At 57.9% G+C, this 57228-nt stretch carries 56 protein-coding genes and 1 pseudogene (2 of these 57 running past the window's edge); 20 read left to right on the top strand and 37 right to left on the bottom strand.

The window, feature by feature from the left end; genetic code table 11:
• From KI811_RS08085 to trmB, 5 genes are all read right to left on the bottom strand, one after another.
• A protein-coding gene (locus KI811_RS08085) for a putative nucleotidyltransferase substrate binding domain-containing protein (protein WP_214185953.1) crosses the window boundary here: on the bottom strand, positions 1 to 1189 show its 5' portion. It extends 8 nt beyond the left edge of the window; the window shows 1189 of its 1197 coding nt (coding positions 1-1189); it begins with the start codon at positions 1187 to 1189; its stop codon lies beyond the left edge, outside the window.
• 24 nt (positions 1190 to 1213) lie between these two features.
• On the bottom strand, positions 1214 to 2743 hold the full coding sequence (locus tag KI811_RS08080; RefSeq protein WP_214185952.1) for a VC_2705 family sodium/solute symporter: 1530 nt from the start codon (positions 2741 to 2743) through the stop codon (positions 1214 to 1216).
• A complete protein-coding gene (locus tag KI811_RS08075) occupies positions 2736 to 3062 on the bottom strand; it encodes a DUF4212 domain-containing protein (protein WP_004514346.1) in 327 nt (108 codons plus the stop codon). Before KI811_RS08075 ends, KI811_RS08080 begins: the two co-directional genes overlap by 8 nt.
• Positions 3063 to 3163: 101 nt before the next feature.
• Positions 3164 to 4369: a tRNA pseudouridine(13) synthase TruD gene (truD, locus tag KI811_RS08070; protein ID WP_214185951.1), complete on the bottom strand. Its 1206-nt coding sequence runs from the start codon at positions 4367 to 4369 to the stop codon at positions 3164 to 3166.
• Positions 4366 to 5001, bottom strand: a complete 636-nt coding sequence (gene trmB / locus KI811_RS08065) for a tRNA (guanosine(46)-N7)-methyltransferase TrmB (RefSeq protein ID WP_214186000.1) — start codon at positions 4999 to 5001, stop codon at positions 4366 to 4368. Before trmB ends, truD begins: the two co-directional genes overlap by 4 nt.
• Positions 5002 to 5136: 135 nt before the next feature.
• Here trmB and KI811_RS08060 point away from each other — a divergent pair, with 135 nt between their 5' ends.
• Positions 5137 to 6450: a DEAD/DEAH box helicase gene (locus KI811_RS08060; protein WP_214185950.1), complete on the top strand. Its 1314-nt coding sequence runs from the start codon at positions 5137 to 5139 to the stop codon at positions 6448 to 6450.
• Positions 6451 to 6549: 99 nt separating this feature from the next.
• Here KI811_RS08060 and KI811_RS08055 read toward each other — a convergent pair whose 3' ends face one another.
• The 5 genes from KI811_RS08055 to KI811_RS08035 form a co-directional block, all read right to left on the bottom strand.
• The gene (locus KI811_RS08055; RefSeq protein ID WP_214185949.1) at positions 6550 to 7779 is read right to left on the bottom strand and encodes an ABC transporter permease; all 1230 of its coding nucleotides are present in this window, start codon (positions 7777 to 7779) and stop codon (positions 6550 to 6552) included.
• Positions 7776 to 8498 carry an ABC transporter ATP-binding protein gene (locus KI811_RS08050; protein WP_214185948.1) on the bottom strand — a complete coding sequence of 241 codons (723 nt, stop codon included), beginning with the start codon at positions 8496 to 8498 and terminating at the stop codon, positions 7776 to 7778. Before KI811_RS08050 ends, KI811_RS08055 begins: the two co-directional genes overlap by 4 nt.
• Positions 8499 to 9710 carry an efflux RND transporter periplasmic adaptor subunit gene (locus KI811_RS08045; protein WP_214185947.1) on the bottom strand — a complete coding sequence of 404 codons (1212 nt, stop codon included), beginning with the start codon at positions 9708 to 9710 and terminating at the stop codon, positions 8499 to 8501.
• A 314-nt stretch (positions 9711 to 10024) separates the two neighbouring features.
• Positions 10025 to 11155, bottom strand: a complete 1131-nt coding sequence (locus KI811_RS08040; RefSeq protein ID WP_214185946.1) for a DUF362 domain-containing protein — start codon at positions 11153 to 11155, stop codon at positions 10025 to 10027.
• Positions 11152 to 12393, bottom strand: a complete 1242-nt coding sequence (locus tag KI811_RS08035) for an NAD(P)/FAD-dependent oxidoreductase (RefSeq protein WP_214185945.1) — start codon at positions 12391 to 12393, stop codon at positions 11152 to 11154. Before KI811_RS08035 ends, KI811_RS08040 begins: the two co-directional genes overlap by 4 nt.
• 181 nt (positions 12394 to 12574) lie before the next feature.
• Here KI811_RS08035 and xerC point away from each other — a divergent pair, with 181 nt between their 5' ends.
• Together xerC and KI811_RS08025 are read left to right on the top strand one after the other, a co-directional pair.
• Entirely contained in the window at positions 12575 to 13459 is an 885-nt protein-coding gene (gene xerC, locus KI811_RS08030; RefSeq protein ID WP_214185944.1) for a tyrosine recombinase XerC, read from the top strand.
• Positions 13460 to 13839: 380 nt separating this feature from the next.
• Positions 13840 to 15192, top strand: a complete 1353-nt coding sequence (locus KI811_RS08025; protein ID WP_214185943.1) for a DEAD/DEAH box helicase — start codon at positions 13840 to 13842, stop codon at positions 15190 to 15192.
• 165 nt (positions 15193 to 15357) lie between these two features.
• On the opposite strand, the gene scpC (KI811_RS08020) is transcribed toward KI811_RS08025, so the two are convergent.
• The gene (scpC, locus tag KI811_RS08020; RefSeq protein WP_214185942.1) at positions 15358 to 16953 is read right to left on the bottom strand and encodes a succinyl-CoA:acetate CoA-transferase ScpC; all 1596 of its coding nucleotides are present in this window, start codon (positions 16951 to 16953) and stop codon (positions 15358 to 15360) included.
• 259 nt (positions 16954 to 17212) lie between these two features.
• Positions 17213 to 17935: pseudogene (locus KI811_RS18890) on the bottom strand (YifB family Mg chelatase-like AAA ATPase); the annotation flags it as partial.
• Between the two features lie 150 nt (positions 17936 to 18085).
• Between KI811_RS18890 and KI811_RS08010 the strand changes: the two are divergent.
• The 6 genes from KI811_RS08010 (at position 18086) to KI811_RS07985 (ending at position 25208) form a co-directional block, all read left to right on the top strand.
• Entirely contained in the window at positions 18086 to 18745 is a 660-nt protein-coding gene (locus KI811_RS08010; protein ID WP_214185941.1) for a TnsA endonuclease N-terminal domain-containing protein, read from the top strand.
• The gene (locus KI811_RS08005; RefSeq protein WP_214185940.1) at positions 18723 to 20633 is read left to right on the top strand and encodes a Mu transposase C-terminal domain-containing protein; all 1911 of its coding nucleotides are present in this window, start codon (positions 18723 to 18725) and stop codon (positions 20631 to 20633) included. Before KI811_RS08010 ends, KI811_RS08005 begins: the two co-directional genes overlap by 23 nt.
• A 1-nt stretch (position 20634) precedes the next feature.
• Positions 20635 to 21546: a TniB family NTP-binding protein gene (locus tag KI811_RS08000; RefSeq protein WP_214185939.1), complete on the top strand. Its 912-nt coding sequence runs from the start codon at positions 20635 to 20637 to the stop codon at positions 21544 to 21546.
• Positions 21543 to 22727 (top strand): TniQ family protein, encoded by a 1185-nt coding sequence (locus KI811_RS07995; RefSeq protein ID WP_214185938.1) that lies wholly within the window; start codon positions 21543 to 21545, stop codon positions 22725 to 22727. Before KI811_RS08000 ends, KI811_RS07995 begins: the two co-directional genes overlap by 4 nt.
• Before the next feature lie 297 nt (positions 22728 to 23024).
• A complete protein-coding gene (locus KI811_RS07990) occupies positions 23025 to 23189 on the top strand; it encodes a hypothetical protein (protein WP_214185937.1) in 165 nt (54 codons plus the stop codon).
• Positions 23190 to 25208 carry a hypothetical protein gene (locus KI811_RS07985; RefSeq protein WP_214185936.1) on the top strand — a complete coding sequence of 673 codons (2019 nt, stop codon included), beginning with the start codon at positions 23190 to 23192 and terminating at the stop codon, positions 25206 to 25208.
• A gap of 172 nt (positions 25209 to 25380) precedes the next feature.
• On the opposite strand, the gene KI811_RS07980 is transcribed toward KI811_RS07985, so the two are convergent.
• Genes KI811_RS07980 through KI811_RS07970 form a run of 3 tightly spaced genes read right to left on the bottom strand, consistent with a single transcriptional unit; the run spans position 25381 to position 29503 of the window.
• Positions 25381 to 26073: a hypothetical protein gene (locus KI811_RS07980; RefSeq protein WP_214185935.1), complete on the bottom strand. Its 693-nt coding sequence runs from the start codon at positions 26071 to 26073 to the stop codon at positions 25381 to 25383.
• Positions 26070 to 29051 (bottom strand): N-6 DNA methylase, encoded by a 2982-nt coding sequence (locus KI811_RS07975; protein ID WP_214185934.1) that lies wholly within the window; start codon positions 29049 to 29051, stop codon positions 26070 to 26072. The genes KI811_RS07980 and KI811_RS07975 overlap by 4 nt, the downstream gene beginning before the upstream one ends.
• The gene (locus KI811_RS07970; protein ID WP_214185933.1) at positions 29048 to 29503 is read right to left on the bottom strand and encodes a MerR family transcriptional regulator; all 456 of its coding nucleotides are present in this window, start codon (positions 29501 to 29503) and stop codon (positions 29048 to 29050) included. The genes KI811_RS07975 and KI811_RS07970 overlap by 4 nt, the downstream gene beginning before the upstream one ends.
• Before the next feature lie 416 nt (positions 29504 to 29919).
• Between KI811_RS07970 and KI811_RS07965 the strand changes: the two genes are divergently transcribed.
• Genes KI811_RS07965 through KI811_RS07960 form a run of 3 tightly spaced genes read left to right on the top strand, consistent with a single transcriptional unit; the run spans position 29920 to position 30721 of the window.
• On the top strand, positions 29920 to 30228 hold the full coding sequence (locus tag KI811_RS07965) for a recombinase family protein (RefSeq protein ID WP_214185932.1): 309 nt from the start codon (positions 29920 to 29922) through the stop codon (positions 30226 to 30228).
• Positions 30206 to 30481: a helix-turn-helix domain-containing protein gene (locus tag KI811_RS18885; protein WP_343213595.1), complete on the top strand. Its 276-nt coding sequence runs from the start codon at positions 30206 to 30208 to the stop codon at positions 30479 to 30481. The genes KI811_RS07965 and KI811_RS18885 overlap by 23 nt, the downstream gene beginning before the upstream one ends.
• Before the next feature lie 39 nt (positions 30482 to 30520).
• A complete protein-coding gene (locus tag KI811_RS07960) occupies positions 30521 to 30721 on the top strand; it encodes a hypothetical protein (RefSeq protein WP_214185931.1) in 201 nt (66 codons plus the stop codon).
• Positions 30722 to 30750: 29 nt separating this feature from the next.
• Here the strand turns inward: KI811_RS07960 and KI811_RS07955 are convergent, their stop codons facing one another.
• The 6 genes from KI811_RS07955 to KI811_RS18975 all read right to left on the bottom strand — a co-directional run bounded on the left by KI811_RS07955 (position 30751) and on the right by KI811_RS18975 (position 33407).
• Positions 30751 to 31164: an antitoxin Xre/MbcA/ParS toxin-binding domain-containing protein gene (locus KI811_RS07955; protein ID WP_214185930.1), complete on the bottom strand. Its 414-nt coding sequence runs from the start codon at positions 31162 to 31164 to the stop codon at positions 30751 to 30753.
• A gap of 14 nt (positions 31165 to 31178) precedes the next feature.
• Positions 31179 to 31718, bottom strand: a complete 540-nt coding sequence (locus KI811_RS07950) for a thermonuclease family protein (RefSeq protein WP_214185929.1) — start codon at positions 31716 to 31718, stop codon at positions 31179 to 31181.
• Positions 31719 to 31734: 16 nt separating this feature from the next.
• A complete protein-coding gene (locus KI811_RS07945; protein WP_214185928.1) occupies positions 31735 to 32169 on the bottom strand; it encodes a hypothetical protein in 435 nt (144 codons plus the stop codon).
• Positions 32170 to 32221: 52 nt separating this feature from the next.
• Entirely contained in the window at positions 32222 to 32842 is a 621-nt protein-coding gene (locus KI811_RS07940; protein ID WP_214185927.1) for a 3'-5' exonuclease, read from the bottom strand.
• Positions 32842 to 33123, bottom strand: coding sequence for an integration host factor subunit alpha (locus KI811_RS07935; RefSeq protein ID WP_214185926.1), 282 nt, complete (start codon positions 33121 to 33123; stop codon positions 32842 to 32844). Before KI811_RS07935 ends, KI811_RS07940 begins: the two co-directional genes overlap by 1 nt.
• Before the next feature lie 149 nt (positions 33124 to 33272).
• On the bottom strand, positions 33273 to 33407 hold the full coding sequence (locus tag KI811_RS18975; RefSeq protein WP_373878770.1) for a DUF2442 domain-containing protein: 135 nt from the start codon (positions 33405 to 33407) through the stop codon (positions 33273 to 33275).
• A gap of 620 nt (positions 33408 to 34027) precedes the next feature.
• On the opposite strand from KI811_RS18975, the gene KI811_RS07925 reads away from it, so the two are divergent.
• The 6 genes from KI811_RS07925 to KI811_RS07900 all read left to right on the top strand — a co-directional run bounded on the left by KI811_RS07925 (position 34028) and on the right by KI811_RS07900 (position 41720).
• Positions 34028 to 34711, top strand: a complete 684-nt coding sequence (locus KI811_RS07925) for a GntR family transcriptional regulator (RefSeq protein WP_281874787.1) — start codon at positions 34028 to 34030, stop codon at positions 34709 to 34711.
• A gap of 5 nt (positions 34712 to 34716) precedes the next feature.
• On the top strand, positions 34717 to 35613 hold the full coding sequence (prpB, locus tag KI811_RS07920) for a methylisocitrate lyase (protein WP_214185923.1): 897 nt from the start codon (positions 34717 to 34719) through the stop codon (positions 35611 to 35613).
• Complete coding sequence (locus KI811_RS07915; protein WP_214185922.1) at positions 35600 to 37063, top strand: bifunctional 2-methylcitrate dehydratase/aconitate hydratase; 1464 nt, start codon at positions 35600 to 35602, stop codon at positions 37061 to 37063. Before prpB ends, KI811_RS07915 begins: the two co-directional genes overlap by 14 nt.
• Before the next feature lie 35 nt (positions 37064 to 37098).
• On the top strand, positions 37099 to 38418 hold the full coding sequence (locus KI811_RS07910) for a citrate (Si)-synthase (protein WP_214185921.1): 1320 nt from the start codon (positions 37099 to 37101) through the stop codon (positions 38416 to 38418).
• Positions 38419 to 38469: 51 nt separating this feature from the next.
• A complete protein-coding gene (gene scpC, locus KI811_RS07905; RefSeq protein ID WP_214185920.1) occupies positions 38470 to 40065 on the top strand; it encodes a succinyl-CoA:acetate CoA-transferase ScpC in 1596 nt (531 codons plus the stop codon).
• A gap of 101 nt (positions 40066 to 40166) precedes the next feature.
• Complete coding sequence (locus tag KI811_RS07900) at positions 40167 to 41720, top strand: 2-isopropylmalate synthase (protein ID WP_214185919.1); 1554 nt, start codon at positions 40167 to 40169, stop codon at positions 41718 to 41720.
• A 201-nt stretch (positions 41721 to 41921) separates the two neighbouring features.
• Here the strand turns inward: KI811_RS07900 and KI811_RS07895 are convergent, their stop codons facing one another.
• The 9 genes from KI811_RS07895 to trxB all read right to left on the bottom strand — a co-directional run bounded on the left by KI811_RS07895 (position 41922) and on the right by trxB (position 50351).
• The gene (locus KI811_RS07895) at positions 41922 to 42101 is read right to left on the bottom strand and encodes a hypothetical protein (RefSeq protein ID WP_214185918.1); all 180 of its coding nucleotides are present in this window, start codon (positions 42099 to 42101) and stop codon (positions 41922 to 41924) included.
• Positions 42102 to 42567: 466 nt separating this feature from the next.
• Positions 42568 to 42789, bottom strand: a complete 222-nt coding sequence (locus KI811_RS07890; RefSeq protein ID WP_214185917.1) for a hypothetical protein — start codon at positions 42787 to 42789, stop codon at positions 42568 to 42570.
• Between the two features lie 71 nt (positions 42790 to 42860).
• Positions 42861 to 43997, bottom strand: a complete 1137-nt coding sequence (hxsC, locus tag KI811_RS07885) for a His-Xaa-Ser system radical SAM maturase HxsC (protein ID WP_214185916.1) — start codon at positions 43995 to 43997, stop codon at positions 42861 to 42863.
• Entirely contained in the window at positions 43984 to 45453 is a 1470-nt protein-coding gene (gene hxsB, locus KI811_RS07880; RefSeq protein WP_214185915.1) for a His-Xaa-Ser system radical SAM maturase HxsB, read from the bottom strand. The genes hxsC and hxsB overlap by 14 nt, the downstream gene beginning before the upstream one ends.
• The gene (gene hxsD / locus KI811_RS18970) at positions 45450 to 45710 is read right to left on the bottom strand and encodes a His-Xaa-Ser system protein HxsD (RefSeq protein WP_425513820.1); all 261 of its coding nucleotides are present in this window, start codon (positions 45708 to 45710) and stop codon (positions 45450 to 45452) included. The genes hxsB and hxsD overlap by 4 nt, the downstream gene beginning before the upstream one ends.
• A 137-nt stretch (positions 45711 to 45847) precedes the next feature.
• Positions 45848 to 46477 carry a hypothetical protein gene (locus KI811_RS07870; RefSeq protein ID WP_214185913.1) on the bottom strand — a complete coding sequence of 210 codons (630 nt, stop codon included), beginning with the start codon at positions 46475 to 46477 and terminating at the stop codon, positions 45848 to 45850.
• A 240-nt stretch (positions 46478 to 46717) separates the two neighbouring features.
• On the bottom strand, positions 46718 to 48418 hold the full coding sequence (locus KI811_RS07865) for a hypothetical protein (RefSeq protein WP_281874794.1): 1701 nt from the start codon (positions 48416 to 48418) through the stop codon (positions 46718 to 46720).
• Positions 48419 to 48421: 3 nt separating this feature from the next.
• Positions 48422 to 49348, bottom strand: a complete 927-nt coding sequence (locus KI811_RS07860) for a YifB family Mg chelatase-like AAA ATPase (protein ID WP_214185912.1) — start codon at positions 49346 to 49348, stop codon at positions 48422 to 48424.
• Positions 49349 to 49400: 52 nt separating this feature from the next.
• A complete protein-coding gene (gene trxB, locus KI811_RS07855; RefSeq protein ID WP_214185911.1) occupies positions 49401 to 50351 on the bottom strand; it encodes a thioredoxin-disulfide reductase in 951 nt (316 codons plus the stop codon).
• Between the two features lie 141 nt (positions 50352 to 50492).
• Here trxB and KI811_RS07850 point away from each other — a divergent pair, with 141 nt between their 5' ends.
• Together KI811_RS07850 and ilvA are read left to right on the top strand one after the other, a co-directional pair.
• Positions 50493 to 51497, top strand: a complete 1005-nt coding sequence (locus KI811_RS07850) for a cation diffusion facilitator family transporter (RefSeq protein ID WP_214185910.1) — start codon at positions 50493 to 50495, stop codon at positions 51495 to 51497.
• An 18-nt stretch (positions 51498 to 51515) separates the two neighbouring features.
• Entirely contained in the window at positions 51516 to 52724 is a 1209-nt protein-coding gene (gene ilvA / locus KI811_RS07845) for a threonine ammonia-lyase (protein ID WP_214185909.1), read from the top strand.
• Here ilvA and KI811_RS07840 read toward each other — a convergent pair.
• The 7 genes from KI811_RS07840 to KI811_RS07810 form a co-directional block, all read right to left on the bottom strand.
• The gene (locus tag KI811_RS07840) at positions 52675 to 53361 is read right to left on the bottom strand and encodes a TIGR04282 family arsenosugar biosynthesis glycosyltransferase (protein WP_214185908.1); all 687 of its coding nucleotides are present in this window, start codon (positions 53359 to 53361) and stop codon (positions 52675 to 52677) included. The genes ilvA and KI811_RS07840 overlap by 50 nt on opposite strands.
• A gap of 153 nt (positions 53362 to 53514) precedes the next feature.
• Complete coding sequence (gene folE2, locus KI811_RS07835) at positions 53515 to 54303, bottom strand: GTP cyclohydrolase FolE2 (RefSeq protein ID WP_214185907.1); 789 nt, start codon at positions 54301 to 54303, stop codon at positions 53515 to 53517.
• A gap of 45 nt (positions 54304 to 54348) precedes the next feature.
• The gene (queC, locus tag KI811_RS07830; protein WP_214185906.1) at positions 54349 to 55062 is read right to left on the bottom strand and encodes a 7-cyano-7-deazaguanine synthase QueC; all 714 of its coding nucleotides are present in this window, start codon (positions 55060 to 55062) and stop codon (positions 54349 to 54351) included.
• Between the two features lie 77 nt (positions 55063 to 55139).
• On the bottom strand, positions 55140 to 56330 hold the full coding sequence (locus KI811_RS07825) for a phospholipase D-like domain-containing protein (RefSeq protein ID WP_214185905.1): 1191 nt from the start codon (positions 56328 to 56330) through the stop codon (positions 55140 to 55142).
• A 125-nt stretch (positions 56331 to 56455) separates the two neighbouring features.
• Complete coding sequence (locus tag KI811_RS07820) at positions 56456 to 56656, bottom strand: hypothetical protein (RefSeq protein ID WP_214185904.1); 201 nt, start codon at positions 56654 to 56656, stop codon at positions 56456 to 56458.
• A 52-nt stretch (positions 56657 to 56708) separates the two neighbouring features.
• Entirely contained in the window at positions 56709 to 56933 is a 225-nt protein-coding gene (locus KI811_RS07815) for a NifU family protein (protein ID WP_214185903.1), read from the bottom strand.
• 32 nt (positions 56934 to 56965) lie between these two features.
• Positions 56966 to 57228, bottom strand: the end of a protein-coding gene (locus tag KI811_RS07810; protein WP_214185902.1) for an aspartate ammonia-lyase. The gene runs 1147 nt beyond the window's last position; the window shows 263 of its 1410 coding nt (coding positions 1148-1410); its start codon lies beyond the right edge, outside the window; the stop codon is at positions 56966 to 56968.

The following is a 57228-nucleotide window of genomic DNA, read 5'->3' as shown; positions in this document are numbered from 1 at the left end:
GTCCGCTGATGCTGCTGTAGACGATCTTCTGGAGGCTTCCCACCGCTTCGAGACTCGCGTGGAGTTCGTGCTCCGCATCCTCCCCAAATTCTTCGACATCAACGAGAATGCCGTTTTCGCCGGCAATCTCCCGCTGGATGGCATGGCGACAGAAGCAGTGCCAGGCCCGCAGGAGCCGCTCCGCCAGTTCCACGTCGATCCGCCCCCCGTAGAGGAGTCCCCGGATCCGCTCCGTCGTCGCCGTTTCCTGGATATCGAAGCGCACCGTCATGATCCGCACATTGGCCACAATGGGGCCGATACCGTAGAGGGACAGATTGAACATCCCCCGCTCCACCCGGAGTCTGCCAAAGAAGTCAAAGCCCGACTGCATCATCGCCGTCCGCCGGGCGATCTCCCGCAGGGGATCGATCTGGGCCGTGAGTGCGGATCGGACCACGTTGACCATTTCGGCGGCAAGGGAGGGGTCCCCGGCCACAAGACGCAGATCGGCCAGGCGAATGAGCCAATCCAGGTCCCCTCCCCCCTCAAGCGCCCTGACTGCAATCCGTTGGCGCCATTCCGCGAGACTGCCACGCCACGAGGAAGAAGCGGGCGTAATGCCAGCGCGGCTGCGGATGCCCAACCGCTCCAACAGGCCAGCGCCCCTGCCGCTGAACCCCACGAAGGACGAACCAGCCTCGTTTCCCTCGTGGACCAGCAGGAAGTCGCAGGCATCAAACCGACCCACCTCGCCCCGTCCCGCGGAACCAAGAGCCATCCAGCACCAGCGCCCGGCCGGCAGCCCAACACCTCCCACAGCCATTTGGCTGACGGTTATCCTCAGGGCAGCCCCTGTGATCCGGTCCAGGGCCACCGTGCGCATGAGGTGAAACGCCGTCACCGACCCACGGCGGCGGAAGTGATCGACTGCCATGGCACGCAGACGGTCCTGGACCAGAATGAGCTCCTGGACATCCTCGGCCTGGTCCGTCTCGTCCAGGGCGCGGGAAAAATCCTCCCGGCACCGCTGTTCAGCCGCCAGTTCCTCTTCGAGGGTACTCCTCACCCCCAGAAGCAGCAACTCCTCATCTCCGGCCGACAAGTGCGCCATGCGGGCATAGAGCCCCTGCCGCACCTGCTCGACAAACTCGGCCGTGCCGCGCCGGGTCAGGAGATCCTCACCTTTCGCTCCAAGTAACAACGCCATGTTGCTGCTCCTTTACCGTCGTCGTCAGTCCATGTGGCCGTGAACCTGCTCGGCCAGGAACCGCCGCACCTCGTCGGGAGGCGGCGGCGTCAGGAGCGACACCCCGACCATTATGGCAATAACAGTGGGTGCACCGAAAAAGGCCGACGAGGTGAGGGGAAAGATGTCGGCCACCAGCGGCAGAAAGCCGCCAAAGAGGGGCGCCGAGAAGGTGATGACAACGCCTGTCAGCATCCCGGCGATGACTCCGTGGCGGTTGGCCCTCCCCCACCAGATACCCAGAAGGAAGGCGGGGAAAATGGTGTTGCCGGCCAGGGCAAAGGCAACGGCCGTAATCTCGGCGATGAGCCCGGGCGGGTCGAGGGCCACCACCAGCACCACGCCGGCCAGGGCCACCACCGCCGCCTTGGAAAGGGCCATCTTGGTGGTCTCCGACGCCCGGGGATTGATGAAACGGTAGTAAATGTCGTGGGAGAAGGAGGAGGCACCGGTGATGAGGAGCCCTGCCACGGTGAAGAAAGCTGCGCTCACGGCCCCGGCGGCAAGGATGCCGATCATCCACGGAGGGAGCCCCCCCATGACCGCCGTCTTAATGACGACAAGGTCGGCCATTCTCTCAGCCGCTGCAGGGGAAAGGGAGACGCCGGAGCGGGCCTCCAGAAGCCGGGCAAAGACGGCGTAGGCCGGAGCCGACCAGTAGATGAGGGCGATGAAGAAGAGCCCCCACACGAGGCTCCACCGGGCGTCCCGGATATTGGGGACCACGTAGAAGCGCGAGAGCACATGGGGGAGCCCGGCGGTCCCCACCATGAGGGTAAAGCAGAGGGATATCCACTGGAAGAGGGAACCCGAGGCAAAGGGGGCGGCGAAGTTAATGCCGAACTCCCGCTTCAGGTCCTGGATGGCCACCCCGTAGCCGAACTGGGGGAGAACCCAGAAGTAGCCGAGCTTGTACGCCAGCACCATGAGGGGAAGGATGAAGGAAACAATGAGGAGCGTATACTGGAGCTGCTGGTTGCGGGCCACACCCAGCACTCCCGAGATGATCACGTATCCCACCACCACGACGGCCCCAAGGATCACGCCGTTGCGGTAGTCGGTGCCGAAGAGCCAGGCGAAGAGCATCCCGATCCCCTTGAACTGGGCCGTGCAGTAGATGATCGAGATGGTGATGGAGATGCCGGCTGAAATGAGCCCTGCCATGGGCGACGCGTAGCGGTCCCCCACGAAGTCCGGCGCCGTGTACTTGCCGAAACGCCGGATCTGTCCCGCCATGAGGACCAGAAGGAGAACGTACCCGCCGGTCCAGCCAATCACGTAGGCCAGGGCGTAGTACCCGTGGAGGTAGAGGAGTCCCCCCATGCCGAGGAGGCTCGCGGCGCTCATCCAGTTGCTGGCAATGGCGGCCCCGCCGCCGATCCGGCCGATGTAGCGGCCACCGATGCCGTAATCGCTGGCGCTCCGGGCCCGGGCGCGGAGCCCCGCCACGATGAAGGAGGCAAGGGCAAGGGTGACAATGATGAGGGGTATGAGGTTAGGCCCCGCGTCAGTCATGGCTTCGATCCTTCCTTCTGCTGTGCTGCTCCGTGTGCCGGTCGATGTAGATGTTGAAGAGGATGCAGAGAATGATGAACCAGAGGGGGAGAAACTGGGCAGTGAACCAGAAATGCCAGGGGAACGAGAGGAAGGTGAGGCGGGTCAGGATACCCTCTCCCTGGGGAGTTTCGGAGAGAAGCCAGAGGATGGCCTGAACGCCGAAGTTGGCCACTGCCCAGCCAAGGAGGACGAAAAGGATGATCACCACCTCGCCGGTCATGTACCCCTTCCGGGGACGAAAGATGTTGACGTCGTACCACTCGCGATCATGCTCCATTAGAGCACCTCCCCATGGGGATTCGGCTGTATTGCGGCTGTTTTACATTGTATCGGCTTTTACCGCGATTTCTCCAGGCCCCGGCCGTAATTCAATCCGGCCTACCCGCCCTTCACGACCTCCCGCAGGACTGCCGTGGCGTAGCTCCCCTTGGGAAGCGAGAACTCCAGCACCAGCCCGTCAGCGTCCGCGGAAGCCCGGGGATCGCCCAGGGGAACCCGCAGGGGCCGCCGCTCCCCCTCCATCCGGAGTCCGCCGGGGAGGTCGAAGCTGGCCGGCTCCACCCCTTCGGCCGCCAGGAGCGACCGTTCCAGCGCCCCCTCTTCACCCTCGGGCATCATCATCCGACAGCCGAAGAGGGGGCCGGTGGGGGAGATCTCGAAGTGCTCCGCCCGTGGCGCTTCGGCCGCGGGGTCCGTTACGAGGAAACAGGCGCCGTTTGCGTGCTTCCAGGCCAGGTCCCCCTCCTGGACGGTGTCGAGGGAGTCGAGCCGTGCCTCCACCACGTGGTCGAAAAGAGCCGACTGGCAGGCGGAGAGGTAGAGCTTCCTGAGCCGGGGATTGACCGCGCGAAAGGCCCCCTCAAAGTCGTCAGGGCGCTTCACGAGGCGCTGGATGACGTCCCGCTCGGTGCGGCAGTGACCCGGGAAGAGGCGCAGGCTCTCCTCCAGTTCCCCTCGTTGGTACGCCTCAATAGCGCTCCGCCACGCCTCCCCCGTAACCTTTGACGGATCGCCCACGAGAAGATCCACCGCAGCGCGCCAGTCGCCGGCCAGCATGGCCCGGCCGATGAGATGGCTGTTCCCCTGGGCGCCGTAGCGCTGTTCCCCGAAGCGGTTGGGGACGCCGCGCCGTTCCAGCACCGCTAAAATCGCCTCGACCCGGGCCACGGCGTCGGGCACCACCCCCCTGACCCGGATCCGGAACCGGTTTCCCGCCAGGTGCCCCAGCTTCAGCTTGTTCCGGTGCCGTTCCGCGGAGAGAACACTGATGCCGGGAAGCTCCAGAGCGAGCACCTCCTCGGGTTTCACCCGGGGAAGCGACACGGTCTGGCGGGTTACTCCCCGGGCATCCTTCATGCCCGCATACCCCACGTCCCGCTCGGACAGCTTCAGCACCCTGGCCAAGCGGCGAATGGCATCTAGGGTCGTCACCCCCCGTTTCTCGATGAGGGCATAGACGTGCTCACCCTCGCCGCAGGGAAGGTAGAGGGGAATCTCCTCCACCACGAAATCGTCGGCGGTCTCCTTGATGGTTCCGCCGGTGCCAGGGAGGCCGGCGGTCAGGTAGCGCTCCCCGCCGCTCACAGTGCTCCCTCCGCCGATTTCCGGTAGTGGACAAAGTATATCCGCTTCCCCTCGGCCATGAATTTCATCATGTACTTGGAGAGGTGGTACCCCTCCAGTTCGTGGCGGTAGCGGTCCGGGGCAAGCATGTTCACATACCCCTCCACTCCCGGCATAAACTCCGCCACATCGATGCCGTAGTCGTCGAAGTCGGTGGCAAAGAAGAAATCGCCCCCCGGCGCCAGGTAATCACGGATGAAGGAGGCAAACTCCCGGTTCACGAGGCGGCGCTTGCGGTGGCGCTTCTTGGGCCAGGGATCGGGACAGTTGATGTGGACCGCACAAAGGGACTCCCTAGGGATGCGATCGACGACGAACTTGCGGGCCTCGTCCCGCACGACCCGGACGTTGGGAATAGCCAGCCGTTCGAGGCGGCGGCAGGTTTTGTCGCACCCCTTGTTGTAGAAGTCGATGGCAATATAGTTGATGCCGGGGTTGTCGTTGGCGGTCTTGGCGATGAAGTCGCCTATGCCGCAACCGATCTCCAGGGCCAGGGGATTGGCGTTTCCGAAAACGGTGGCCCAGTCGGCGGGCGTTGACAGTTCATCAGGGTTCAGGAAAAATGGTGAAGAGATTTCGATCATGCGCTGCATTCTTGTCGGTTCCTCGGGGTTGAAGTGGGCGTACCATACCACAAAAGCCCGGAAGCCCGGAAGCGCTTTTCTTGCCATTCCCGACCTCCTGTGCTATAGCTATCTGGTTGAAATAACGAAAAAAAGGAACACCAGATGAAATTCACCGACTTAAACCTCCCCGAACAGGTGCAACGGGGTATCGCCGACACCGGCTTCACCGACTGCACCCCGATCCAGGAAAAGACCCTCCCCCTGGCCCTTTCAGGCAAGGATGTGGCCGGCCAGGCCCAGACCGGCACCGGCAAGACCGCAGCCTTCCTCATCAGCCTCTTCACCCGGCTCCTGAAGAACCCCACGGGGGGAGAAACCCGCAATCCGCGCGCCCTGATCTTGGCCCCCACCCGGGAGCTCGTCGTCCAGATCGAGAAGGACGCCCAGGCCCTCGGGGCCCACTGCGGCTTCGTCATCCAGGCCATCTACGGCGGCGTCGACTACATGAAGCAGCGGAGCGCCCTGAAGGAGGGGGCCGACGTGGTGGTCGGGACGCCGGGGCGGCTCATCGACTACCTGAAGCAGAAGGTTTACTCCCTCAAGGAGATCGAGGTCCTTGTCATCGACGAGGCGGACCGGATGTTCGACATGGGGTTCATCGCCGACCTCCGCTTCATCCTCCGGCGGCTCCCCCCCTTTGACAAGCGGCAGAATCTCATGTTCTCCGCCACCCTGAACCAGCGGGTCATGGAGCTGGCCTACGAGTTCATGAACGTCCCCGAGAAGGTGGCGGTCACCCCCGAGCAGATGACCGCCGAGCGGGTGGAGCAGGTTCTCTACCACGTGGGGCGGAAGGAGAAGTTCCCGCTCTTACTAGGCCTCTTGCGCAAGGAGGGGATGGAGCGGACCATGATCTTCGTCAACACCAAGCGGGAGGCGGAGTTCCTGGACGAGCGGCTCAATGCCAACGACTCCCCCTGCCGGGTCATCTCCGGGGACGTGGAGCAGCGCAAGCGCCTCAGGATTCTGGAGGACTTCAAGAACGGCAAACTCCCGATCCTCATCGCCACCGACGTGGCCTCACGGGGGCTCCACATCGACGGGGTCTCCCACGTCATCAACTACGATCTCCCCCAGGACGCCGAGGACTACGTCCACCGCATCGGCCGCACCGCCCGGGCCGGCGCCGAGGGAAAGGCCATCTCCATGGCCGACGAGGACGGCGCCTTCCACCTGGAGGCGATCCACGAGTACATCAAGGACAAGATCCCGGTGGAATGGGCCGAGGACGACCTCTTCGTCCACGACTTCAAGCGGGTGAAGCCAAAGCCCAAGGGGCAGGAGAGCCGGGCAAAGGGGCCTACCCACCACGGCAGGAAGCATCCGGAGGGGGAGAAGAAAGCAGGGGAAGGCGAGGCGAAGAAGCGACGCCGGCCCCGGAAGAAGCCGGCGGGGGAGAAGCCGAAGCCGGAATAGGAGTATTTGAGATAGGCGCAGTAAACCGTGAGGATAACGAAAAAGGGGAAAGGCCGACTAGCCTTTCCCCTTTTTCGTTCGTTGTTTTCCCGATCAGAATCACTCGTACCGCAGGGCCTCGATGGGGTTCAGATTGGCCGCCTTGCGGGCCGGGTAGAAACCGAAGAACACCCCGACGCCGGCGGAGAAAAGAAAGGCGATAACGATCGCCTCGGTCGAGATGAGGGTCGGCCACTGCATGATCTTCGAGACCGCCATGGCCCCCACCACCCCGAGCCCCATGCCGATGATCCCCCCCACCGTAGTGAGGAGCACCGCTTCGGTCAGAAACTGAAGGAGGATATCCCGCTGTTTGGCGCCGATGGCCATCCGGATGCCGATCTCCCTGGTCCGCTCCGTGACCGAGACGAGCATGATGTTCATGATGCCGATGCCGCCGACAACGAGGGAGATGGAGGCCACAGCCCCCAGGAGGATCGACATGACCTTGGAGGACTGCTCCGAAACCGCGAGGATCTCCGACAGGTTTCGCACCGTGAAATCCCGCTCCCGGCTCGGGCCGATCCGGTGGCGCTGGTCCAGGAGCGCGGCCACCTCTTCCTCGGCCTTTTTGAGGACATCGGCACTTTTCGCCTGGATCATCATGGCGCCCACCGTGTTGGGGAACTGGCTGCCGAAGAGCTTGCGCTGGGCAGTGCGCAGGGGCACGAAGATCACGTCGTCCTGGTCGGTCCCCTGGGGAGATTGCCCCTTGTGGTCCAAAAGCCCTATGACGGTGAACGGAATCTTCTTGATCCGGATGATCTTGCCGATGGGGTCGGCATCGCCGAAGAGGTTCTCGGCCACGGTCTGGCCGATGATACAGTTTTTGGTGGCGCCGTCCACATCGGACTGGGAGATGTTTCTCCCCGTTGTCAGGGGCCAGTCCCGAACGACAAGCATTTCAGGGGTGCACCCCATGACGATGGTGGACCAGTTCTGGTTTCCATAGACGATCTGGGCCGATCCCCGGACCGTGGGGGCCACATTCTCCACCGACGGGCATTCCGTCTGGATGGCCCGGGCATCATCGTAGGTGAGGGTCGGGGTGCCGCCGGCCCCGGTCCGAAGCCCCCCGCTGGTGGTGGAGCCGGGAAGGACCAGGAGGAGGTTGCTCCCTATGCTGGAGATCTGGTCGGAGATCATCTTGCTCGCCCCGGCGCCGATGGCCACCATGGCGATGACGGCGGCGATGCCGATGATGATGCCGAGCATGGTCAGGAGTGCCCGCATCTTGTTGACCCGCAGCGCCCGGAGGGCGATAAGGAGACTTTGCCAGAGGGTGGTCACGGGGCCTCCTCGTGGGTCACCGCCACGGCGGGCGATGGGTTCGGCGTATCGGCGATGATGGTTCCGTCCCGAAAGACGAGGTGCCGGCCGGTGAATGCGGCCACATCGGGCTCGTGGGTGACCATGAGGATGGTGATCCCGTGGCGGTTCAGCTCCTGGAAGATGGCCATAATCTCCACCGTGGTCCGGGAGTCGAGGTTGCCGGTCGGCTCGTCGGCCATGATAATGGCCGGCTCGTTCACTAGTGCCCGGGCGATGGCCACCCGCTGCTGTTGGCCGCCGGAGAGTTGGTTCGAGTAGTGGTCGGCCCGGCCGGCGAGCCCCACCCGCTCCAGGGCCGCCAGAGCCCGCTCCCGGCGGGCCGCCGCCGGCATCCGGGCGTAGACCAGCGGCAGCTCCACGTTCTCTCGGGCCGTGGTCCGGGGGAGGAGATTGAACCCCTGAAATACGAACCCTATCTTGTTGTTTCTTATCTCAGCCAACTCATTGCGGGAGAGCCCCCCCACATTGACACCCTCCAGGAGATACTCGCCGCTGGTCGGGACATCGAGACAGCCGAGCATGTTCATGCAGGTGGACTTGCCGCTCCCCGAGGCGCCCATGATGGCGACGAACTCCCCCTGCCGGACGGTGAAGGAGACCCCCCGGAGGGCTTCTACACGCTGATCCCCCATGGTATAGACCTTGGTGACGTCGGTAATTTTGACCACCTCGCCCATCTAGAACCTCGGCCCCATGGGTCCGCCCATGCCGCCCGATTTTTTCTGCTGCGGAGTGACCTGCTCAATAATCACCTGGTCGTTTTCCTTGAGGTTCCCGGAAACCAGTTCCACCTGCCCGTCATTGCCGATGCCGGTCTTGACCGGCACCTGGACCGGCTTGTTCTCCGGCCCCAGAATATAGACCTGCTGTCCCCCTTCCCTCTTCTTCCGCCGTTGTTCCGGACCGGCCTGCTGCCCCTTAGCCTCCTTCTCATCGGTCCCCTTTTTGGGCTTATACCGGAGAGCGGCGGAGGGAAGCTTCAGGACATTCTCCTTGCGGGCGATCTCGATGCTGACGTTGGCGGTCATCCCCGGCTTGAGCTTCATATCCTTGTTGTCGACGTCGATCACCACCACGTAGGTGACGACGTTCTGGGTGACGACCGGAGCGTTGCGCACCTGCCGGACGGTGCCGGTGAAGCGGTTCTCGGGATAGGAATCCACGGTGAAGCTGACCGGCTGTCCCACCTGCACCCGGCTGATGTCGGCCTCGTCCACGCTGGTGTCGATCTCCATGCGGGTCAGATCCTGGGCGATGGTGAAGAGGGTCGGGGTCTGGAACGACGCGGCCACGGTCTGCCCCACGTCCACGTTGCGGGAAACGACGATGCCGTCCACCGGCGAACGGATGGTGGCATAGCGGAGGTTGGTCTCCGACTGGCTGAAGGCGCCGCGGGTCTGGGCCACGCTCCCCTCGGTCGCCTTCACGGTGGCCTTGGCCATCTGGTACCGGTTGTCGGCAGTATCGAAATCGCTCTGGGAAACGACGCCGTCCTTGAGGAGCTGGCGGTTCCGCTCCAGGTTTTTCCGGGCATCCTCGAGGTCGGCCTTGACCCTCAGGAGGCTGGCCTGGGCGTTCAGGTAGTTCCCCCGTGTCTGCTCCAACTGAGCCGAAAACAGCGAGGGGTCGATCTGGGCGATGATCTGCCCCTTTTTCACCGGCGAGTTGTAGTCCACAAAAAGCTTCTGTATGGTGCCGGAAACCTGGGTACCCACCTGCACCGTCACCACGGCGGCGAGATTGCCGGTGGCGGAGACTGTGGAGACGATGTCGCCCCGTTCGACCTTGGCGGTCTTAAATACCGTTTCCGGCTTTTTGTTGAGGGTGAAGTACGCGGCAACGCCAGCCACCACGAGAACGGCAGCGGCGGGGATGAGGAATTTCTTCATGCGGAACCTCGGCGAGGATAGATATCACTATCGCATTTCTGCTTTGTGTATAGATGAAAACGAGGCAAACCTCAACCGGTTGACACGAAAAAGCCCCCTGCCATGGGGCAGGGGGCTGGTGGTTAAGCCCGCCGCACTACGCGACGGGCATGCGTCGGCAACCCTCCTTGCAACGGGTTACCGGGCGAAGCATATAGATCGTGGTCCACATGGCCGAGGTCTCCTTTCGCAATGATGTTCCCGCGTTTTGCGGGCCTGATTCAATAGTAATCACCCCCCCGGAGGATGTCAACGGAGGGGGTGATTAAATATCTTTATACACATTTCTTAATCATTTTCAGGAGCGCCCCTTCCCGCACGTCGAGGGCACCCTCGGGACAGAGCTCCCGGCAACAGAAGCAGCGGATGCAGGCGTGGTAGTCAAAAGCCAGCTTTCCGTCCCTGATGGTGATGGCCCCCGGGGGGCAGACATCGCGGCAGATGCCGCAGAGGGTACACGCCTCGGGATTGCTGCAGGGGCGCGAGGTGAGGTAGTGGCGGAGCCGGTTCTTGAGAAAGCGGGGAAGGCCGAACTGGACATCGGAAATGTGGGGGAGGCGGAAGGGGGGAACCCGGGCGTCGTCAACCGTCACGCCGCAGGTTTCGATGGTTGAACGGTCCCAGCCGTCGATGCCAAGGGACTCGGCGGCCCGCTCCACCCAGAGGAGCTTCTTCGGGATGCCGGCCAGTTCGGCGGCGATGACATCCACCGCCACCGGATTCGTCCCGGCGAGAAGGAGCCCGCAGTGGCGCGGGTCGCCGCTTCCCGGCCCATCCCCCTCCATGGCGAGAATGCCGTCGACGATGGTCAGGTCGGGCCTGCGCAAAAGATAGATTTCCAGGAGCATCCGGGCGAAGAGCTCCCGGTCGGCCCCGGCCTTCAGGTGCCACCCCGCCTTGGCGGCCCCCACCACCGCGCCGAAGAGGTTCTTCACGGCGCAGGTCATAGTCATCATCTCGTGGGTCTTGAGCTTGGGGAGGTTGATGAGGCGGTCCGCCTCCAGGTAGGGGCGGGCGATCTGGAACTCCCGGAAGAGCCCCTGGCCCCGCACCGTCACCGTCTCGTCAAAGGGGACGAACTCGGCCCCGGTCTCCTCCACCACGGCCAGGATGCCGCTTCGCTCCGCCACGCGCCGGATGCCGCCGACGCCGGGGGAGTCACCCACGAGCGGAATCCCCCCCGCTTCCCTGACGAGGCCGATCACCTGCCGGAGCAGTTCAGGGTGAGTCGTGACCGCCCGCTCCGGCTCCTTCGCAGCAAGCATGTTCGGCTTGAGGAGGACCCGTTCCCCCGGCTTGACGAAGGAGGCCATGCCCCCCAAGGGCGCCAGGAGCCGGGCAAGGGCGGGCTGAACGACGTCGGACTGGTAATCCCCGGCCCGCTCGATGGCGACGGCGTGCCTCACTCCTCCACCCGCTCGGTGATGAGCCGCACCTGGCGCTCATGGAACCAGTAGTACCAGATCCAGTTGAGCATGACGACGATCCGGTTTCGGAAGCCGATGAGGTAGTAGAGGTGGAGCAGGAGCCAGACGAGCCACGCCGCATACCCCCGGAACTTCATGCCGAAGGCGCAGGCCACGGCCGCGCTCCGGCCGATGGTGGCCATGCTCCCCCGGTCACGGTAGCGGAACGGTTTGGGTGTTTCACCCTTCTCCCGGGCCACGATGGCCTCGCCGGCATAGGTCCCCATCTGCATCGCCACCGGCGCCACCATGGGGAGGGCCGCTCCGTCCTGCTCAAGCCAAGCCATGTCGCCGATGACATAGACTTCGGGATGATCGGCAAGGGTCAGGTCGGGCTCCACGGGAATCCGCCCCCCCGGCTTGGGGTCAACGTCGAGGGTGGCGGCCAGGGGTGCCGCCTTGACCCCCGCCGACCAGAAGAGGGTATGGGCCGGAATGATGGCGCCGTCGTGGAGGGTAACCCGCTCGGGCCCCGCATCCACCACCCGGGCGTTGAAAAGGACCTCCACCCCCATGGTCCGGAGCTTCTCCAGGGTGTACACCTGCAACTCCTGCGGCATGGCGGCAAGGAGCCGGTCGAATGCCTCCACCAGCACGACCCGGGCCGCCTGGACGCTCAACTCCGGGTAATCCTTGGCCAGGACGTAGCGGACAAGCTCCATGAGTGCCCCGGCAAATTCCACCCCGGTGGGCCCGCCACCCACGATGACGAAGGTCATGAGGGCCCGCCGCTTCGCCGGGTCGGGCTCCACCACGGCCCGCTCGAAGGCGGTGAGGATATGGTTGCGGAGCCGCTCCCCGTCCACCAGTTCCTTCAGGTCGAAGGCGTGGCGCTCCACCGATTCGAGGCCGAAGTAGTTGGTGACGCTCCCGGCGCCTATAATCAGATAATCGTAAGGGATGCGGCCGTTGCCGGTCACCACCTCCCGGGCCGGGAAATCGACCCCAGTCACCTCCGCCAGGTGAAAGCGGGTGCCGCTCCATTCCCGGGCCATGGCCCGCACCGGGTAGGCGATGGATTCCTGCTCGAGGCCCGCCGTCCCCACCTGGTAGAGGAGGGGCTGAAAGAGGTGGTAGTTGTTCCGGTCCACCAGCACCACGTCGAGCCCCTTTCCCGCCAGAACGCGGGCCGCCCTGATGCCGCCGAACCCCATGCCGATGATGACCACCCGTTTCACGATATCCTGTACCTCCCCGGTTATTGATAATTAACAAATCGTACTTCTCGTGTCCCCTCCCCGCCTTGACCCTGGTCAAAACAGGGAAACTTCAGAAGAATACCCTGTTTCCCCCCCGGAAACAACCAGAGTTCGGTTTACACGAAAATCTGCTATGATGGCCTCACCGAAAGGAGTTCCCATGGAACAGGAGATAGCCGCCTTCATTCGCCACCTGGAAACGGAGCGTAACGCCTCACCCCACACCCTGGCCGCCTACCGTTCCGACCTGGCCCAGTTCCGGGAGTTCGTCCAGGGCGAGCTGGTTCCGTCAACGGGGCCGGAGGGGGTGTCGCACCTCCTGATCCGACGCTGGCTCGCGCTTCTTCACCGGGACCACACCAAGAGTTCCGTGGGCCGAAAGCTGGCGGCGGTGCGGGCCTTCTTCAAGCACCTGGTCCGGACCGGGCGCCTCGTGAAAAACCCCGCGGAGCTGGTCTCCACCCCTAAGAAGGAGAAGAAAGTCCCCTACCACCTCTCCATCGACGAGGTCACCGCTCTGGTGGAAACCCCAAAGGAACCTGACATCCTGAGCCTGCGGGACCGGGCCATCCTTGAAGCCCTCTACTCCTGCGGCGTCCGGGTGTCGGAATTGACCGGCCTGAACGTCGGTGGGGTCGATCTGGAGGACGGCACCGCGAGGGTTCTCGGCAAAGGGGGGAAGGAGCGGATCGTGCCGGTGGGAAACATCGCCCGCGCCGCCATCTCCCGCTACCTCGACGCCCGGAACCATCCCCCCCTCGACGCCCCCCTCTTCACCAATGCCCGGGGGGGCCGCCTCACCTCCCGCAGCGTCCGGCGCGTGGTGGACAAGCACATCCTCCGGATCGCCGCCATGCGGAAGATTTCCCCCCACACCCTCCGCCACACCTTCGCCACCCACCTGCTGGAAGGGGGAGCCGACCTGCGGGCCATCCAGGAGCTCCTGGGGCACGCCTCCCTCTCCACGACCCAGAAGTACACCCACGTCGGCATCGACCGCCTCATGGAGGTCTACGACAAGGCCCACCCCAAGGCCCGGAAATAAATCCTTGTCATTTCATTAATTATCCCGTAGAGTGCCCATTGACTGATCAACGCTCAGGCGGAACCTGCCTTCAGGCACACCCACGAAGTACCCCCGCCATTTGCTTCATCGCTCACTAACCCCCTCTGCTTACGGCAACGCCCTACGGCGCAGCAGCACACACGGTTGGCGACGATGTATCATGCCAGTCATCCTGTGTTGCTGCCGTCCCCTATCAGGGCATCAGGTTGCCCTGCGGCTCACACGCGTACTCATTTCTGTCTTTTTCCGGTAACGATCACGGCGCCCTTCGCGACGCGCGTGGCATGGTGCGTTGCATGCCCGCAATTCGTCCGGCTGTGCCCGTTGGCGTTCGGAAACGACCCTAAAGGAACCGATTCATGACGTTTGCTGAACTGAACCTCCTCCCCCCCATCCTCAAGGCGGTCGCCGCCTGCGGCTACACCGACCCGACCCCGATCCAGGCCCAGGCGATTCCCAGGGCACTGGAGGGCCGCGACCTTCTCGCCACGGCCCAGACCGGCACCGGCAAGACCGCAGCCTTTGTCCTTCCAGCCCTCCAGCGTTTGGCCCGCCCGGCCCAAAAGCCCGGCCGCGGACCCCGCGTCCTGGTCCTCACCCCCACCCGGGAACTGGCCCAACAGGTGACCGACGCGGTCCGCTCCTACGGCAAGCTCCTGCGGATACGCAGCGGTGCCATCCTTGGCGGCATGCCCTACCGGGAGCAGCTTCGGCTCCTCTCGGCGCCGGTGGACCTGATCGTGGCCACACCGGGACGCCTCGTGGACCTGCTGGACCGGAGAAGCCTCGACCTCTCCCGCCTGGAGTTGCTGATTCTCGACGAGGCAGACCGGATGCTCGACATGGGTTTCAGCGATGACGTGGACCGGGTCGCCGCAGCTTCTCCCTCCGACCGCCAGACCCTCCTCTTCACCGCCACCATGGACGCCACCATGGCGCGCCTGGCGGGGCGGCTCCTGAACGAACCAGAGCGCATCGAAATCGCGGGCACAAAGACAACCCATGAGCATATCGAACAGCGCCTCCACGTGGCCGACGACCTCTCCCACAAAAACAGGCTGCTCCAGCATCTGATCACCGATGGCGACGTCCAGAAGGCGATCATCTTCTCCGCCACCAAGCGCGATGCCGAAAACATGGCTATCGAACTCCGGAGCCAGGGGCACTCCGCCGCGGCACTCCACGGCGACATGCCCCAGAATGCACGCAACCGGACCATCGCCGCCATGAAGCAGGGGAGAATCCGGCTCCTGGTGGCCACCGACGTTGCGGCCCGCGGCCTGGACGTCACCGGAATAAGCCATGTCATCAACTTCGACCTGCCGAAATTCGCCGAGGACTATGTCCATCGCATCGGCCGCACGGGCAGGGCAGGTGCATCGGGGATCGCCATCTCCTTTGCCTCCCTCAATGAGGTCAGCTACCTGGCCCGGATCGAGCGCTACATCGGCCAGTCCCTCCCCGAGCACCGGATACCGGGGCTTGAACCGCGCCGGCCGCTGTCCCGCGTCTCGGCAGGGAAAGGGAGCAGACCGGGAGGCTCCACCGGTGGTGCACGGAAAAGCTACGGGCCTCGCGATAACGCCAAGACGGGCGGCAGCAGGTCAGGCAGCGCCAAACGCTCCCCCTGGGGCGATCGCTCGTCATCCCATGGGCCGATCGTCGAATACCGCAACTCCAAGAGCAGCGGGCAGCCCCGCAGGCAGTCCTGACCCCAGGGCTACCGGACCGGCGGGGACATGAGTCGCCGAGTCACGCCATTGCCGGCCGCGCATTGACAAGGAAACTCCCCTTTCTCTGCTCATCAGAATGCCACGAAAAAAGCCCCACCGGTTTCCCGGCGGGGCTTTTTTCGTGGCTGGCACTGGCTGTCGATCTTACTCGCAGAGGTCGATCTTCACATCCCAGTTCTTGATCTTCATGGTGCCGTTGCGCTCCAGGTTGAGGTGCATCTTGAAGGCGCGGTCCCACAGCTGCGGCTCGTGGCCGACCTTGCGGGCAAGGCAGTCCTTGGAAGCGATTTCCAGGTACTCGCTAAGGATCGGCTTGTAGTCCGGGTGGGCGCACTTCTCGATGATCCGCTTTGCACGGTCCTTCGGAGCCATGCCGCGAAGGTCGGCCAGACCCTGCTCGGTAACGACGCAGTCCAGGTCGTGCTCGGTGTGGTCGATGTGGGAGCAGTGCGGCACCACGCAGGAGATACCGGTCGGGTCGGTCTTGGAGGGCCGGCTCGACGGGGTGTGCATGATCTTGAGGAAGCCGTTGCGGAGGAAGTCGCCGGAACCGCCGAGGCCGTTGATCATCCGAGTACCGCCAACCAGCGTGGAGTTGGCGTGGGCATAGATGTCGATCTCGACCGGGGTGTTCATGGCGATACACCCGAGGCGGCGGATCGGCTCAGGGGCGTTGGAGATGGAGAGGGGACGCAGGGTGCACTTGCCGAAGTACTTGTCCCAGTTCTCGAAGAAGCGCGGGAAGCCCGGGCTCTCGGAGAGGGAGAGGGAGCAGGCGGAAGCTGCATCGCACTTGCCGGAATCAAAGAGATCCAGAATAGTATCTTGGAGAACCTCGGTGAAGACGGTCAGATTGGTGAAGGGCCCCTTGGCCAGACCGCCGATGACGGCGTTGGCGATGGAACCGACGCCCGACTGGATCGGGAGGAGGTTCTTGGGAAGACGGCCGGCCTTCACTTCGTGGGAGAAGAAGTCGATGAGGTGGTTGGCGATGGCCTCGGAGGTGTCGTCCTGCTCGGCAAAGGCGCGCCCCTTGTCACGGAGCTTGGACTCGACCACGGCAATGATCTTGCTCGGGTCGCACGGCACGTAGGAGGTGCCGACGCGCTCGCCGGCGCTGGTGATCGGGATCACCTGGCGGTTCGGCGGGGTCTGGCAGACGATGATGTCGTGAATCCCTTCGAAGGAGGGCTGGCCGGTGTTCACCTCGACGATGATCCGGTCGCACTGCATGAGGATCTCGGGGATGACGCCGCAGGAGGTGGTGGGAACCAGGCCGCCGTCCTCGGTGATAGCGGAGACTTCGATGATGGCGAGGTCAAGCCGGCCGGTCTCGCTGTCCTTGGTGTAAAAGCCGTAGCCCAGGTCCTGGGCGAAGAGGGAAAGGTGCTTGTCGCCCATCCGGATCCGGCCTTCGTTGATGCCAGCGGCGATGTTCTTGCCGGTCTGGTACGGCCAGCGGCGGTCGATCATGTCGAGGGTTGCCCAGCGGTCTTCGGTTTCGGCACCGACGGAGGCGCCGATAAAGAGGTTGAATTTCCACTTGCCCTGGAGGTTGTTCTTCTCAACGTGGTCGGCCAACGCGATGGGAACCACCTTGGGATAGCCTGCCGGCGTGAAGCCGGACCAGCCGAGGTTCATGCCCGGCTTGAAGAACTGGACAGTTTGCTCGGGGGTCATGACCTTGTTGAGCAGTGACTTGCAACGTACGCGGTCTTGCAGTGTGCCGTACTCTGACATCTCTTACCTCCGTTTTGTGATGGTGATTACAAGCAAAGCCTGTAAACGCTGGTACAAAAGTTGACACTACTCAACATCTGAAACGAAAAATCAGTCAAATCTGCGATAGTGTCTACCTAAAATTAGAACCGGATTTTACTTGCGCACCATTCTTTAGTCAAGCTAAAAAATTATTAACTATTCATGGAGTAGCACCGGGGATGCGGCATACTGCATACATTTGCAGACACCTTGCACAATGGAGGAGGAAAGAGTGGCGTCACGACGACACCTTGCGGTCCAGGCTGCGGTATTGGATCGCCTCGGAGACGTGCTGCTCCCTGACCGCATCGCTCCCATCCAGGTCGGCGATAGTGCGGGCCACCTTGAGAATGCGGCTGTAGGATCGGGCAGAGAGTCCGAGCCGATCGGTAACCAGTTCCAGCATCCTGCTTCCGGCCGCGTCCGGCTCACAGAACTTCTTTATGAAACGGGGTGTCATCTGGGCGTTGCTGTGAACTTTGGAGCCCCGGAAACGATCCCGCTGGACCTCCCGGGCGCGCTCCACGCGGCTGCCGATGTCCCGGGAGCTTTCCCCCTCGCTGCGGTCGGCCAGATCACGGTACTTGACGGCGGGAACCTCAATGTGAATATCGATTCGATCAAGAAGCGGCCCGGAGATGCGGGAACGGTAGCGCTGAACCATGACCGGCGTGCAGGAGCAGGGATGGAGGGGATCTCCCAGATAGCCGCAGGGGCAGGGGTTCATGGCTGCCACGAGCATGAAGCGCGACGGATAGGTAAGGGACATGAGGGAGCGGGAGATGGAGACGCGCCCGTCCTCCAGGGGCTGGCGGAGGACCTCCAGGACATGCTTCTTGAACTCCGGCAACTCATCGAGGAAAAGAACGCCATGGTTCGCCATGGAGACCTCGCCGGGGCGGGGCGTGTTCCTGTCATTTTTAATAGTTCGTGCTACCAATTCCCACCTGCCGACGAAGTCATTTTTCCGCGTCGAATATAGCCATTTATGCTAAATTGTCAATATAGATTAATTGTTTCAAATTTTAAAAGTTAATGCTACTCTTTGCATAGTTAGTGCTACAAAATCGCAATTTTCACTAGATAGCGCTACAAAATTGCAGAGGGGCGCATGCCAGTCCGCAAGATCCCCAAAACATACCGCTCCATCTCCGGCAGGTTTCCGAGCGCCATCAACGGACGCTGCATTGGTTACGAATCCAAACTTGAGAGGGACTACTATCTCCGCCTTGAGTTCGATCGAACCATCGCAAGCTACGAGGAGCAGCCCATCAGGCTTTCCGGCTCGGTTGATGGCAAAGAGGTGTCCTATACGCCAGACTGTCTGGTCATATTCCTCGACGGCAAACCGCCACGAATCGTTGAAGTCAAATCCCAGGAAGAATTAGATAAGAAAGCCGAAGACCTCGAGCGAAGGTTCTCCCTTGCGAGAAACCACGTCGAGGTACAAGGTGGCGAATTTGTCATCATAAAAGAAAAGGATATCTATGATGACGCTCTTGCCAACTATCGCCTCATCTACCGCTTCGTCAAGCCTCCCCATAATATCGAAACGAAACGCAAACTAATCATTGGAATACTAGAGCACGCCGGGCCCTTGCCTCTCAGAGATCTTCTGAAATCCCTTGGAGAGGACCGCATAGCCCAGGCCCATTTCACCCGTGCCATCTGGCACATGTTGTACACACGTGAAATAGAGGCCGATCTGAGCAAGCCAATAAGTCACAGCACCATATTGAGGATCTCAAATGGCACAGAGAATCTCTCTTAAGGCCGGAAGTATCGTCTTCTGCGGAAACGTGGAATACGAGGTTATTGGACCCGTAGACTTCAGCTCCGTCAAGGTGCGTAATGTCATCGACGGAGCAATTCGAGTCCTGACATTGGGAGAGCTATCGGCACGAAGTGCTGATGAGGAGAAGGTCCCTGCAGCGCCACTCAACTGCCTTTCCGAAAAAGATCAGAAGATCTCCTTGCAGCGGTTCGAGATCATCAAGCCCGCTGTGAGGAATAAGCTCTCGCGAAAGAAAATCGAAGAGCTTGCCGCGCAGAATGGAGTCCACTTCACGACTATCTACCGGATGCTTCGGGAATACAGAAAATCGGCCACACCCTCTTCCCTGATGCCGAAAACGCATTGCCGTGGCGGCAAAGGGCAACATCGAATAGCACAGGCTGTGGAGGATATCATACGGCAGCATTTCAAAGCTGTAGTGGAGGCCAAATTGGTCGACATCACCAAGGTTTCCATACAGTCTCTCCAAACAGACATAAAAAACAAATGTAAGATTGCGGGATTGAAGGTGCCAACGTGGGTCACCGTAGCCGATCGGCTGGAGACATACCTTAAGGAGCAGAATATCCCAAGGCAGAAGGGCCGCAGGAAGAGACGCCAACGCCCGACTGCTGGGGGCACATTCCCAGATGCGAAATGGCCACTCGACGTGGTGCAGATAGACCATACGCCGCTCGACCTAATATTGGTTGACGATAAGGACCGCGAGCCCATTGGCAAGCCATATCTTTCTCTAGCCATTGACGTTTTTAGCCGAATGGTATTGGGCTTCAGCCTGTCATTCGACGCGCCAAGCATCTTTTCGGTCGGCCAACTGATCGCCCACTGTATCCTTCCTAAAGACCATTTTCTCGAGAGCGTGGGTGTCAATGCAAAGTGGGAGACATTCGGCATCATGCGGACCTTGCTCCTTGATAATGCCGGGGAATTTCGCAGCGAAGACTTCGTTCCGTTTGAGGAAGAATACTGGGTGGAGATCAGTTGGCGCCCTGTTGCCACTCCCGAATACGGGGGGCACATTGAGCGGTATGCCAAGACCCTTAACAACAAGATCCATAATGAACCTGGCAGCACGTTTTCGAACATCAACGATCGCGGTGACTACCCTTCCGAAGAAAAAGCCGTCTACACCATTGATGAAATAGAGAAGTGGCTCACCATACTCATCGCAAAGGAGTACAACGAGGAAGAGCATTCAGAGTTGGGCATGTCACCACGCAAAAAATACGAGCTCGGCATTTTCGGCGACGACAAGACCGTAGGAATCGGACTCCCAGACATAGTCGAAGATCAGGAACGGCTCAAAATTTTTCTTCTTCCGACGTTCTGGCGCACAATCCAGCGCGAGGGGATAAAACTCGACAAAATAAAATACTTCCACGATATTTTGAGACACTGGGTCGGCAAAACGGACGGGAACGGCAACGCTCGTAAGTTCCTGTTCAAGCGCGATCCGAGGAAGATAAGTCCTCTCTATTTTTATGACCCTGACCGAAAGGAATTTTTCAAACTTCCATACAAAGACCTCACTCGGCCCCCAATGACCATTTGGGAGCTTCAGGGTTCCAAAAAGCGCTGCAAGGAAAAAGGGATCGACGATCCAGACGAACAGCAGATATTCGAGGCCTATGCTGAGCGGATGAAGATCAGGGACGAGGCGGTCGCGAAGACCAAGCAGGCCAGGCGGGAGCGAGAGGTCGAGAGGCGGCGGGTCAAGAGCAAACCCATTGACCAGACAGACCGTGGCAACGCCTTCGCAAAAACCGAGGAACAGTCCGCTCCCCTGGATGACATCGCGAGCATTTATGATGACGCATCACTGCTGGATGGCGTGATCGTGAAGAAAACTACGGGGGAAGAGTAACGTGACGATAGACGACAAGCATGTCGCCAGACTGCTCCCCGACGCCAAGGAAATGATTGGCAGGAGCCTCGAAGAAAGGATCCATTACATACATCAGGATCGGTGGCTTCCATATACCCAGGCGGACCGTCTCCTTTCGAAATTCGAGATGCTGTTGAAGATGCCGCGAAAGATCAGGCCACCGAGCCTTCTCATCGTCGGCGATTCCCATTGCGGCAAAAGCACCCTGGTGCGCCGATTCAAGGACATGCACCCACCCACCGACGGGGTTTACGAATCGGCCTGCCCTGTCTTTTACCTCGAATCCTGCCCCCCGGAGACAGATGAAGGCAGGCTCTATGATGAGATCCTCACGACTCTCATGGTGCCGTTCCGCTACAACGACAGGCCGGACAAGAAGTTGCACGAGGTGATCTACCAGTTCGAGCAGATTCAGGTCCAGATGATTATCCTGGACGAAATCGGCCATGCACTGAGTGGGGCAGTTCTCAAGCAGCGTGTCCTTCTGAATGCGCTTAAGGCGCTCCATAACAAGATGCACGTCCCCATCATCTTGGTCGGCACGATGGAGGCCCTGTACGCGACGAGCAGCGACGAGCAGTTCGCCAGCAGGTTCAAGGCGGAACACCTGCCGCGGTGGGAATACGGCAACGAGTTCCAGAGGTTCCTTGCACGGCTCGAGCTGACCCTTCCTTTGAGCATGGCGTCTCTGCTTGCAGATCCCGATCTGTCGAAACTTATTTTCGAGCGGGCAGAAAGCGGCTGCATAGGCGATTTCGTAGACTTGGTCAACGAGGCAGCCATTATGGCGATCAATAGCGGGAAGGAGCAGATAACGGCAGAAGAGATCAAAGGCTGCGACTTCACCCCGTCGTCAAAGAGGCAACCGCCGGCGGAACGGGGCCTCAAGTGACCAAGCTGGTGTTCAAGGTGCGCAGGAGGGGGCCATACGCCCACTACAAGTTCCCCCTCAAGCTGCGGCCCCATGAGGATGAACTCCTGAGTTCCTGGCTTATCCGTCTGGCCCTGCGGCACCGCACCATGCCGATGACGTTCACCAACCTGTATATGCCGGAAACAAGGAACAAGTTATGGTCTGCCGACATGGATCTGCAGTCAGACCAGGATCTCTTGTCGGCATTGGCGATGAAAAGTGGTGCGCCGTTGGAAGCACTGCAGGCAATGACGCTTGGGGCCTACGAAGGGTACCTGTTCGAAAAGGCCTTTACGAAGACCGGAGGGACGCAGTTTGTCATGCCGCTCCGGATGCGCGGGAGGCAAAGCACTTCATACGGTCTCCGCTACTGTCCGAAATGCTTACGGGAAGACGAGCAGCCATACTTCAGGCGGAAGTGGCGGTTGTCGTTCTCAACCGCATGTTTGCGGCATAAATGTTTTCTATTGGACAGGTGCCCGGCCTGTCAGGCTCCGCTCACCATTTACCGCAAGCCTTCGGTGTCGGACTTCCCGAACTGCGACAAATGCGGCTTCCGGCTCAAGGATGCCGAAGTCGAATCGATCGCCAGGGACTCGTACGGACTGAAGGCGATTAAACGCATGTACGCGATTCTAGGCTGCGGGTTTGTCATGCTAGGGGAAGTGCCCGTCTACTCATTCCTCTTCTTTATCATCATCCACCAACTATGGAAGGCCGCCCATTTCTGGGATAAGACCGGCGGCTTCTTGCGCCATGAAGTAATGAGGGATAGTGTTGACGACCTGACCTGGGAACTTAAACCGACTGTTTTGGAACAGATTCGACTGAAGGAGCATTATCTGTTTTTTTCCGGGCTGATGCACCTGTTTGAGGATTACCCGGACAGACTGGTGGATTACTGCCATCGGAACCGACTTGGCAAGACGGAACTTACGAGGGATTTACGCATCGTTCCTTACTGGTACTCCAAGATCGTCGACCTTTTCGATCAAACGTTCTGGCCTTTAAGCAGTGAAGAAGTTTCAAGTGCCTTGCAATACATGATGAATCAGGGGATGAGTGCAGGGCGGGCACAGGTGACGGAGTTGATAGGTAGAGGCATCGACTGCCAAAAGCGTAAAGATATCGCCAAAGTATTCAAACAGTGCCAAAAGTGACGGACTATCCTTGGCTCGTGTGAACGAAGAAAAAACCGTACCAACTTACAGATGCGACTGCCATCAAGTACCTGAATCTGAACCGGGATAGCGATTGACGTGGATGCCCGCTACCGGAAGCACGGTGCCGGCAAAGGGCCATTTATACGAGGCTCACCCCCCAGGTTGGAAAATTTGTGGGACGTGTTACACTTAAGGTGCACTCTTCGGTGGTGCATCGAACAAATTGCTTGACAACCGTGAAGGTTTCCCGATAATAGTCAGTCCGTGACATGCTGGAAAGGATGGTGATTCCTAATGACCGTCGAAAGCTTATTGAAAGCGGCTATGGAAACAGTTGTTGACGACGAGAAGAAAAGGGCCTTGGCTGCCCGGCTTAAAGCAGCAGAAGAACGATTTGAAAAATGCTCCCGTGAGAAAATGGTCACAGAGGAGTTCCTATCCCGCGCCTACAGCATGTAGATGATTCCCTATCTAGTCTGCCAATTCAGCAAACCGGCCCTCAGTAATTTGGTGAAGGAATGTTTTGGTTCTGACTTTCCTGACGTCTTCAACAAGCCGCAAGTAAACTTCCTCTTCCATTACCTCACAGACCTCAAGGCTAAATCCATACTCCTTGAACGGGAATATCAGGATAAGGATTACCTAGAGGACTTTTCACGCTATTACGTCAAATGTTTCCAAAATGGCGGCCATAAATGCGCACGCCTTCACTTCTTCCAAGACGAACTCAATCATACCAAGCTTGACCGTGTCCTAATGGAGGGCAAAAGGTCTGCCGATTACGGTACCTTCCAGGCATCTTACCTTGGCTTTATCGTAATCAAGCCATTGCCGATGACCTTCATTGGAAAAACCTGCCTTAGACTCTATCCGGGACTCGCATCAAACACCCCCCCTGTCAGCAAACTGTTATGCAGGAGATATCACATCAGTCTATTCGGGATCGACTTGCATGTTGACTCGATCGCATTCCAAGAACAGGATAAAGTGGTGTCAGCTTGTGCAACTACTGCCATCTGGAGTGCTTTGCATGGTTGCGCTTGGAAAGATGACCGGCTGATTCCTGCGTGTAGTGAAATCACGACTAATGCCATCAATCATATTGACGGGTCGAACAATAGTTTTCCCAACAAGGGACTATCTCACAAACAGATACTTAGAGCTTTGGATTTTGAGGACCTGAAACATCACATGGAACTGGTACCTCACGCCTCGAAATGGGAAATCTTCGACATTGTACGCTGTCACATAGATAGTAACGTTCCATTGATTCTTGGTGCCGACATTTACAACAAAAAGGGCACGTTCATGGGGGGACACGCTGTCACCATCCTTGGCTACCAAAAAGAAGGAGAGAAGCTTTCCCTCTACGTACATGATGACCGGTTTGGCCCATTCGCGAAGGCAAGAGTAATCGAAAATGGTGGTAAGTCTTTACCGAAGTCGCTGCGCAAACAAAGCGACATCAAGTGTCTACTCACCCTGCAGCATAAAGACAGCAAGGGCAACTGGAAACCGCCTCACGAATATCTGAATTTGTCGTGTTTAATAATCCCCACCCAGAAGAAGGTTCGGATTTCTTACAATTATCCATTGCGAACATGCCAGTTAATCGTCGATGAGTTTGAAAACTGGCTTACAGAGCTGGGTGAAGAGGCTCATACTACATTTGCAGACACTCTCACCTTCTCGACGCGACTGTATGAAGTGTCTGAGATAAAAAGAGAAATTCTTGGGTTACCTCTTCCGCGAGGAAAGGACTGTGATCGTTTTAAACATGATCGAGCCAGCCTCCTTACGCAGAGTTGTGCTCGATTTCAGTGGGTGGGAGTGTTCTCATTTTATGGGGAGAGGGCCTTCAGTATCCTGTTTGACGCAACTGATATTCCGCAGGGTAACGCCATTACAAACATATTTATCGAAAACCAAAAATACTCAGCATTGGTGCTAAAGCTTCTTAAGGGGTATACTGTCGAAGAACACTGTGGCAGCTTTATACACTTGGTTTACAAATACCTTAATAAGGATCCTCAACACGATTACAACCACCATCTAGACCAGACCTATGGGCATCTGCGCGCCCCGCAATATTTGAAACCAAAAGAAATTAGCAATGGCGACATCAAACACAATCCGTACTTGCAAGTCTATTATGAAAGGTGTGAGAAGAGCCTCGATGAGATCTACGGAGTCGTGCCCAAAAAACAAGGGCTGATATGGGCGATTGCTGCTGACGGAGGGCTGCTGATTGGTGTAGACAAAGGACATCCGACCCTAACCGGATTCAAACCGGCTCGCATATCTGGAGAGCTGAAAAGAACTCCGCCTTTGTGGAAAATCAACGTAAAGTCTGGCCGGTACAGCAGGGATTACCCCGACGCTACCAGGTTACTTGAAAACGCACTGTACAAGTTCAAGAGCATATTCCCCAAATCAAGCGATGCATTGCATATCGAAGAACCTCAGCCTTCGACGTAGTGGCAAATAGAGATGCCGGAAGTCCTCACTTTTAGCTGGACCAGTTTCCGGGAGGAGGTCAATAGCCTCATCCAGGCAGCCAAGGCTAGGGCTGGGGGCTATCGTAATCCCCGAAACCTGATCACCGTGGCCTACATCATCGCCGGCAAGCTCAACTTCAAGTCGCTAATCCTCAACCCACTTGAAACGTCGAAGAGCCCTCGTTTTTCGTTGTGCCCTTAACCTTTAGGAATGAGTGAAAGAGAAAAATAGTATCATTTTCTTCCCGCAGGTGCTTGCTTTTCCACACATCTGGTTGACTTTGATGCATTGCCAACTCTTCGGCTACGGATTTGTGCTTTGCTATGAATTTATTTACTGCTGCCACAGCTACACTCTTAGTAGTCCCCGCCAGAAGATAACCAACCATAAATCCGTAGCGATGGTTAGAAGAGTATTGGCCAGAGCAAAAGCGATTAATCCCAGAAACCACATATTCTCGCACTAAGTCGCTGTCATTTCCATCGAGTCTCTTGCACTCGATGATAGCGTGCGGATCATGCTCTTCCATTTCGATAAACACATCCGTTACAAAAATAGGGATATCTGTTCTCCCGTCAGGTATCCGGAGCGATGGTTTAGACCTTGACTCAGTTCCAGGAAGCACAACAATGTTTTTCAACCCTCTGCTCTTCAGAGCTGCACGCATTCCATCACGCAGACATTCCGTAAATGGAACCTCTAAGGCTGAGGGATCGAACTTGGAGTCCTGGCGAGCCATCTCCCACCCTTCATGGGTTGTAGCAAGCAAAACAGCTACTATATCTTCGACCAGACAAATAAATGGGCGGCCAACGGCGAGAGATTGGCCAAATGGTATACTCACTGAGGGATCCCGTGAAAGCTTTCTTTGATAAGATCGTCTACGTCTCTAAGAGCGATACTCTTCATCCAAAAACGCCTTGCAGCAGGTTTAATCATGATGACTTCGTTATTCCCATTTGCGCGAACTTCTCTTTCTCCAAGGATGGACGACGAAATAGGTAGTTTTATCTGACGTCCAATATCATCTAGAACGACCTGAAGGTCGTGCGACGGGGTAATTATTTGAACAGAAGGGGTGGAAGGACGCTCGTTCAGGGCAAATCGTACAATTCGTATAGGAGCGTTTCGTGGCAGATCGTAAATCTCAGCCGCTAGGCTGCGTACATTCCGAACCTGCAACCACTTACTTATTTCTTTTACAAAGGTCTCTGAATAAGTTTTGAGATCATCATTTGTGTTGGCTGGTTGAGCGTAAAAATTTCTTCCCTTTTCCCATTGCCATCCAGCTCTGACATAAGCATCTCTGACAAGAATTCTATCTTCTTCATCTAGTCCGTATAGGTCAAATACAGCTTCATCAAGATCAACAAATACTGATGAGTCTGAAGTGTTATGAAGCGATGTCATGAGGGCAAATAAGCGTTTCGCAGTGTTAGAATTCAACGCAACTTCCATGTCGGGAAGGGGCAGTTTTTCAACTTCTTTTTTTAGTAAACGGCGCTTCCAAATCCCAAATTCACTAGAGGCCATCAAGAAGAACCATGTAGCTAATGAAGAATTCAAAATGGCTGCTAGTAGATTCGCAAGCTCTGGATTCAGCTTGTGAAATGAAGCACCAAAAAAAGCATCTGTAAAAACAACATCATTTTTTGCGACAGCGGCAATCGGTCTTGGTGATCCTCTAAAGAACTCCTTGATTAAAACAATTGGGCTTCTATAAATGTCTCTGTTCCGCGGCCATTCAGCTTTTTCATAGGGGAAAGCATCAAGTCCATCACTTATGTTGAAATGTGACATATCACTGGACTCAACCACATCAAGGCCGATCAAGTCTTTTGATTCTCGTGTCCTGTTAGATGGTGCGCCTAGGATCAGCCCATCTCTTAACTCAGTTCCGATGTCTGACAACCAGATCCCAAGTGATTTCATTTGGTTTTGGAGCCGGCTAAGTAATTTCAAATCTCGGTCATGACCATAAATCTTTGCTTTCAATATTTCTGGCCTATCAATCCAGTCATCAATTCTGAAATCTACAATATCGCTTGGTGCTATTGTGAAGGTTTTTGATTTCTCCCCTGATGCTGACCACCGAACGTTCACCAGCGTGACAATCCCATCCTTTGTGTCTGGTCTCCTGCAACGCCCTAACACAGCAACGGCAGGCTTAGTGGCAGTGGGGAAAAGCCATGGAAGCGCCGAAAGATTAACAATGGTCGCAGGAGAGAGCATTTCAATTGTGCGCTGGGAAGCATTACACCCACTATCGCTAGATGCAAAAAAAGGAGTGGCATCGAGGATAATGCCGAAACGTGTATTCCCATGCGCAAAATCCAATGCCCTGTGAACAAAATCTTGGCTTTCACTGCGTGGCAATATAGGGGTGTTATTATCCTTCCTTCTCCGCCCCCGGCGTGCAGCAGTCCCTGTCTTTCCTTTGAATGTCCAAGGTGGGTTTCCGACGATGATGTCGAAATTTCTAAGCCCATTGTCGTGACGCAACGGTGCGCCATCAGGAGTATTTTCAATTGAATGTGCGTCACCAATGAAGAGGGACTTGCCTATAAGGGGGTCAAATTTTAGGACTTCTGGTGGGTAGGGCTCGGGGTCCAGTTCAATAGCAGCAAGGTAGAGGCTAAACGCGGCAACTCGGATTGCCGCCTCACTGCAGTCAATGCCGAAAATCTGATTGTACAGTGTTTCCCTAATGCAGTGTCGGCTGGGTTTTTTGCCCGCTGATTTGATCGCAACTAATCGTCTCAAGCTTTCGACAAGGAATATCCCCGAACCGCAGGTCAAATCCAAAACTGTCTCGTCCCCTGTGATGTTGTGGTGGATGACTTCATTCAGAATCAAGCTAACAACAGTCAAGGGAGTATAGTGCACACCGTTCAGCCTTGCTTCTGGTTCTATCGTCGAGGAGTCATCCTTTGGAGTGGCAGAATGTGCGAACTGTTCATATATCGAACTAATCAGCTCAATTGGGATAAGGTCAAACTGGTAAGGGAAAAGTGATCGCTGTCCATTGGATAAATCAGTTCCTTCGAGAAAATCGGCAACGAGCGCCAATTCTCTTCCCATGGTTCGTATCCCAACGGCAGACGCTTCGGGAAACATGTCGCCATTAAATACGGTCTTTAACTTTTTAAACAGATTTTGAGCGGCATCGCCATCCCTCAAAGCGGCCTGAAGGGTTTCCTTCCCACATGAAGCTACAAGATACTCAGTGCTGATTATTCCTCTGTCGATAAGATATTTCGTGAATATACAACGACCGACCAGGGCTTGGGCAATATCACTTGGCAACCCATCTGGCTTGACGGTGAGATGCTTTTCGAGTTGGTATAGATCTCTCAGTAACTGCTGGTCTACTCTCGTGCCACAGCATTTGGCATCAGGATGCAACCAGAACTGCCCGGTTTCCATAGCCAGTCTTCCTGCGAAATCATTCAGTCGTCGCAGATCCTCTTCAATAACCCTGAACGTTTGTATGCGATGCTGTTCAGCATCGTTTTTTGCTATGGGCTTGCCGTACCCGCTGTAAAGATTGACCGTCCCTGGGGAGATGACCCAAAAAAGAGGTGTGTAACCTTCATTCCAGATTTCTTGCCGCCAAGTTGCTACCGTTTCAGGGCACGGATCGGTGTCAGTGTATTTAAAATAAATAGTGAGTGAGGACGAACTACGCCAGAGGGCATCGGGGACAAACTTTCGTCCTCTCCTCATAGACTGTGCATCTGCACCAATAATGACACCTGGAGCAGGCTCATTATTGGTGATATATCCAGTTTCTTCTAAGACTTTTTGCAAGTCTATAGTCATTGCCTATTTCCTTTTACTGCTTTAGGAGGGAATGGCAGCATGCGTTGACTTGGAATTTCAATGACCGGATATAGCTCATCTTGAAGCCGTACAAGCACAATGTCACACGATATGATGATGGTAACGCCTTTTTCTGCTACCTCATGCCAGTTGGACTCGGAAACTATGACAGCACTATTATGGCTTAGAGCAATAAACTTACCCCTTAGATTCTGCCAAAACGTCTTAGAAAGGAGTTTAAATAATTCGTCAAGGCCGCCGACTATTCCTGAAATTGGAACACCTGCATTTGTTACTTCACGTACTACTGACAAGGAAATTAGATCTGAAAAAGTATATCTGGCTGCCTTGCCGGTTTTCGGACGCAAATATGTCACTACGTGACGCCAGTGACGCAGCGTTTCGACGGAAAGCCCGACTATTTCTCTAGTTTGTTCCTGCGTGTATCTCATTTTCTCCAACTTGCTGATGAGCTTCTTTTGCCGGGGGAGCGCAGCCTGACACCTCTTGTTAGCGAATTATTAACTTATAAGGAATTTATAACATTTTTACCTGTTGTTGACAACAAGTAAAAATGTGGCGGTACCACATTGTCATGCTCTCCTCAACCGAAGTCGCTCATAATCCACTAGCCATATTTTTGTATATTTTTGTAGTGCCAAAAGTAGACTTTTGGCACTGATCCTTATTCCGATTGACCCTTTTCCCCCTGTTTGCCCAGCGCCCAAACCGCTGCCAAAAACAAAGTGTAAAAAGTTGACCATGGAGACAAGTTGTAGCACTCTGGTGGTGTGAGGAGGATCCCCCATGGGGCAAAAAATTGGATACGCACGGGTGAGTTCAAAGGATCAGAACCTGGATGGTCAGTTTGTCATGCTCAAGGCCCGCCTACTGCCAGCAGATCTTCAGCGACAAGACAAGCAGCGTCAGCGAGTCGCGTCCTGACTGGGACAGGCTGATGGAGTACCTGCGGCCGGGAGATACCGTGGTTGTCACGGAATTGTCCAGGATGACCCGCTCGCTCACGCATCTACTGACCCTCATCGAAGAGTTCAAGAAGAGACAGATCAATCTTGTAGCCTTGCGAGAGGATATCGACACCACCTCCGCGACGGGCCGAGCCTTTATCGGCATGATGGGGTGTCATCAACCAAATGGAGCGGGAGCTCAAAGCTGAACGCGCTGCCGCAGGCCGAGTCGCGGCAAGAGCTAGAGGAAGGACGGGAGGTCGGCCGAGGACCAGCTTCGACAAGCTGGAGAAGGCAAGAATTCTCTACGAAGACGGTTGCTCTGCCGCGGATGCCTGTAAGACTCTCGGAATCGGCAGACGGACATTTTTCAGGCACCTGGCGGAAATGACCCAAGCTGAATTTGAAGCCAAACAGGCGGATGCCGCCAATTCACGCATCACAGAGAATGAAGATTTCTAGCTAGTTTCCGAACAGACACTAATTAGCCTCGGGGGGATGATGAGGGACATCAGCGATGAAAGGGGTTTCCAAGAGGCTGTCCAGCGTGCCCTAAAGGCCATGGGGGAGAAGGTGGAAGCTCAATCTGTCTCCCGCCGTGAACTCGTCATAAAGCGTCTTAAGGAAGAAATAGATCGGCTGCGTCCTCACGCGGACCGGCTTCTGCATGGCGAGCCACAAAATCAAAAGAACAACGACTGATTCTTATTCGTACTCGCCAGTGGCCGCTTCTACGAAACGACTCCATGCTTCAACCTCATCAGATTAACGTTCACGACGGCCATGCCGGCGAACGTATCCAGGAATTCAATCGGTTGCGCATTTCCCAATGCCCAATTCGGCGTCTTCAGCCATTCTGTCGCGTTTTCAGACCCGGATACATCAACAACTTGGTAGAAAATCACCACCAAGCCAACAAGATGGTCCGTAAGGTGAGTATCCAGAAGGTGATCAGCCTCATAACGCTGCAAGGTGCGCCATGAAACAGGCAGTAATTTACATAGCTCCTTCGGCGACATTCCAAAGGCACGCGCCACAATATCTATGACGCCCCGAGGGAGCCTTTTACGCACAATGGCGACAAGCTCCCTTTCCTCTGGAGCTTTCTTGCCTTCCAGAATCTCCTGAATCACTTGGATGGACATGACACCCTCCTCAATCAGCCCCCGCTTGTCCTGGTCCGTTTCCGGAATTCCCATGGAGGCTCAGGATCAGCTTCCTGCCAAATCCCACGCTTTTCGCTGCGGGCATTGCCTTCGTCGTCAAGGAAATACTCATTGGAACGATCGAGGTACTTCCGGTAGGCCCAAGCCCACCCATCGGCCACCATTTCCCGATTGATTTTCCGGTCCCCTAACCAAACCATGGAAACCGCTCGCCGGTACTTGTCGATGGCCATCACCTCAAGTCGTACCGACTTATTTGATACCTTGGCAGCAAGAGCACGGAATGCCTCTTCACCGTAAGGCTGTCCTGGTTTTGTAACCACTCCGGTCTTCCGGTTAATTTTCTCCGTTTCGGGAGCATCGATACCATACAGGCGAACTTTGACCTTTGTTCCGCCGGAATCGACGGTAATCGTGTCGCCGTCAACGACCTTTACCACCACCCCTTCGATGATACGCAATGGTTCCTTTGCCCATGCAGGCAGAGAGAAGAGGATCGTCCACAGGAGGACAATGCCGCAAATTCGCTTCATCACAGTTCCTCGAATCTCAATTTTTCAAATCCACATTCCACGTCGACTTGTGGCCATCGGAAATGATTAAGTATTTGAATCCCATGTCCCGGAGGTCTTTAATAATTTCCGCAGTTTCTGTGATCGAGGCTGCAAATGACCGGTCCACGCCAGACCACCCAATACGGAAGATTCTGTTACCATCCCCCTCAACATCAACCTTTGAACCTTGAAATTTCCTCGAGAACTTCTCTTTGAAGTTCAGGCAGAAGCGCTGTCGTTTCTCGGCAGATACCCCCTGGCCACGGGGTGTGGTATCGGTCAACCTGATTTCGGGAGGGGGCAGTTTCGCTGCCTTTAGACGCATCCCGAAAGCCATGGACAGCAACAGGACAAGTATACCAGCCAAGAGCAGCAACCGTTTATTGCTCCCCCGTTGTGAAAATCCTCCACATCCTGCTTCTGCCGGCATCTACTCCCTCCCTGGTCGGTATCAGATCACCCATGCCCGATTAATTTCAATTTCACTGCCCTACCGCCACCCTTTCCAGATAAGCTGGTACCGCTCTCTTCGCCACGCCGGCGAGAGACTGCAAGAGGTCGAAGGAGACCTCCTTGAGGCGATAGGTTCCCTTGATTTCCCCGATCATCGCCGTCCAGAGCTGAGCCGTCATCTCCGCATCGGCGAGGGCCCGGTGAAAGAGGCCATCTGTCTGGAGTCCGAGGTGACTGACCAGCGTCTCCAGGCGGTGACTCGGGGCATCGGGGTAGATCCGGCGGGCGGCGAGCATGGAGCAGGCGAATTCTCTGGTCCGGGTTCTGCCGATGCGAGAGAGTTCCGCGTCCAGGAAGCGACGGTCGAAACTCGCGTTATGGGCAACCAGATTGTGGCCAGCAATGAAGGATGCAAACTGCTCCATCACGTGGGCTGCGGACGGAGCCTTGCTCAGCATCTCATTGGTGATGCCGGTGTAGTCTTCAATGAAACCACTTATCCTCTTGCCGGGATTCATGAGACTCTGGAAACGGTCAACTACCTGATTGTTCCTGATCAGTACCGCACCGATCTCGATGGCCCGGTCCCCGTATCCAGGGGAGAGACCAGTCGTCTCGAAGTCGAGGATGACGGCGGTAAACTTCTCCATTACGAGTTCTCGTTGATGGCGTTCTTGAGAACCGCGCTGGGCTTGAATGCCAGCACCCGCCGAGACTGGATTGTTAGTTCCTCGCCGGTCTGGGGATTGCGCCCCCGCCGGTCTGATTTCTTCTTTACTTCGAAGTTGCCGAAACCGGCGATTTTTATCTTGTCTCCTCGCTCGAGGGTCTTTTTGATTTGTTCAAGGAGCACTTCGACCATTTCGTTCGCATCCTTCTTTGAATAGCCGCCTTTCGTGCTCACCAACTCCGCAATCTCTGCTTTCGTCATGGATTTGCCATTTCCTTCCATCGTCTATCCGACTTCAATCACGGGAATTTATCATAATTATTTCGAGGTTGGGACCATTTCTTCAGGCGGTTCGATCACATTCGGCTCAGGCAATGGATGTGCTAAAGGTCAGTTGCTCCAGGGCAAGATTATCCCTCTAGCACCCATTTGTCATACTGCTTGATGTTTTGATACATGGCGTCCGGTGCGAGGTCAATCTCGCCTGGCCATGTAACGGCTCCATATTCCACAAAGGCTTGTGAGAATCGTGACGGGTCGGCCAGTCAGGCAAAAACACCAGCGGATGTTAAATGCACCAATTCCGCCATGTCAACTTCACCCTCCAAACCGTCAACGAAGCGTACATGAAGACGAAACCCGTCGAGCGGCTGCACTTCGGCTAGCCGAGGGAAAGAATCTGGGTCCAGCGGTGCAACACCTGCCGGGATTACAACCAGGCCTCTTGGGCATGAGGGATATGGCGGTATCCCGACTTTTCCATAGCGTGGTCCTCCGGAAGGGTGAAGTGAGCATCTCCTTCCCGTGTGCCATATCAAGCAAAATATTCGTGTTTTTCGTTTTTCCTGCCTCCTACAAGATCAAATCTGAAACCCTAAAATCCAATTTATTCAAGAACTTGTTGATATTCAAGTTTTCAAAAACGTCTCCCTGGACCGTCGAGAAGAAGCCGGAGCGGAGTGCAGGGTCGGGACTTGCTTGTGCCAGTCACAACCGGCAGCGGCAGGGTGTATGCATTAGTATAACTAATAAAGTTTGGGAAACTTTTATCAATATTAAATCTGTCGACACTTTCGATTTGACAAATTCATTTTATGGGCATAAATAAGAAATATAACCTTGTATACACAAAATGTGTCGACATAATCAGCAGGAGAAACATTCCGTGCAATTATCTGAAATCACGTCATTAACCCTGTCCGACCGCATTTTTGAACAACTCCAGACCGCCATCGTGAAGGGGGAGATTCCGACCGGAAGCAAGATTTCGGAACCGGAACTGGCCAAGGCCTACGGCGTCAGCCGCGGGACCCTGCGGGAGGCGTTGAGCCGCCTTGAGGAACGGCATCTCGTGGTCCGCTCGCCAAACCACGGCGCCCGGGTCATCACCCTTTCCTATGAGGAGCTGATCGACATCTACCAGGTGAGGGAGGCGCTGGGCGGCATGGCGTGCGGCCTTGCGGCGGAGCGGATGAGCGATGCCGAGATCGCCGATCTGAAGCGGCTGCTCGACGATCATGAACGGAGCATCAGGGAAGATGAGGGGCTCTCCTACTACCAGCAGGAGGGGGAGCTGGACTTCCACTACCGGATCCTCAAGGGGAGCCGCAACAGGAAAATCCTGGGCGTGCTGGAGGGGGGGCTCTATCAGTTGATGCGCATGTACCGCTATCAGTTCAGTACCTCGAGTCCGCGCCCGCTCCAGGCCCTCAAGGAGCATCGCCGGATCGTCGAGGCCCTCGAAGAGCGGGACGCCGAGCTGGCTGACCTGCTGATGCGCCGCCACATACGCTCCGCCCGCAAGAGCATCGAGGAGCGGCACAGGAAGTCCCGGGAGCAGGAGGAGTAGCCCCCATGTGCGACAGGGTGTCACCGGGAAGGACGTTCCGGGAGGCGATTGCCTCTGAACGGCCGCTGCAGATTGTCGGCACCATCAATGCCTACTGTGCCCTCCTGGCCCGGCAGGCGGGGCACAGGGCGATCTACCTCTCCGGGGCCGGTGTGGCTAATGCCTCCTTCGGGCTTCCCGATCTTGGGATCACGTGCCGAAGCGATGTCCTTGAGGATGCCCGCCGCATTACCGGCGCCTGCGACCTGCCGCTCCTGGTGGACATCGATACGGGGTGGGGCGAGGCGTTCTCCATCGACCGCACCGTTAAGGAGATGATCCGCGCCGGCGTTGCCGCCGTCCACATCGAGGACCAGGTGTCCCCCAAGCGCTGCGGCCATCGCCCCAACAAGGCCCTCGTCTCCAAGGAGGAGATGGTGGACCGGATCAAGGCGGCAGTCGACGCCCGGACCGATTCCGATTTCGTCATCATGGCCCGGACCGACGCCCTGGCGTCCGAGGGGCTGAGCGCCGCCCTCGAGCGGGCCTATCTCTGCGTACAGGCTGGCGCGGACTGCGTCTTTGCCGAGGCCATGACCGAGCTGGTGATGTACCGGATGTTCGCCGATGTGGTGGGGGTGCCGCTTCTGGCCAATATGACCGAGTTCGGCAAGACCCCACTGTTCACGAAACAGCAGCTGGCCGACGTGGGGGTCGCCATGGTGCTCTATCCCCTGAGCGCCTTCCGCGCCATGAGCCGGGCTGCCCTGACGGTGTACGAGACGATCTCCCGCGAGGGGAGCCAGGAGTCGGTGCTGGGCGGGATGCAGTCGCGGGCCGAGCTCTATGACATCCTCCGGTACCACGACTATGAGCGAAAGCTCGATCAACTGTTTGCGGAGAAACGCCATGACCACGACTAGCCCGGGAAACGAAACCGTCACCAGCAACGTCCGCCATGGGGTGGACCCGGAACTGACCGCCATCGCCGCCTACGTGGCGGACTACCGTATCGACAGCGATGAAGCCTTCGAGACCGCCCGCTACTGCCTGACGGATGCCCTTGGGTGCGGGCTCCTGGCCCTGGGGTTTCCCGAGTGCGCGAAGCTTCTGGGGCCCGTCGTGCCGGGGACCCTGGTCCCCCACGGCGCCCGGGTGCCGGGCACCTCCTTCGAGCTTGACCCCCTCAAGGCGGCCTTCGACATCGGCTGCGCCAACCGCTGGCTCGACTTCAACGACACCTGGCTGGCGGCGGAGTGGGGACATCCGTCGGACAATCTGGGGGGAATCCTGGCGGTGTCCGACTACCTCAGCCGGAAAAATCTCGCCGAAGGGAAACCGCCCCTTGCCATGAACGATGTGCTTACCGCCATGATCAAGGCCCACGAGATCCAGGGATGCATCGCCCTGGAAAACAGTTTCAACCGGGTGGGGCTCGACCATGTGGCGCTGGTCAAGGTCGCCACGGCGGTAGTGGTCACCGGCCTGCTCGGGGGCTCCCGCGGGCAGATCGCCGATGCGGTATCCCAGGCATGGGTCGACGGGCAGAGCCTGAGAACCTATCGCCATGCCCCCAACACCGGCTCCCGCAAGTCGTGGGCCGCCGGGGACGCCACGAGCCGCGGCGTGCGGCTGGCGCTCATGACCATGCGGGGGGAGATGGGGTACCCGAGCGCCCTGTCGGCTCCCACCTGGGGGTTCTACGACGTCTCGTTCAGGGGAAAACCCTTCACGTTCCCCCGTCCCTACGGCAGCTACGTCATGGAGAACGTCCTCTTCAAGGTGTCGTTTCCGGCGGAATTCCATGCCCAGACCGCCGTCGAGGCGGCCGTGGCGCTCCACCCGCAGGTGCGGGACCGCCTGGACGAGATCGAGCGGGTGGTCATTGCCACCCACGAATCGGCCATCCGCATCATCAGCAAGCGGGGCACGCTCCACAATCCGGCGGACCGGGACCACTGCCTCCAGTACATGACCGCCGTGGGACTCATTTTCGGGAATCTGGTGGCAGAGGACTATGAAGAAGCCGTGGCCGCCGATCCGCGCATTGATCTCCTCCGGGAGAAGATGGAGGTGATGGAGGAGCCGCGCTACAGCCGCGAATACCTGGAGCCCGACAAGCGCTCCATCGCCAACGCCGTGCAGGTGTTCTTCGCGGACGGCACGAGCAGCGAGCGGATCGAGGTGGAGTACCCAATCGGGCACCGCCGCCGGCGCGCGGAGGCCATCCCGCTTCTGGAGGAGAAGTTCCGGAGAAACCTCATGTCGCGGCTGCCGAAGGGACAGGCGGAGGAGATCGTTGCGCTCTGCTCCGACCGGCACCGGTTCGAGGCAACTCCGGTCAATGAATTCATGTCGCTGTTTGTCATCTGAGCAGCGTTACCACACCCCACCCAAAGGAGAGAAGCATGGCATTGAAAGAAACACTCAAGCAGAAGCTGGAGGAGTTCCGTCCCCGTACAACCAGGCTCGTCAAGGAGTTCGGCAAGGTGAAAATCGACGAGGTCACCATCGATCAGTGCATTGGCGGTGCCCGCGACGTCCGCTGCCTCGTCACCGACATATCCTACCTCGATCCGCAGGAAGGTATCCGCTTCCGGGGGAAGACCATTCCCGAAACCTTTGCCTGCCTGCCGAAAGCCGCCGGTTCAGACTATCCGACCGTCGAAGCGTTCTGGTATTTCCTCCTCACCGGCGACGTCCCGACCCAGGAACAGGTGGACGCGGTCCTGGCCGACTGGAAAACCCGCCAGGCGGTTCCCCAGTACGTGTTCGACATCATCCGCGCCATGCCGCTGGACAGCCATCCCATGGCGATGCTCTCCATCGGCATCACCGCCATGCAGCGGGAGTCCAAGTTCGCCGCCTTCTACGAGTCGGGCAAGTTCAACAAGACGGTCGCCTGGGAATATGTCTATGAAGACGCCTGCGACATCGTTGCCCGCATCCCGGTCCTGGCTGCTTTCATCTACAACCTCAAGTACAGGGGAGACAAGCAGATCGCCATCGATCCGGCGCTCGACATGGGGGCCAACTTCGCCCACATGATCGGCCAGGGCGAAGAGTACAAGGATGTGGCCCGCATGTACTTCATCCTCCACTCCGACCACGAGTCCGGCAACGTCTCGGCCCACACCACCCATCTGGTGCACTCGGCCCTCTCCGACCCCTACTATGCCTACGCCGCGGGGCTCGACGGCCTGGCGGGCCCCCTCCACGGCCGCGCCAACCAGGAAGTGCTCGACTGGACCATCAAGTTCCAGGAGAAGTACTGCAAGGACCAGGAGCCGACCCGGGAGCTCATCACCAGGGCCCTCTGGGACACCCTCAACTCCGGTCAGGTCATTCCGGGGTATGGCCACGCCGTCCTCCGCAAGACCGACCCCCGCTACACCTCGCAGCGGGAGTTCTGCCAGAAGCACCTCCCGAACGATCCCCTTTTCAAGCTGGTGGCGATGATCTTCGAAGTGGCCCCCGGCGTCCTCACCGAGCACGGCAAGACCAAGAACCCCTGGCCCAACGTGGATGCCCAGTCGGGGGTCATCCAGTGGCACTACGGCGTCAAGGAGTGGGACTTCTACACCGTCCTGTTCGGCGTCGGCCGGGCCCTCGGCTGCATGGCCAACATTACCTGGGATCGCGGACTCGGCTATGCCATCGAGCGGCCCAAGTCGGTCACGACCCCGATGCTCGAGAAGTGGGCGGCTGAAGGCGGCCGGAAGATGTAACCCTTCCCGCAATAGCGAACCAATACAATAATTTCAATCAGGAGAAATGTGATGTCTGAATACGGAACACTGCAGGACCGCGTACGGTGCAAGTCCCTGCTCGGCAAGGTGATGACCGCCGAGCAGACCATTCAGTTCTTCAAGCCCGGCATGAACCTGGGCTGGTCCGGCTTTACCCCCGCCGGTTACCCGAAGGCCGTCCCCATCGCTTTGGCCGACCATGTGGAGAAGAACAGCCTCCAGGGGAAATGGAAATTCAACCTCTTCATCGGCGCCTCCGTCGGTGCCGAGACCGAGGACCGCTGGGCCTCCCTCGATATGATCGACCGCCGCTGGCCCTACCAGACCGGCAAGAACATCGCCGCCGGCATCAACGAGGGGCGGATCCGCATGGGAGACAAGCACCTCTCCCTCTTCGCCCAGGATCTGGGCTACGGCTTCTATACCAAGGATACCGAGAGCGGCAAGCTCGACCTGGCCATCATCGAGGTCTCGGCCGTCACCGAAGACGGCGGGCTCGTCCTGACCTCCTCCGGCGGTGTGGTCCCCGAAATCCTCATGATCTGCGACAAGGTCATCCTGGAGGTGAACGTCGGCCAGCCCTCCTTCGAGGGGATGCACGACATGGTGGTCTGCAACCACCCGCCGAAGCGGCAGATCCTCGGCATCACTCATGCCGGCGAGCGGATCGGCACCACCTACGTCCCCTGCGATCCGAGCAAGATCGTCGCCGTGGTCGAGTCCCGCCATCGTGACAAGGGGCGCGCCTTTGCCGAGCAGGACGACACATCCGAGGCCATCGCCAACAACATCATCGACTTCTTCACCCATGAAGTGAAGGCCGGCCGCCTGCCGAAGAACCTCCTGCCACTCCAGTCCGGCGTCGGTTCCATCGCCAACGCGGTCATCGGCGGCCTGGCGAAGGCTCCCTTCGAGAACCTGACCGTATTCACCGAGGTCCTCCAGGACACGATGCTCGACCTCTTCGATTCCGGCAAGCTCGATGCTGCGTCGTCCTGCTCCCTCTCCCTCTCTGAGGAGCCGGGCTTCCCCCGTTTCTTCGCCAACATGGACAAGTACGCCGACAAGATCGTTCTGCGTCCCCTCTCCGTCTCCAACGCCCCGGAACCGATCCGCCGGCTTGGCGTCATCGCCATGAACACTCCGGTTGAGATCGACATCTACGCCCACGCCAACTCCACCCTTGTCGGCGGCACCCGGATGATCAACGGCCTCGGCGGTTCCGGCGACTTCCTCCGCAACGGCTACCTGAAGATCATGCACACCCCCTCATCCCGTCCCACCAAGAGTGATCCGACGGGTATCTCCTGCGTCGTGCCCCACTGCTCCCACATCGACCACACCGAGCACGACCTGGACTGCGTCGTTACCGAGCAGGGGCTGGCCGACCTGCGGGGAATGGCGCCGAAGGAGCGGGCTCGGCGCATCATCGAGAAGTGCGCCCACCCCGACTACAAGCCGATCCTGAGCGAATACCTGGAGATCGCCTCCCGGGAGTGCCTTGCCAGGAAGGTGGGCCATGAGCCCCAGTTGTGGGATCGCGCCTTCAAGATGCAACTGAACCTGGCCCAGAACGGCACCATGAAGATCAAGAACTGGGACGTGAAGATCGACCTCTGCGAGTAAACGCGGGTCGATGAGTCGAAACGCGCCACAGAAGCTCCGGGGGAGCCCGGGGCCTCTGTGGCAGCCTTCACAAACAGAATGGCAGAGAGAGGACCACTGACATGGCAACGGCACCAAACGGGGATGAGCGGCAGATTGTCAGGATTTTTGACACCACGTTGCGCGACGGTGAGCAATCACCCGGCAACAGCATGAATATCGAGGAAAAGCTGAGGGTGGCACGGCAGTTGGAGAAGCTGCGGGTCGATGTGATTGAGGCCGGCTTCCCTATTGCTTCGGAAGGCGATTTCGAAGCGGTCAGGCTCATTGCCCAGCAGATCAGGGGGCCTCAGATCGCGGGGTTCTGTCGGGCACTCGACGCGGACATCGACCGGGCATGGGAGGCGCTGCAGTATGCCGGCGAGAACGCCCGGATCCATACCTTCATTGCCACCTCCGATATCCACATGAAGTACAAGCTCAAGATGGAGCCGGCCAGGGTGCTGGACGCTGCGGTCAAGGCGGTCAGGCGGGCCGCCTCATATACCCCCAACGTGGAGTTCGCCTGCGAGGATGCGGTGCGGACCCGCCTTCCGTTTCTGGCCGAGGTGGTCGAGGCGGTCATTGATGCCGGTGCTACGACGGTCAACATCCCCGATACGGTCGGCTACACCATCCCCTTCGAATACTTCAGCATCATCCGCTACCTGAAGGAGAACGTGAGGAACATTGACCGGGCCGTGATCTCGGTCCACTGCCACAACGACCTGGGGCTTGCCGTGGCCAACTCCATCGCCGCCGTGCAGGCCGGTGCCCGCCAGGTGGAGTGCGCCATCAACGGAATCGGCGAGCGGGCCGGAAACTGCTCGCTGGAAGAGTTCGTCATGGCGCTCCGCACTCGCCACGATATCCTCCCCTTTGCCACGAACGTGGTCACCGAGCAGCTCACCCCCGCCAGCAGGCTCCTAACCGCCATCACCGGCATAGGGGTCCAGCCCAACAAGGCGATTGTGGGCGCCAACGCCTTCGCCCACGAGGCCGGCATCCACCAGCACGGCATGCTCATGGACAAGTCCACCTACGAGATCATGACGCCGGAATCGGTCGGGCTCTCATCAAGCGCCCTGGTACTGGGCAAACACTCCGGCCGCCACGCCTTCAAGAAACGCCTTGAGGCCCTGGGACACCATCTGGATGAGGAGTGTCTCAACCGTGCCTTCGAGCGCTTCAAGGCCCTGGCCGACCTGAAAAAGGAGGTATTTGACGAAGACCTGGATGCCCTCGTCGTCGACGAGTCCCGCCAGGAAGCGAAATACCGGTTAGAGCAGATCACCGTGACCTGCGGCTCCCCTGCCGTGGCTACTGCAACGGTGCAACTTGCCATTGACGGCAGGCCGGCGCGCATGGCCGAACTGGGCGACGGCCCAGTGGATGCCGCCATCAAGGCCATCAACAGGCTGGTCAAGGGAAAGGCGAAGCTGTTGCAGTACAACGTCGGTTCCATAACCGGCGGCTCCGACGCCCAGGGAGAGGTCACTGTCCGGGTTGCCGAGGGGGAGAACGCCGTAGTGGGCAAGGGGGCTTCCACGGATATCGTCGAGGCGTCGGCCAAAGCCTACGTTAACGCCCTCAACCGGTTGAGCTTCAGACAGAAGCGCTTTGGTGAAACTGCCTGAAGAACAAGGATACTTCCGAATGTCTTCAGGTGTAGCTCATAAGTGCCCCCTTCACGACAAGGGACTGGGGTGGTCTAAACTCTAAAAGTATTGTACTGCCAGTTAAATGTAGGAAGCGATATGCACCAGAAAACCTTGTTCCAAGAGAAGTCCGTTCTTACCCTCCTGAAGGCAAGGCAGTCGCAATAGCAACCTGCGGTTTTAGTTCTGGTTAAGCCACGTGGCACCGACCACCTGATTGGCGGCGTATTCCTCGATGTCCGCTTCAAACGTTGCAATCTCATCCAAAACCAACAATGCGTTCGATTTCTCGGGGGTATCCTTCTGCACGAGCACCGCAAGATAATCCGGAACGGAACTAACTTCTATAATGCTCTCCATAGCCTGTACGTCCTGCGGCCTCACCAGAGTTGCCGGAAGCCTGGAGAATGCCAGGGGCGAACGCCTCTCGAACTTATGAAAGCGAACTATGAAGGGCTGATCGCGGTACGACGTTATCTCATGTTTGAATTGCACCGTTGACAAACTTTTTCTGTTGGTAGACTCTGACTTCTTGGTCTGAGATTCATGGGGAGCCTCCTCCCACGTTGTCCCGCCTCTTCCCCTGATGGGTTGATCTCAGGGAAAGCTTGCTGTCGTTTTTGCTTTTCTCAGTCCTCTGGCTTCTTCCAGTTTTCTGTCTCGCTCTTTGAATATCTCCATTTACGGCTTTAGGTGTTTCGGGTTTAGCACGGGGGAACGCATACATGCGCCTAAGTACGTTGCGCCCGGGAAAGGTGCGGTTCAACAAAAAAGCCTCGACGCCATTTACGGCAATCGAGGCTTTTTCTTTGCTTGTTACTCCAGCTTAGCGGCTGGAATAATGTGAGCTGTGAGACTGGTGAGAACCGTGGCTCCAGTGGGTTCCACCCTCAGTCCAGTGATATTGAACGCCATGCTCAAGCACGAGCGGAGCCTCATCGCTGTTTTGTTGCGGCTGGCTGGATGCCTTCGCTTGACCGGCGCTGATCCCGACGATAGCGGCAAGAGCGGCCAGGGCAGTCGTTGCCTTGATGATAAGATTACGCATAGCCCCCTCCTTTAATAAATATTATGTCGATAAAACTACCACATACAACGATGATTGCAAGCGGTTAATTTTCACCCAGTGCAAGTCGGTGATATGTTAGGGCTAAGCAGCCCCCCTGAAGTGGCAAACACCCCGCAACATTGTCCCTTCAGTTGGCACTTTCCGCACGTCTCTTCCGGATAAGCATTTTTCCAATCCGAAATTGACTGCCTCGCAAATGGCCAAGCATCTTGCTCCAGCAGACAGTGCGGAATGTTGTAAATGGACACGTACAAGGCGGTTCGGTCAAGGATCTTTACTCCTCTCAAAAGCGCCTGGCGATAATCCATCGGATCAATCCATACACGGTCATAGTTATCGACCGCGCAACCCGTCATTTCCATGCCCATGAATGCTATATGATACGCAAATGGGAAGTTGCGGTAGATAAACCATGCAAAGCTTTCCAGCCTGTGCGCGTTCAGCTTGCTGATGACGTGGCGAATTTCGACCCGTTGCCGCATTTTCGCCAGATTATAGAGTCCCTGCACCGTCTTGTGAAAGCTCCCTTTTACACCCGCGATCTCGTCATTCAGCTCTTCCAGATCCGAGTGGAGAGAGACGCATGTTATGCAGTTTGACAGGCCGATCTCGGCATATTTGCGGGCGAAAGCGGCATCGGAAAAATTTTTCCCATTCGTGAGAACAAGAACTCGTGCATGGTCAAAGCGATTCTTGATTGTCCGCATCAATTCAAGGAACTGATCGCCCAACAGAGTCGGTTCGCCCCCAGTGACACAGATGAATTGGACCTTTTGAGGGTCGATCAGATCAATGGTCTCACTGGCGATACGGACAGTATCCGGATCATGGGGGAGCGGTGGCTGTGGGCACATAATGCATCGGCAATCACAGCTGGGGGTAGCGAAAATGCTGTTATTGACTGATTGGACGTCCCATGCAACCGACACGGTACCGTCTGGGGACAAGGTGATGCAGTCTCCATCAGCAATGCCTGCGAGATCCTCATTCTTCAGCCTGACGGTCGGGATACCCGCTGGAGATTCTCCTGACTCTCCAATCACCAAACCCTTCAAACCATAAGAAAACCTGGGTTTCTTTTCGGCAACAAGTATTCTGCCTGGACGTGGCAGAATCGGCAACGAAGTGCAGGCAACCCCTACCACCAGCTTGTCCAGGCAAGCCGCTTCACCTCTAAAGTTTTTCATTTCGGCTCTCCTTTAGAGGGCGGCGAGTGATCCAGGACCAGAATACGTCCATCACCTCGTCGTTGTTTTCCTTCAGTTTGCGGAAGAGAATTTCAAAGATTGCTTGGTTCTTCTCACAAAAGCTGCTCCCCGGTCGGCGCCCCATGATATCGCCAGTCTCCAGGTAGCTACGGATCGGGTCTGCACCGCAGTACGTGCGATAGACGCAAGAGGCGCAGCCAGGCATTACCTCAACGATCGACTTGGCCACAATCTCGCGCATCAGGGGCCCACCAAATATGTCCGTATAGGGATCGGTGAACACGTTTCCCATCAGGAACCGCTTGTCGCCCATCCGGGAAAGCATCCGTGCCTCATCGGCTGGATAGACATCGCCGTTGTAATCGTAGATGACTCCTGAGATACCCGCGCCGGCCGGCGACTGCAAATCAACAAAGCCGGTTGAAAATGGTGTCAGGATGCGAGTCAAGAGAATCGTCGCAAAGAACTCCTGGAAGTAGGTCCCCTGCGAATTGAGCCCAACAATATAATCCAATGCCTCCTCATAGCGATTGGCGAAGTACTCCATTGAATACCCCAGTTCTGGGGCATTTTGAGCAGCCAGGCCATAAGGGTTGAGGCTTCGCAGGAATATGCCATTGAACCCGAGTCGGACGTATTCATCAATCACTTCTGGGAGATGATCGATCGTGTCGGCGGTTGTGGTCATCAATGCCGATACGTTTTCGGTGCCGCAGATTCTACGCACATCCTGGAGGTTGGCCAGAAACGTTTCGTACGTACCGCCGCCTTTCCTGAGAATCCGGTTCTTGTCGTGCAGGGATTGCGGCCCATCGAGTGATGTTGAAATGCAGACCTTGTGGTCACGGAGGAATTCGATCTTTTCCCCTGTTATGCCGGTAAGGTTGGTGCAGACGACAAACTCCAGGGCTTTTTTGCGGGATTCGTTGAGCATCTCTGCCGCAAGTACGGCACGGGTGAGAGCCGGCCAGTTCAGGGTAGGCTCTCCTCCCTGGAACTCGATCTTGATGACCGGGCTTGGCGACATGAATGCCATCTCGACAATCTTTTCGGCCACTTCCGGCGACATATCGTACTGGTAGGCATCGTCACTCTCTGCTGAAACTTGGCAATACTGGCAGTCCTGGTTGCAGCGGACCGTGAGAACCATCATGTGCAAGGCGGTGAAGTTCTTGATGAAGTTTTTGCGGGTCCGGTACCGAGTAGCCACCATGTCGATGGTTCCAGGCAGATCTCCGGTAACGATAAACTGCTTGCTCCGCAAGTCGTCGAAGTGCCTATTCTTAGCCGGCAGGATCCCTTGTACGAGCTGCTCCAGGTCTGGACGCTCGATAAAATGGTATTCGCCACTTTCATTGACGAGCAGGTACTCGTCCCCCTGAAACCTGCCGAACTGAAACGGCAGAGTGGTGTATCCAGGCCCCTGCGCTATCACTTCCGCACCTCTTTGCGTAGATCAATGGGAGAGAACGCATGCTGGACAATGAGATCGCGGATCCTGCCGGTCTTTTGCTCAAGCTGCTGCCGGAGCTGCTCGTCAAGGACGTCATTGAAAAAGGACTGCACGTCGTCGGCAACTTCCGACTCATTGCCATCGCGGCCGTCCTTCGCGGTGAACACAACGACAAAATTTTGGCCTTCTTCGCGGATTTCAACCGCATACTTCGCGGTTCGGCGATATGCTGCCGCCATGACCGCTTCTTTGTCGTAAATCTCTTTGTTTAAGGAAGCTGTTGCACCTCCGTTGGATATGGACATATGTAATTGCATCATCCCTCCAATGTCATGAATTCATTGCAAACGAACCAGGTTTCTACTCACTTCATGTATTACCGTTCCTGCTTTTTTCTATTTTCTATCTCCGCCTTGGAGAAAAAGATATTTCTGACATTACGGTCCTTGCCGCAGACAACAAAAAACACTGGATTCTTTTTTGTCGTTCGGGATGGAGCTTGGGTCACAAAAGAAGGGTCTAAATCGGGGCACTCATCTTGAAGATAGCCGTTGACTGCATACAAAATCAGATTTTTGTAAGGCTTGCTATACTTATCCCAAATGATTTCGTTTTCACGATAGATACGTTTCCCTTTACTTGAAACCTTGACTTCGTTCAGCGTGTTGGATGGTACCCATCCCATATGGGTTGCTGCCAGCCATTCAGGTTCCTTCACCTGGATGTACGACCAGCCCCCTTGGCGACATACTTCATTCACCTTTGTCGACGAATCGATCTGGGCATACTGAGTCCTGTGAGTAACTTCCGTCGCCTTGCGATTGATTATCCTTTTGGCTGATCCATTTGGAGCGACACGAATATCAACACTCTTTTTGGGAATCCTCTCCTGATTAACGCTCTTGCTGCTAGGGGCACAGGCTTGGATTTCGCTTGCAAGAGCAATCCCTTCACTACCCATGTAAAACATCAACGTCATCCCCACAACCGCCAACGCACAATTCATGTTTCCCCCCAAAACCTGCATTAAATGAAAGCATTACAGATTACAAATTATGCCCATATGACAGGAGTCAATTCAATAAGCTGTTATCCAAGCAGTATAGAGTGCCGAATGCGCCTGGTGATCACATAATTTGCGAGATATTTTTCGACTTCTGAGCAACTTCAGCATAACGCATTGAAATCATTTGAATGGCTATCGTGAAGTTTCTCTACGACAAATCTCCGAAGGACCCTCTTCCATTCAAACCGATTCACAGGCAGAGACGATATTAAGCAACCTATCACACCAAGCCGTCTGGTGGTCTGAGCTGTTAGTATGCGGATGATTCTTTCTTTCCAAGATGACACCTTTGCTCTTTAGACTCCTTTTCGTCTCTTCAAAAGGCTCCCGTTCTACATAATCCCGCACAACCTCGTCCGCCATATCCCTTGTGACCACATCCTGCGAAGTCAATACGTAGGTGGAGCATCCTGATGGCAAACCAGGTTGATCGATCTCCACCAAACAAACATTTCTCTCCTGATATCTGAACCAAACATAAGCGCACTCCCGTCGGTTCTCATCTGTTTTATCATATGTCTCTCGTAAAGAAGGCCTATTGCGAGGTCCTCTCTGTCTTTGCCAGACTAGCTGCCTTGACAATGAAAACCGAGTAACGACAATGAACATGCCACCATCGTTGGCCTGCTTGCCTCCCTTCAGTGCTCTGACCATCCGCTCAAAATCGTCCAAAGGCATTGAGTAATCATTGGGCTCGACAATATCACCATCGTCTCGCTCCACTTTCGCCTTAGCAATAGCAGTGTCGTCAGATGGATAGTCATACTGATTACTCAACTCGACATAATTTCCCCCGGGAATTAATTTGGGAGTTTTACCTTCATCCTTGCGGGGCGTTGGAATATAGTCCTTAGTCTCCCTTATGGCACGTGCATTACAGTTGGTAATGTTCACATGGTTCAGCAGGATTCTACGGATGTAGCGGCTGGAAGGGTTGCTGGTTGTCAGATTTTTGCCAGAATTGGTTGCAGTAACCGGAAAAGTTTCCGGCTCGCCATCAGGAAAATCATTTTCATACATTCGCCGATCGATTGAGATGCTGTCGAACGGAAAGAGACTATCTTCTTCCAGTACCTGGAACACAACAAACGTCTCGCCACCTTCAGGATTGGGGGCGAGGTGCCCTCTGGCTTTGATTGTTATATCTTGGTTAATTGGGAAATCAGCCACAATTCGTTGGGGTTCATGTCTATTGACAAGAAGGCTGTTCGGGATTTCAAGCATGCGTCTCTCAGCAAAATCGCTCGACAAAAACCTGGCTATGACCTTCGCATCAGAATCAGCAGCGCCAGGTTTCATGGTAATTCTTGCGTGTCGAGTGCCGGCATCCAACGAATAATCTTCGTATAGACTTTTGAGTTTTCGGGAAAAGATTGCCTCGCGCAGAGAGGTTGATTTGAAATAGTAGACTCCTGCGAGGACTGCGCAAGGAATGATGACTTTCATGCCATCGCAGTGAAACACCAAACATTGTTGGTTCTTACAGGTTATTGCGAGATTTTCAGTAAACTCACCTTGGTAACCTGTGTCCGTCAACGAAAGATCATATTCTGAGTCGGTCAAGGCATCTTGAACTCGTAAGATCTTATTGTGCTCGGTAGATTTGATAGTAAATTTACGGACGGTGCCCGACGCCTGCTCTTTGATCTTCTTTCTGCCTTTAGCGAAATAGGAGCCAACAGTGCAATACGAGAGGAGTTCAGGAGGGATTGTGTCTATGATGTAATAACCGGTCTTTACGTTTCTGAACAGAAGATGAATAAGGCAGCGGGATGAATTAACTCGCAGGTCAAGGTTCCAGATGAGTTGGAAGTTGTGTTTAGCCTCCTTCTTAGACCTCATCTTGGGCAGGATGCTTATTTTGTCAAGATCAACCGGCACGGGTTACCCCGCACCGGAGTTGTAGCAATAACTATTAAAATGTAGCACTAACTTCTGAAAATGACAGTTCCCTCCGCCGATCAATCCCACATCCGAGATAGTGTGATGGGGTGACCTGAACGGGCGCTGCGCCACGAGGGCGTTGTCCCGGTCAAGGAGACCCATGACGCTGTAAACCTTGGTCGTCTCGATGGCCTCTTCGAAGGACATGCGGGGGAGGATGGTCGGAATCCGCCGGGAGAGCATGGTCTTGCCCGATCCCGGAGGACCAATCATAATGATATTGTGGGACCCGGCGGCCGCCACCTCCAGCGCCCGCTTGGCATGTTCCTGCCCCTTCACCTCGGAGAAGTCGTCGCCCGCATCGGCGCTCCGTGCGAAAAACTCCTCCACGTCCACCCGGAACGGGTCGATGGACCGCTCGCCGTTGAGGAAATCCACCACCTGGGCCAGTTCCGATACGCCGACGACCTCGATCCCCTCCACCACCGCCCCCTCGGGGGCGTTTTCCAAAGGGACCACGATGCCGCGCAGTCCCGCATCTCGGGCGGCCACGGCCACGGGGAGACAGCCCCGAACAGGCTTGACACTCCCGTCCAGGGAGAGCTCGCCGAGGAGGAGGAACTCCTTGAGCCGCTCTCCCTTGACAACACCGGTGGCGGCCAGGATGCCGATGGAGATGGGGAGATCAAAGGATGCCCCCTCCTTCTTCAGATCGGCGGGGGCCAGGTTGACGGTAATCTTGCGGGGAGGGAAGTCGTAACCGGAGTTCTTCAGGGCTGACTTGACCCGGTCCTTGCTCTCCTTGACGGCGCCGTCAGGAAGCCCCACGGTGGCGAACTGGGGAAGCCCCTGGGCGATATCCACCTCCACATCGACGATGACCGCGTCGATACCGAGGAGAGCGCTGGAAAGGGCCTTGGCGAGCATCAGGGGCCGTGGACCGGGGACAGGATAGTGTCCGTGAGAGGGACCTGACTGATCATGACAAGAGAGTCTCCAGATATTTTTCGGCGTCCAGGGCCGCCATGCAGCCGGTGCCGGCGGAGGTGATGGCCTGCTTGTAGTACTGGTCCTGCACATCGCCGGCAGCGAAAACGCCGGGAATGCTCGTGGCGGTATAGTTCCCTTCGGTCCCGCACTGGGTGCGGATGTAGCCGTTGTCCATCTCCAGCTGCCCCTCGAACAACTGGGTGTTGGGGGCGTGACCGATGGCGATGAAGCAGCCATGCACCGGGATATCCTTGGTGGAGCCGCTGGTGTGGCGGATGCGGACGCCGGTGACCCCGGAGGCGTCACCCAATACCTCGTCCAGCACATGGTGCCATTCGATGGTGACATTACCCCCCTTGGTCTTTTCGATCAGACGGTCGGCGAGGATTTTCTCGGAACGGAACTTGTCGCGCCGGTGGACAACGGTCACGTGGCTGGCAATATTGGAAAGGTAGAGGGCCTCTTCCACGGCGGTGCTGCCGCCGCCGATGACCGCCACCGGTTTGCCGCGGTAGAAAAAGCCGTCGCAGGTGGCGCAGGCGGAGACCCCTTTCCCCTTGAACGCATCCTCCGACGGCAGTCCCAGGTACCGGGCGGTGGCGCCGGTAGTGATGATGAGGGCGTCGCACGTGTAGATACCGCTGTCCCCCTCCAGGCGGAAGGGACGCTCGCGAAGGTTCGCCTTGCTGATGTGGTCGTAGACCATGGTGGTATTGAAGCGCTCGGCGTGCTGGCGCATCCGCTCCATGAGATCGGGCCCCTGGACTCCGGTCGGATCGCCGGGCCAGTTGTCCACCTCGGTGGTGGTCATCAACTGCCCCCCTTGCTGGAGGCCGGTGATGAGGGTCGGGTTCAGGTTGGCGCGGGCGGCGTAGACGGCGGCGGTGTAGCCGGCTGGGCCGGAGCCGAGAATGATGAGCCGGTGATGGGTTGTTTCCATATTAGAATCCTCCAAAAACTGTCGCGCTACGATACCAGCTACACTCCGGAAAAGCAAGGGGGGAGCGGTTCTTTCCGTTTGACCGGCCGAAGGGGCATCTGTTAGAGTTAACCCGTGAGGGGAAGGGGGATATAGCCAACCATGCACGCCGAAACACACCTTGACCAGAGCATCACCGGACGCATCACGTACGCCATCATCCTGACGACCCTGACCTTGGTGGCCGAGATCGTGGGGGGAATCTGGACCAACTCCCTGGCCCTTCTGTCGGACGCGGCCCACGTCTTTCTCGACCTCTTCGCCCTGATTCTGTCCCTGGCGGCCATCAGGCTCGCCGGCTATCCCGCCTCCGACACCCGCACCTTCGGCTGGCACCGGACCGAGGTCTTTGCCTCCTTCATCAACGGCGCCACGGTCTTTCTCATGGCCATCGGCATCTTCTACGAGGCATGGGAGCGGATGCGCCACCCGGTGGAGGTAAAGAGCCTCCCGATGCTGGTCATCGCCGCGGTGGGCCTCGTCATGAACCTGATCGCCGCCTCGGCCCTCCACAGCCATTCCCACGACGACCTGAACGTCCGCAGCGCCTTTCTCCATGTGATCGGCGACGCCGCGGCCTCGGTGGGGGTCATCATCGGCGGCGTCATCATGTACTACACCAACTGGTACCTCCTGGACGCCATCATCTCCGCAGGGATCGGCTGCGTCATCTTCTGGGGGTCGTGGCGGGTGATCCGGGAATCGTCCCATATCCTCCTTGAAGGGGTCCCCCGGGGGATGAGCACTCAGGCGGTTGCTACAGCCATGCAGGAGGTGGAAGGGGTGAACACGGTCCACCACCTGAACATCTGGACCATCTGTTCCCACATTCTGGCCCTGTCGGCCCACGTGGACGTGAAGCCCGAGCACAAGGAGCGGCAGGCGGATGTGCTTCGGGGGATCGAGGAGCTTCTCTTCGAGCGCTACCACATCTCCCACACCACGCTCCAGGCCGAGTGCACCCGGTGCGTGGAGGTGCCGCCGGTCATCAAGGACCTGCGCCACCGCCCCCGCCACGGCCAGCACCACGACCACCATGGCCACGACCATGGGCACGGACACGGCCATCACGGGCACGACCACGGCCACTGCGGCCATGACCACTAGCAGACCCTCGGAGAACCGATGCTCCCCTACACACTGATCCAGGAAGCAGCCGACCGCCTCAAGAAGCGGGTCCGGCGCACCGAACTGATCCACTCCCACCACTTCAGCGAGCGGTTCGGGTTCCCCCTTCTCTTCAAGTGCGAGAACCTCCAGCGGACCGGCGCCTTCAAGATCCGGGGCGCCCTCAACTTCATGACCTCCCAGCCCCGGGAGGCCCTGGCAAAGGGGGTCATCACCGCCTCGGCCGGCAACCACGCCCAGGGGGTCGCCTTCTCCGCCGACCTCCTCGGGGTGAAGGCCACCGTCTTCATGCCCGAGAGCACCCCGCCCCAGAAGGTCCAGGCCACCAAGGAGTACGGCGCCGATGTGGTCCTCACCGGCAGGAACTTCGACGAGGCCTACGCCGCCGCAGTCCAGGCCCAGAAGGAGACCGGCGCCCTCTTCGTCCACCCCTTCGACGACCAGCTGGTCATGGCGGGCCAGGGGACCATCGGCCTCGAAATCCTCGAGGAGCTTCCCGACGTCTCAGCCATCCTGGTCCCCATCGGCGGGGGCGGGCTCATTGCCGGCATTGCCACGGCGGTTAAAGAGACCCACCCTCACGTGCGGATTATCGGCATCGAATCCAAGGCTGCCCCCTCCATGCACTTCTCCCTCAAGAAGGGAAAGATCGTGGAGGCCCCCCTCACGGTTACCCTTGCCGACGGAATCGCCGTGAAGAAGGTGGGACGGAACACCTTCCCCATCATCCGGGAACTGGTGGACGACGTGGTGCTCGTGGAGGAGGAGGAAATCGCCCTAGCCATCGTGGGGCTCCTGGAGCGGACGAAACTCCTCGTGGAGGGGGCGGGGGCCGTGACCCTGGCGGCCCTTCTGAACGGCAAGGCGGGGAAGTTGCCGGGAAAGACGGTCTGCGTCCTCTCCGGCGGGAACATCGACGTGAAGACCATCTCCACCGTGGTGGAGCGGGGCCTTGTGGCGGCTGGGCGCTATCTGAAGCTGCAGGTGGTGCTGGACGACATCCCCGGTTCCCTGGCGGGGCTGGCCGCGGAGGTGGCCGCTGTCCGGGCCAACATCTTTCTCATCAACCACGAGCGCCGCTCCCTGGACCTTCCCCTCGGCAAGACCGAGGTTCTCCTGGAGCTGGAGACCCGGGGATACGAGCACATCCAGGAGATCATCGGCCACCTGGGGCGGCGGGGCTACGAGGTAGATGTCGTAAAATGAACTCCCTCGTGAGGGGAGCGCCGTTGCCCGGATCCACCAACTCCGGCCGCAGGAGATCGGCGGCCGTGTCAACATCATGCCACACCGGGAGGAGCGCCGTGGCGATTCCGGCGGCCGCTGCCCGGGCCAGGGACTGCTCCAGCACCTCCGGCGTGGACCAGGCGATCCCCTCGAAGAGCTCCCGATGAAGCCGCTTCATGGCCAGGAGATAGTAGCCGCCATCCTCCGTGGGGCCAAAGACGGCATCTACCCGCGGATCATTCAACAGCTCAAAGGCCTGTTCAATATAGCCTGGCGGGAGATGGGGCGAATCGGTGCCGATGACCGCCGCCGAGTCGTACCCCTGGCCGAAGGTCCGGTCGAAGGCCGCTGCCAGCCGCGCCCCCAACCCGTCCCCCTCCTGTGGATAACTCTCCCCCTCCCCCACCGTTTCCGCGAAGAACTCAGGCACACCTTCCCCCTGTTCATAGAAGAGGAGTCTGTCCACACCTGTCATTTGGCCGGTTTTGGCGAGGATATCCAGAAGCATGCAACGGTAGAGTCCGGCGGCGTCCTCAGGAGAAAAAGGGGGGGTGAGCCGAGTTTTGACACGGCCCGGTGACGGTCTTTTGGCAAAAACGATCAGTGCTTTTGACATACTGCCGAATGGCTTTGCAGGGGAATGTCGGTGGCAACATCTAGCTTTATCCACAACTTTGGCTTTTTTCAACAAAGTTATCAACACCTGCTGTCAACAACTCGCGGGAAGCTCTCACGTCAAAAGCATGCACCCACAACACTCTCACCCTCATTAATCAGTCATTTTTTTGTCACGCTCGATGGACGCATAGGCCGAGTGCTTGTGGATCGACTCGAAGTTCTCCGCCTCTACGGAAAACCACGTGATGGCGTCGTGGGCCAGGAGCTTCTGGGTCACCTCGCGCACGATATCCTCCACAAACTTGGGGTTCTCGTAGGCCCGCTCGGTGACGTACTGCTCATCCACCCGCTTGAGCAGGGACCAGACCGGGCTCGACCCGCACTCCTCGATCATCGCCACCAGGTCCTCGATCCAGATGAAATCGGTGTAGCGGAGCCGGACCGTGATGTGGCTCCGCTGGTTGTGGGCCCCGTAGCGTGAGAGTTCCTTGCTGCAGGGGCAGAGCGACGTGACCGGAACCTGCACCCCCAGGACGAAGTCAAACTCCTGACCCAGGGACCCGCTGAAGGTGCAGGTATACTCCATGAGGCTCCGGGCGCCGGAGACCGGGGCACACTTCTCGATGAAGTAGGGGAACTCGATCTCCAGGTGGGCCGACGAGGCGCCCAGCTTCTCCTTCATCTTCTGGAGGATCGGCTCCATCTTGTCCAGGGCGATATCCTCGCGGTAGGCGTTGAGGATCTCCACGAACCGGCTCATGTGGGTCCCCTTGAAGTGATGGGGAAGGTCCACGTACATGTTGATCCGGGCCACGGTCTGCTGGAACTTCCTGTTCTTGTCCATCACCACGATGGGGTAGGAGATGTCCTTCACCCCCACCTTGTTGATGGGGATCTTGCGGGTGTCGGGGGATTTCTGCATATCGGGCATGCGGATCATAACAACCTCTGGGTATTCAGGAGCCAGGAGAAAAACGAAGCGCTTTTATTCTGACTCCTGACTCCTGACGTCTGGATTCTTGACGGCTGCGTACGCAACCGGGTCCTCCACCCCTGCCTCCGCAAACCCCTTGAGGCGCAGACGGCAGGAGTCGCAGAGGCCGCAGGCAAGCCCTTCGGGAGTGGGGTCATAACAGGAGTGGGTCCGGCCATAGTCGACGCCGAGGAAAAGCCCCTTCCGGATGATCTCGGCCTTGGTGAGGCTGATGAGGGGGGTATGGATCGTGAACCGTCCGGCACCTTCCACCCCGGCCTTTGTCGCCAGGTTCGCCATGGCCTCGAAGGCGGCGATGTATTCCGGCCGGCAGTCCGGGTAGCCGGAGTAGTCCAGGGCGTTGACGCCGATGAAGATGTCAAAGGCGCCGAGCACCTCGGCCCACCCCAGGGCGAAGGAGAGAAAGACCGTGTTGCGGGCCGGCACGTAGGTGACCGGGATGTCGCTCCCCACCCCTTCCTTGGGGACGGCGATGTCGCTGGTGAGGGCGCTTCCCCCCACCTGGCGGTAATCGAACTCCACCACCAGATGGTCCACGGCGCCCATGGGGCGGGCGTTCCGCTTGGCCTGCTCCAGCTCAACGCTGTGGCGCTGGCCGTAGGAAAAACTCATGGCATAGGGCTCATACCCTTCAGCCCTGGCAATGGCGAGGCAGGTGGTTGAATCGAGTCCTCCGCTGTAGAGGATGACTGCTTTTTTTCCCATAACTTCTCCATATAGAATGCGCCTTTCGGCAGCGCTGGATAGGACGCCATCCTACCCCAGGATGTAATTCCAGACAACTACAGAAACCAGCTCACCGAATTGCAAAGCCGCTCCAGAAGCCGCACAAACGAGCCCCGTCGCTCGTGCTCCTCCAGGACCACACGGCGGGACCCCCTGAGGTCGTCGGCAAACATCTCCGCCATCTGGTAGCCGAACTCGCGGCTGACAACGATGGTATTGACTTCGTAGTTGCGATGGAAGCTGCGCTGGTCGAGATTTGCCGAGCCGACAACCCCCCAGGTGTCGTCAATGAGCATGACCTTGGCATGGAGGAACTCCCCCTGGCGCTCGTAGATCTCGACGCCGGCCCGGAGAAGAGGCGCGTAGTAGCCCCGGCCCACAAGCCGGACGATGGGAACGTCACTCTTGGCGGGGAGGATCAGTTGAACGTTCACCCCCCGCCGCACGGCCCGCAACAGGGAGCGGACCACCCGCGGACCCGGCACGAAGTAGGGGTTCATGATCCGGATCGATTCTCCCGCTCCGGCCATGGCGATGCGGAAGGCATTCCCGATGAAGGAACGGGCGTGATGGGGACCGTCGCTCACAATCATCACGTCGGCATCCCCCATGCCGGCCACGGGAACATGCTCTGCAAACCAGGCCGGCGGGGGGCTCCCCTTTTCCTCAATCCAGAACTCCCGAAAGAGCCGCACGAGGTCGGTGACGGCAGGCCCGTCGATCCGGACCCCAATATCCCGCCAGCGGTCGGTTTCCCGCCCGAACCCCGAGTACTCGTCGCCGATGTTGATCCCGCCGGTAAAGGCGGTTTCTCCATCGATGACCGCCATCTTCCGGTGATCCCGCTTGTCGAACCAGGCGAGTCCCCGGCGAAAGGGGGGCGGGTTGAAGGCGAGACACCGGACTCCCCCCAGCTCCAGGCGCCGGAAATAGGAGGAAGGGGTATCGAAACAGCCGATGTAGTCGTAGATGAGGGAAACGGCAACCCCGCGGGAAGCGGCGGCCAGAAGCGCCTCGGCAAAGGCGGAGCCGGTGGCGTCGTCGCGCACGATGTAGAACTCGGCGTGGATGTGGTGTCGGGCCTCGGCCAATGCCGCCAGCATGGCAGGGAAGAACTCCGCACCTGAATCGTAGAGCTTCACCCTGTTCCCCCGAGAATGGGACGCCTCGGCATTTCTCCGGAAAATGCGCAGGAAGCGGGGGGCACGGTGGGTGCCGATTATCTTTTTACGTCTCACGATGGACATGCCCGGGACTCCTGCATCAAGGGTAACGCAGGCGGGCGAGGAGGGCAAGGGAGATGATGGCGGGAAAAATCAAAGAGGCGCGGAGTCTCCCCCGCGCCTCCCTGCTTGTCATCGTGCGTTCTTTTTCAGTCTTCGTAGGCAACCACCCGGACGAGGCCGATGGTCTCACCCTTGTCGTCGGTGGTCGGCGAGTCGGAAACGGAGATGATCCGCTTCACGCCGTTGTTTGTCACGAAGTCGTTGACCATGGCGTCCAGAGAGGAAAGCTCCTGCATGGTCTTGAGGGGACGGATTTCCATGCCAAACGTCTTGACCTTGTAGCCCATACCATCCTCCTTGATGTTACCTTCAGGCTGATCCGGGTAACACGTGCGTCGGTTACTGGACGGAAATCACTTCCTTTACGCCGGGCACCTTCTCCTTCAGGGTCCGCTCGATCCCCATTTTGAGGGTCATGGTGGACATGGGGCAGTGGCCGCAGGCACCGACCAGCTTCACCTTCACCACGCCATCCTCGGTCACCTCCACCAGCTCCACGTCGCCGCCGTCCGCCTGGAGCGCGGGGCGCACCGTATCGAGAACCTTCTTCACGTCTTCCAGCATCGTTGTTTCCTCCTTGGGTTTGTGTGCTCTGCTTATCTGTTATGCTTCTCTCCCGGAACCCCGGGGCTCGTAAGAGGACGGGGGTCGAGAATCTCCGCGAGCTTGTCGGCCGTCAGGAGCTGTCGCTCCTCCACGATCTCCCGGATGCTCCGTCCCGTGGCCGTCGACTCCTTTGCCACCTCGGCGGCGGCGGCGTAGCCGATATGGGGGGCCAGCACCGTGGCGAGCCCCACCGACTGGTCCAGGTACCGGCGGCAGCGCTCCCTATCAGCGGTGATGCCGGCGATGCACGTCT

Origin of the sequence: Geobacter hydrogenophilus (assembly GCF_018501225.1) — a bacterium.
Taxonomy (GTDB): domain Bacteria; phylum Desulfobacterota; class Desulfuromonadia; order Geobacterales; family Geobacteraceae; genus Geobacter; species Geobacter hydrogenophilus.
The sequence above is the reverse complement of the archived record's forward strand: the minus strand, read 5'-3'. Positions and strand labels throughout refer to the sequence as shown.

Excerpts from the sequence above, each read along its gene's own strand:
- KI811_RS08080 (WP_214185952.1), bottom strand. The coding sequence starts at position 2,743 with ATGACTGACGCGGGGCCTAACCTCATACCCCTCATCATTGTCACCCTT.
- KI811_RS08075 (WP_004514346.1), bottom strand. The coding sequence starts at position 3,062 with ATGGAGCATGATCGCGAGTGGTACGACGTCAACATCTTTCGTCCCCGG.
- trmB (WP_214186000.1), bottom strand. The coding sequence starts at position 5,001 with ATGCAGCGCATGATCGAAATCTCTTCACCATTTTTCCTGAACCCTGAT.
- KI811_RS08060 (WP_214185950.1), top strand. The coding sequence starts at position 5,137 with ATGAAATTCACCGACTTAAACCTCCCCGAACAGGTGCAACGGGGTATC.
- KI811_RS08050 (WP_214185948.1), bottom strand. The coding sequence starts at position 8,498 with ATGGGCGAGGTGGTCAAAATTACCGACGTCACCAAGGTCTATACCATG.
- KI811_RS08045 (WP_214185947.1), bottom strand. The coding sequence starts at position 9,710 with ATGAAGAAATTCCTCATCCCCGCCGCTGCCGTTCTCGTGGTGGCTGGC.
- xerC (WP_214185944.1), top strand. The coding sequence starts at position 12,575 with ATGGAACAGGAGATAGCCGCCTTCATTCGCCACCTGGAAACGGAGCGT.
- KI811_RS08025 (WP_214185943.1), top strand. The coding sequence starts at position 13,840 with ATGACGTTTGCTGAACTGAACCTCCTCCCCCCCATCCTCAAGGCGGTC.
- scpC (WP_214185942.1), bottom strand. The coding sequence starts at position 16,953 with ATGTCAGAGTACGGCACACTGCAAGACCGCGTACGTTGCAAGTCACTG.
- KI811_RS08010 (WP_214185941.1), top strand. The coding sequence starts at position 18,086 with ATGCCAGTCCGCAAGATCCCCAAAACATACCGCTCCATCTCCGGCAGG.
- KI811_RS08005 (WP_214185940.1), top strand. The coding sequence starts at position 18,723 with ATGGCACAGAGAATCTCTCTTAAGGCCGGAAGTATCGTCTTCTGCGGA.
- KI811_RS07990 (WP_214185937.1), top strand. The coding sequence starts at position 23,025 with ATGACCGTCGAAAGCTTATTGAAAGCGGCTATGGAAACAGTTGTTGAC.
- KI811_RS07985 (WP_214185936.1), top strand. The coding sequence starts at position 23,190 with ATGATTCCCTATCTAGTCTGCCAATTCAGCAAACCGGCCCTCAGTAAT.
- KI811_RS07975 (WP_214185934.1), bottom strand. The coding sequence starts at position 29,051 with ATGACTATAGACTTGCAAAAAGTCTTAGAAGAAACTGGATATATCACC.
- KI811_RS07970 (WP_214185933.1), bottom strand. The coding sequence starts at position 29,503 with ATGAGATACACGCAGGAACAAACTAGAGAAATAGTCGGGCTTTCCGTC.
- KI811_RS18885 (WP_343213595.1), top strand. The coding sequence starts at position 30,206 with ATGGAGCGGGAGCTCAAAGCTGAACGCGCTGCCGCAGGCCGAGTCGCG.
- KI811_RS07960 (WP_214185931.1), top strand. The coding sequence starts at position 30,521 with ATGAGGGACATCAGCGATGAAAGGGGTTTCCAAGAGGCTGTCCAGCGT.
- KI811_RS07955 (WP_214185930.1), bottom strand. The coding sequence starts at position 31,164 with ATGTCCATCCAAGTGATTCAGGAGATTCTGGAAGGCAAGAAAGCTCCA.
- KI811_RS07950 (WP_214185929.1), bottom strand. The coding sequence starts at position 31,718 with ATGAAGCGAATTTGCGGCATTGTCCTCCTGTGGACGATCCTCTTCTCT.
- KI811_RS07945 (WP_214185928.1), bottom strand. The coding sequence starts at position 32,169 with ATGCCGGCAGAAGCAGGATGTGGAGGATTTTCACAACGGGGGAGCAAT.
- KI811_RS07940 (WP_214185927.1), bottom strand. The coding sequence starts at position 32,842 with ATGGAGAAGTTTACCGCCGTCATCCTCGACTTCGAGACGACTGGTCTC.
- KI811_RS07935 (WP_214185926.1), bottom strand. The coding sequence starts at position 33,123 with ATGACGAAAGCAGAGATTGCGGAGTTGGTGAGCACGAAAGGCGGCTAT.
- prpB (WP_214185923.1), top strand. The coding sequence starts at position 34,717 with ATGTGCGACAGGGTGTCACCGGGAAGGACGTTCCGGGAGGCGATTGCC.
- KI811_RS07915 (WP_214185922.1), top strand. The coding sequence starts at position 35,600 with ATGACCACGACTAGCCCGGGAAACGAAACCGTCACCAGCAACGTCCGC.
- KI811_RS07910 (WP_214185921.1), top strand. The coding sequence starts at position 37,099 with ATGGCATTGAAAGAAACACTCAAGCAGAAGCTGGAGGAGTTCCGTCCC.
- scpC (WP_214185920.1), top strand. The coding sequence starts at position 38,470 with ATGTCTGAATACGGAACACTGCAGGACCGCGTACGGTGCAAGTCCCTG.
- KI811_RS07900 (WP_214185919.1), top strand. The coding sequence starts at position 40,167 with ATGGCAACGGCACCAAACGGGGATGAGCGGCAGATTGTCAGGATTTTT.
- KI811_RS07895 (WP_214185918.1), bottom strand. The coding sequence starts at position 42,101 with ATGGAGAGCATTATAGAAGTTAGTTCCGTTCCGGATTATCTTGCGGTG.
- KI811_RS07890 (WP_214185917.1), bottom strand. The coding sequence starts at position 42,789 with ATGCGTAATCTTATCATCAAGGCAACGACTGCCCTGGCCGCTCTTGCC.
- hxsC (WP_214185916.1), bottom strand. The coding sequence starts at position 43,997 with ATGAAAAACTTTAGAGGTGAAGCGGCTTGCCTGGACAAGCTGGTGGTA.
- hxsD (WP_425513820.1), bottom strand. The coding sequence starts at position 45,710 with ATGGCGGCAGCATATCGCCGAACCGCGAAGTATGCGGTTGAAATCCGC.
- KI811_RS07870 (WP_214185913.1), bottom strand. The coding sequence starts at position 46,477 with ATGAATTGTGCGTTGGCGGTTGTGGGGATGACGTTGATGTTTTACATG.
- KI811_RS07860 (WP_214185912.1), bottom strand. The coding sequence starts at position 49,348 with ATGCTCGCCAAGGCCCTTTCCAGCGCTCTCCTCGGTATCGACGCGGTC.
- trxB (WP_214185911.1), bottom strand. The coding sequence starts at position 50,351 with ATGGAAACAACCCATCACCGGCTCATCATTCTCGGCTCCGGCCCAGCC.
- KI811_RS07850 (WP_214185910.1), top strand. The coding sequence starts at position 50,493 with ATGCACGCCGAAACACACCTTGACCAGAGCATCACCGGACGCATCACG.
- ilvA (WP_214185909.1), top strand. The coding sequence starts at position 51,516 with ATGCTCCCCTACACACTGATCCAGGAAGCAGCCGACCGCCTCAAGAAG.
- KI811_RS07840 (WP_214185908.1), bottom strand. The coding sequence starts at position 53,361 with ATGTCAAAAGCACTGATCGTTTTTGCCAAAAGACCGTCACCGGGCCGT.
- folE2 (WP_214185907.1), bottom strand. The coding sequence starts at position 54,303 with ATGATCCGCATGCCCGATATGCAGAAATCCCCCGACACCCGCAAGATC.
- queC (WP_214185906.1), bottom strand. The coding sequence starts at position 55,062 with ATGGGAAAAAAAGCAGTCATCCTCTACAGCGGAGGACTCGATTCAACC.
- KI811_RS07825 (WP_214185905.1), bottom strand. The coding sequence starts at position 56,330 with ATGTCCATCGTGAGACGTAAAAAGATAATCGGCACCCACCGTGCCCCC.
- KI811_RS07820 (WP_214185904.1), bottom strand. The coding sequence starts at position 56,656 with ATGGGCTACAAGGTCAAGACGTTTGGCATGGAAATCCGTCCCCTCAAG.
- KI811_RS07815 (WP_214185903.1), bottom strand. The coding sequence starts at position 56,933 with ATGCTGGAAGACGTGAAGAAGGTTCTCGATACGGTGCGCCCCGCGCTC.